This window comes from Anaerosporobacter mobilis DSM 15930, assembly GCF_900142955.1.
Classification (GTDB): Bacteria; Bacillota; Clostridia; order Lachnospirales; family Lachnospiraceae; genus Anaerosporobacter; species Anaerosporobacter mobilis.
The window spans coordinates 57,672-115,342 of record NZ_FRCP01000016.1; the positions used below are offsets into that span (position 1 = coordinate 57,672).

Consider the following 57,671-nt stretch of genomic DNA (forward strand, 5'->3'; position numbering starts at 1 on the left):
TTAGAACCTGATGCTGGTTTGGTAATGATAGATGGAAAGAGGACAACTACCAAAGAAAGAAGAACGCATGCTAAGATTGGATACATGCCAGATTATTCTGGTACTTATCCCAATCTTACCGTGTATGAGTATATGGATTTCTACACACAGATGAATGGATACAAAGGAAAAGACGCAAAGAAGAAGATAGAAGAGAACTTAGAATTAGTAAATCTGTATTCCAAAAAAGAGGAATATGTTGATGTGTTATCAAGAGGGATTAAGCAACGACTTTGTCTCGCAAGATGTTTAATATCAGAACCAGAATTATTGCTACTAGATGAACCTACTTCGGGGCTTGATCCAAGAGCACGGAATGATATAAGAATGATTCTTAATACCCTAAGAGAGAAAGGTAAGACCATAATAATTAGTTCGCATTTACTTCACGATCTTTCTAAGATGTGTTCACACATTGGTATCTTAGATAAGGGAAAGATGATCACACAAGGACCGGTAGAGGATATATTGCAGATGGAGGAACAAGCAAAGCCATTGCGAATTCGATTTACAGAAGTAAATGCAAGTTTACTAAAGTTCTTAGATTCTCATGCATTAATTAATAATTTGACTATTGATGGGGCACAAGCAACAATGCACTTTCAAGGGGATTCAATGGAAGAGGCAAAATTATTAACGGCATTGATACGAAATGGGGCAGGGATTTGTTATTTCGCTAGAGAAGAAGGAAGCCTTGAGAGATTATTTCTACAGATAACGAAAGGAGAGTAGGTGAATGGATAATCCGATTTTTAAGAAAGAACAGAAAGTTCGGGCTCGTTCCCCTAAACTAATGTTATTAATTGTAGGATACAATCTTTTACTGCTTATATTAATGGTAGTTGCATACGTATCAATCTATGGAGAAAATCAGCAGATTGGAAGGGGAGCAAGATATCAAGATACGCTTATCCTGTACATGCTAATTGGTGTATTCCAGTTTGTCTTACTATTGTTAATCGTTCCAGCCTTCACCGCAGGCGCGATAACAGGAGAGAAGGAAAGACAAACTTTCGATATACTCATTACCGCCAACCGAAAACCTCTAGCAATCATCATTGGGAAACTAGGTGCTTCCGTTAGTACGATGCTACTTCTAATAGTATCAAGCTTGCCGATAGTAGCCGTAGTATTTAGTGTGGGCGGAGTTTCCATAGCCGATATATTTATGTATGTAATAGTATGTTTTTTGGAGGCAGTGTTTATAGGAAGTATCGGATTGTTTTTCTCCTCTGTTAGTAAGAATACTACAAAATCAACGGTAGCTACTTATGTAACGATACTTCTATTGGTCATTGGAACTGCAACAGTACTTGGAATATTATATCTTGTTGTTAGTAAACAGATAAATTATAATGAATTCGCAGCTGAAGCGATTGAGATAGTAACGGATCTTAAGAGTGCAGTTTGGATCTTATTAATTAATCCACTAGTAACAGTGGTGGCACTACTGATGGAGCAGACAGGGAACGAAAGCATGTTTGCACAATATATTAACCAAGTTGGACGTTGTAATACTTTGATTCTAGAGCATTGGATAGCAATCAGCATAGCGATACAGACGGTAGTGGCAGTCGTTTTGATCTATCTAAGTACGAAGAATATTGACCGAATAAAGAAATAGGCAAAAAAATCACCAAGTGTAGGAAGATACACTTGGTGATTCGCATTCACTTCAATGAAAACCTTTAATAGCCTCATTGTTAGAACTATGAAAATGGAAGAAGAAAAAATATAAGTTTATTATAACACATAATTTCAAAAAAGATAGTAGTAAATTCAAATTTAACAAATTTATTTTTTTTCTAGGCCATTGGACTTATCTACATATGCTCGCAGATTTTTGCTAATACGAATACGGTTGTACATAGCAGCATAGGAGATCTCGTCAAGTTCCTCAATGTAGTTTGTGGTAAAATTCTTTACAATTCCGTTCTCTTTTAAAAAGTTAACTGCTTTGTTGTATGCAACAGCAGCTTCAATCTCGGTAGGATATCTCCCTACAATAAAATCACCTACTAGATGAACCTTAGTGATGTATTGGTATAGTCCTTTAACCAATTCTCTACGAACGCCCATATATCGATTAATAATTTCTATATTACCATAACGATAATCTGTGCTATCGCCATTGGCAAATCGGTAATCTCTACCTGAAACAGAAAAACTATGTATTCCATAGCGAGAAAGAATACTTACCTGCATACCATAATCGGCTACGAATAGATGGTTTCCACGTTTCATGATTTTGTGAGTGGAGTAATAGAACAAATCATCAACATCGAATTTGAGAACGTCTTTATGAGTTAAGTAATAGAGGAAGTATCGATCCTTTAGGTATATAGGATTTTTAAAATATAATCCATTATCACGAAAGTTTAATAATACTACCCATTTATCAAATGATAAGAGATGACTGTTTTGTATGTAGGAATCTAACACAATAGAGTTATTTTTGGTTATAGTAATTGCTTCTTGGTAAGCAGAATGGGATTCTTCAGGGGTGGGATAGCTTCCTAGGCTTATGTGCTTGTTCTTATAAGTGAAAGAGGTACGATAATAGATAGTCCCATCTTTTTTCGTTGCTTGATAGACACCAGGAAGTAATGGCATAGTAATCACCTCAATCTTTTGGTTTTGTATAAGTACTATAGATGTTTCGCTATTGTTTTATAGTCATAGTGTGAAAGATAGGAAGTTTATACACGTTGCAAGTTTTAATATCTTAATCAGAGTATAGCATAATGGGATAGTTTGGACAAGGAAGCATGCAGGTAACGTGAATTATTATAAAGCGAAAAGTATCATAAATCATAAATCCGTGAATATAATTATTAACAAAATGTTAAATAGAAATTGAGGTGGTAAAGAGAAGAAAATAATGAAAAAGCTTGAAAAAACGTGATTTAATGTTAATCAAATAATAAAAAAAACTTAAAAACTGAATAAAAACTAAAAATGTCGCATAAAATAGTTAATAACTAATTAAAGAATTGTTAAATAATATGTTGTGAAATGAAACAAAAATAACACTTATTTAATACTGTTAATTAGCGGAATTTACTCATGATTTTACGGAACTATGGGAAGTTGATATCCTATTCTCCAAAATATAGAAGGAGTTATTGACATCAAGTTACTAGATGATATAATGCAAATGTGCTTAGGCGGGGCACAAAAAAAATAAGAAAAGAGGAAGTATGTATGCTAAAAATACACTCGTTTCTTCACCGCATAAAGGAAAATATGAAATACTCTGGTATTGAATGTTATAAATCATGTCTAATGATTACAGCATATGCAATGGCAGCAGTTGTATTAGTACTTTGTGCAGACAGCTCATTTGCCAAAGGCAGTAATACGCCTGAAGCATACGCGAAAGCAGCATCCGTTACGAATGAAGTTTTCGAGGAAGCAAAGGAAGAAACAGCAAAAAAAGCACAAATACAAGCCGAGAATGAAAACGTCAATTTATTAGCACATAATGTGCTAGAAGGAGAAGTCGCAGAGAATACAGAAAACTACAGCTTACAAATCGTAAATCGTACGATTATTGCAGCAGATAAGCGCGCAGCACTTATGGGACAAACCGTAATGGAAGATTTCTCAAGTAGTGTTGGATCAGAGAATGTAGTGGATAAGAGTAAAGAAGAAGCAGAAGAGAAGACAGATGAACAGGTGGTTGTAGATGAACAGGCTACAACAAAGAATCAGGATAAAAAAGAAAAGAAAGCAAAGGCAGCTGCAAGTAAAAAGAAAAAAGAAGAAACAGTCCCAGTTATAAGTCTAGGGGCTAACCAAAAAGAGGTATTACTTAGAATAGTAGAAGCCGAAGCGACAGGCGAGGATATTAAAGGTAAGATGCTAGTAGCTAATGTAATACTGAATCGTGTGAAGAGTAGCCAATTCCCTGATACGGTGAAAGAAGTGGTATTTCAGAAAAACGGAAGAACCACTCAATTCTCCCCAATTGCAGATGGAAGGTACTGGTCCGTGTCAATCTCTAAATCAACTAGAGAAGCTGTGGAACGAGTATTAAATGGTGAAGATGAGTCACAAGGGGCATTATATTTCTCGGCAAGAAGTAAAGCTAAAAAGAGTAACATGAATTGGTTTGATAACAATTTGACATGGTTATTCAAGTATGGCGGTCACGAATTTTATAAGTAAGAGATTTACGGTAAGGAACAATATCCTTACCGTTTTCTCTCATTTAACACTTTACTGTGATAGCGTGATGTGATATAATGCGTTCAGTGGAAGAATGGCGAATTTTGATTGTTCTATGATAAGAAACATGGTATAATGCATTTTAAGTATTGCTCTTAGGGAGAATCAGATAGAGCTAGATACTTCGTAACTACATAACTAAAATTAAGAACTACATGGAATTAAGATTCTGTATGTCTTACTATAAAATAATTAGAAAAGGAATGAGCGAAGATGAATCTCTTATACAAAAGTACAAGAAGTGAAGATGTAACTGTAACAGCGTCACAGGCAATTTTAAAAGGTTTAGCAGACGATGGAGGATTGTTCGTACCAACATCTATACCTAAATTAACTATAGCACTTAGCGAGTTAGCAAAACTTAGCTATCAAGAAACTGCCTTTGAAGTAATGCGATTATTCCTGACTGATTTTACAGATGACGAATTAAAAAATTGTATTAATAAAGCGTATGACTCAAAGTTCGATACCGAAGAAATTGCTCCATTAGTAAAAGCAGATGGTGCTTACTATCTTGAATTGTTCCATGGATCAACAATCGCATTCAAAGATATGGCATTATCCATCTTACCTCATCTATTAACTACTTCAGCAAGAAAGAATGAAGTGAAGAATGATATTGTAATCTTAACAGCCACATCAGGGGATACCGGTAAAGCTGCCTTAGCAGGTTTTGCGGATGTAGAAGGAACTAAAATCATTGTATTCTATCCAAAAGATGGTGTAAGTCCAATTCAAGAAAAGCAAATGGTTACACAAAAGGGTGACAATACATATGTTGTTGGAATCAAAGGAAACTTTGATGATGCCCAAAGTGGTGTAAAAGATATGTTTAATAATAAAGACCTTGCCAAAGCAATGGAGGAAGCGGGATATCAATTCTCTTCAGCAAACTCAATTAACATCGGACGTTTAGTACCACAAATCGTTTACTATGTATATGCCTATAGCCGTTTATTAGCAAATGGCCAAATTTCAAACGGAGAAAAGATGAATGTAGTTGTACCTACGGGTAACTTTGGAAACATCTTAGCTGCTTACTATGCAAAGAACATGGGATTACCAATTGGTAAATTAATCTGCGCTTCCAATGATAATAAAGTATTATATGATTTCTTTAAGACGGGAACCTATGATAGAAACAGAGATTTCATCTTAACAACTTCACCATCAATGGACATCTTAATCTCAAGTAACTTAGAGAGATTAATCTATAGGATTGCTGGAGGCGATGCAACTAAGACAAAAGATCTTATGAATGCATTATCAAGTGCTGGTATGTATGACATTACAGATGATATGAAGGCAGAACTTGCTGATTTCATCGGTGGTTATGCAGATGAAGCGAAAACTGCTTCTACAATTCGTGATTTATATGAGAAGACTGGTTATGTAATTGATACACACACTGCAGTTGCAGCAGCTGTATATACAGATTATGTAGAAGCTACTAAAGATGAAACTAAGACAGTAATCGCATCAACAGCGAGTCCATATAAGTTCACAAGAAGTGTTATGGAAGCAATTGATGGAAAATACGCTTCCATGACAGACTTCGAATTAGTAGATGAATTAAGCACAATCGCAAACGTGAAAGTTCCTCAAGCAATCGAAGATATTAGAAGCGCAGAAGTTCTTCATGATACAGTTTGTGATACGGAAAAGATGCAAGATACAGTAGAGACAATCTTGAAGATGAAATAGATCTAAAATGAAATGAATCTAAAATGAAATAAATCTAAAATAATTACAATAGATAATAGTTATACTGGGTTTGCTATATTATATAGAAGAAAGTGATAAGACATATCTCGAGAGTATGTGTTATCACTTTTTCTATTATAAAGATATAATGCTTTGAGATTAGTGAAAATGTATTATAAAAAATACATGGAAATAAATTAAATATTGTTTGTGTTTGAATTGTTACTAAAAATCCTGCAAAGTCAGATGTTTACAGTGATTGTATGGATATGTAAGGACTATTCTGGTAAGAATAAGGCAATTTATATACAGAAATAACCTAAAAATAATCCACTTATGACAAAAGCATGACATAAAATTGACACAAACAAAGTGCATTATATAAGCATGTTAAGGATACAGCAAATCACATCTCGAACATGAATGTTCATAAGTGTCCTTGACCCGAATGTAATCTTTACAAGAAACGAAGAAAAATGCTCCGAAAGTGCTTAGTTGTTACATTTTGGAACATCATACAGAATATGACAAGAAGTAAATTTATTGGAAAAATACTTGACCTTTGAATTGAATATTGTTATAATCATCTTGTTATTGGAAAGATTATATTTCATTGTGTTTTATAGATTGAGGGAACACTTACATATTCAAGTAGATTAATGTTAATTGCACCAATTTCTGTAAAACATGCAAAATATAATACTCAGCCATATATATTTAAGGAGGAAGAAATAATATGAAGAAGAATTTCGTAAAGAAAACGCTTGCATCTACACTTGCATTAGCAATGGTAGCTACAGCAATGCCAGCAGCTTTCACAACTGCATCTGCAGCTAAAGCTCCTGCATTAAACAAAACTTCAAAAACACTTTACATCAATGATAATGAAATCGGTAGCTCATTCGATTTCAACATCAGCAACAAAGTAGCTAAATCTACTTACAAATGGACTACATCTAACAAAGCTGTTGCTACAGTAAACTCAAAAGGTTTAACTAAAGCAGCTACTAAGACTGGTAAAGCTACAATTTCTTGTAAAATCACTTTACCTACTAAGAAAACTAAAACTTTAAAAGCTACTGTAACAGTTAAAGAAAACGCTACTAAAGTTTGGGTTAAGAACGCTCCAGAAAAAGAAATCGGTATCGGCGAAAAAGCTTATGATTTTAATAGTGCATTCTCAACTGCTTCAGGTGCAAAAGCAACTGACTATAGAACTTGGGAAATCGATGCAGAAAGCAACACTGCTGGTGCAACAATCGATGCTAAATCTGGTGTAGTTACTACTACTAAAGCTGGTGAATTCAAAGTTAGAGTAAGAGCTTACCAAAACAAAGCTAAATTAGCAGCTAACGATACTGTAGATTCAGAATGGTTAACAGTTAAAGTAGTTTCTTCAGTAGTATCAGCTGTTCAAACAACAGCAACTAAACTTGCAGTAACATTTGATGATAACATGAAAGATAAAGTAAAAGCGTCTGACTTTGTTATTGAAAACACAACAAGTCATGTGAAACCAGCTATTAAAGATTTATCATTCTCTGAAGATGGAAAAGTAGTTGTCTTAGAAACTTATCAATCATTCGAAGATGGAAAAACATATTCAGTAACATATAATGGTACTGCTTATGATTTCACAACATCTATTGGTGATGTTGCAACTTTAGAAATTACTACAACTACTGCTGTAATTGATACTGATCAAGAAATCAAATTCGTATTAAAGAATGCTAATGGTGTAGATATTACTGACCTTAAAAAAGGTAATGTAACAATTGAAGAAGTTGAAAACAATAAAGGCTTCTATGATTCATCTAGTAATAAAGTTAGATTATGGGAAAAAGGTGCTGTAGCTAAATTCAAAGCAACTTACCATACTTACGATTACAATACTGATGGAACTGAAAAAGGTTCTGTAACTGTAGAGTTCTCAGTAGTTGGTGTTGAAGCTTCAACTGTTACTTTCGGAACTATGAAATACACTATAACAGATAAAACTGGAGCTCCAAATTGGGATAAAGTAACTGATACTACTACAAAATTAGCAATTGGAGATGGCGCTAAATATATTCACGTATATGCTAAGGGTTCTGATGACTCTACACTTTCAGGTGTTAAATTTGAATCAGGTAATTCAAACGTATTATTAGTAGGTGATGATGGACTTTTAACAGGTGTTAAAGAAGGTGTTGCTCATGTTGTTGTTAAGAAAGACGACAAAATCATTGGTACATGTGCAGTTACTGTTTTAGCTGCTAGAAAAGCTACTACTGTTTCATTAGACGTTAACTCAATTACTGTTTCTAACTCAGATAAATTAGCTGCTGAAAAAGTTGCTATTACTTTAAAGGATCAACATGGTGACAAGATGGCAGATGCTGCTTATGGTGATTTAACAGTAGAAAGTGTAAAATCTTCTAACCCACCTATGGTTTCAATCGATGGAAAAAATGTAGTAATTAACTCTGCTGATGTTGCAGATGGTACTTACCAATATAAGATTAAAATCGATAATAGTAAATTAACTGTTATTACTGTAGTTGTTAAGAAATATGATCCTAATAAGGCAATCTCTTCTTACAAGCTACAATTATCGGCTCAAACAGTTGATACAGTAGTTACTGTAGATAGTAAAGACGATCAAAAAGTTGATATTAGTTTATCTGCTTACAACACTGATGGTGTTAAAGCTGATATGGCTACATTCAAGGTAGAGGTAACTAAGCCAGACGGTAAAGTAGATACAGCATTTACAGCAGACGGTGCTACTAGTTACTCATATACAGTACGCTCATTCGATACTACTGGTACAGCTAAGAAAGTTGCAACTGGTACTTATAAAGTAACTGCATCAGTTTATAATTCAAAAACACAAAAATATGAAGTTAAAGGATATCAATACTTCAAAGTTGAAGATACTCAAGTAGCTCCAACAGTTAAGTTAGATAAACAAAACTCTGATATAACTACAGGTACAGATGTTGTTACTATAATCAATGCTGCATTCGTAATTAAAGATTCTAACGGAAAACAATATGGTAAAGATGCTGATACATCAATTGTTGGAGTAAAAGTTGATGAATTAAAAGCTTCTGATTACTATGTAGTAAACGGCAAGACTGTTCATATTAAGAAAGTAATCGTAACAGAAGAAATTGCAACTGGAGTATATGTAGACCATGTTGTAACAGTAGGTCAATCAGTTTATACTAAATAATTATTATTAATTAAATTTGACTGACAAATAATTAGGAAGGGGTAGATTACTACCTCTTCCTTTTTTTTGCATTTAGTGTATAATAGTAAAGTAAATTTACTATAAAATATAAGGAGATAATATATGCTATTCGAAAAAAAAGAAAGCTTATCGGAAAATACTAGTGATAAGAGAGGGACTCTTTATCCTACTTTATTTTTCTTATGCCTCTATCCTTTAATTGTGAGAAATCATAATTTTCTAACCAATTTGGATCAGTTTGCATGGTTTCCAGCATCAGAGCGGTCAAGTAGTGACTTATTTTTGTTTTATAAGTCTATTGCATTAATAATAGTCGCTGCTATTATGTGCGTCATAATAATTTACCAAGTTTATAAAAAAAAGGTTAAGCTAGAGAAAACCTCATTTTTATTTCCTCTTGGGGCCTATGCATTTTTTATTATTTTATCAACACTATTTTCGAAAAATTATGGTTTTAGTTTAAAAGGTGCATACGGTTTATTTGAATCAGTTTGGATTTTACTCGGTTATCTTGTGATACTATATTATTCATATCTATTTGTACATAAGGAAGAAGCAATACAGTTTCTTATAAAGGGACTAATGGTTGGAATGGGAATAATGGCATTAATAGGTGTTTTTCAAACTTTTGGTATTGATTACCTTAATAATCCACTCATTAAGCTAATCACAACAGGAAGTTCTAATACAGAAATTGTTGGTAGCTTCGAAAAAAACAGGGTATCAACTACGCTATTTAATCCCAATTATGTAGGAGTTTACTCTTCATTACTATTTCCTATATCAGTAGGGTATATATGGATATCAAAAAGTAAACGAGGTAAAATACTATCCTTGCTTATAAGTTGTGGTTTAGTAGTAAGTACATTTGGTGCGCAGTCAAAAACAGGACTAGGGGTGCTGTTAGTATCAATTGTAATAATGCTATTATTATTCAGAAAAAAAATAAAGAGATATTCAAAATGGCTTATAGTTAGTGTTATAGGTTTAATAATTATTTTCTTTATAATAAATGCCACTCAAAACAATGCGTATCTAAATAGTATTAAAAATATTTTTTCAAATCAACCTCAAGAGATTAAGGTACAATCTATAGAGACTAACGAGGAATATGTAAAAGTTATTTATAAAAATGAGGAAATATATATAAAATGTGAACTTGATGAAGAAGGTAAGTTATTATGTATTTTTTTAGATTCGGCTGGAGTCCAACAGGAAGTAACCATAGATCAAGAAAGTATGAGATTTGCTTTAGCTGATCCACATCTAAACGATATTTCACTAGTTCCAATTAACATTGATGAAGATAATAATTTAGGTTTTCAATTATATCTAGGTAATCAAACATATAGTTTTAGAAGTAAAAACGATACTAATGGGTATGAATTCAAAACCGAATTTGATACCTTTGTTGAATGCAAACCATCTAAGGGTGCATTATTTAACAACCACACAACATTAGCAAGTGGTAGAGGTTATATATGGTCTCGTACATTACCGTTATTAAAAGATACTTTAATATACGGATCTGGACCGGATACATTTATACTCAAATTTCCGCAAACCGATTATGCTGGGAAATACAGTAATGGATTTGGCAGTCAGTTTATTAGTAAGCCCCATAACATGTATTTACAGATTGCTGTACAAACGGGGGTTTTTTCGTTAATTTCTTTTTTAGCGATATATCTAATTTATTTCATTGAATCTCTTAGGTTATTTGCTAAATGTAATTATAAAACTTATAGAGAAAAGATAGGTGTATTTATCTTTATTGGTACTGTTGGATATATGATATCAGGATTAATTAATGATTCAACTATTACTGTAGCACCTGTATTTTGGACTTTATTAGGTATTGGTTTTGCATGTAATAATTTAATTAATAAACAAAATAGTTAAAAATTAAAAATGATTCTCCTAATGGGGATGCCACACTATTACATACATAATTAACTAGTGTGATGTCCCCTACTTTTTTTGGAAAAGAACTTCTATTGAATATTTCTTAGAAATTAAGTATAATATCGTACTATATGGTTGCCATTGAAACCTAATATTACATTTACTATACAGTTTAATTAGAATGATAGGAGATTTAATTATGACCAAAGATAACATGTTTTCACCTGTTAAGAGAAAAACAAATAAGAAAGTACATAGGAATAATATTTTTTTGTTACCTTTAGCTATTGCAATTATTATCATACCTTTGTTGGTATATGAACATGTCTTTTTACCAACAATTGTTGAAAAACCCTGGTTTCCTAATGCTTCGCTAGCCAGTGATTACTTCTTGTTTTATAAAAGCATATTTCTAACTATAATTGGATTTTTATTACTTGCAATATTGTTGTATAGGATATTCGCTACAAAACAAAATCTGTATACTACTTTTCAAATGTGGTATATCCCACTACTTCTTTATTCAACATTTATTATAATTAGTACGTTAGTTTCTTCTTATAAAGGTGTAAGTTTGAATGGCACATATGAACAATTTGAGACAGTCCTAGTGTTATTGACCTATTGTTTGTTGTTATACTATTCTTACTGCGTAGTTAGAAGTGAACAAGATGTACAGATAATAGTGCACTATTTGTTTATAGGTATTACTATTATGACCGCTATTGGAGTGTTGCAATTATTAGGTTTGGACCCCTTTTCATCAAATTGGGGTAGATATTTAATTTCTGCTGATAAATCAAAAGAAGCTATCGATGCTATGTCCTTTAATTTTGAAAAAAATCGTGTATATATGACCTTATTAAATCCTAATTATGTAGGAGTTTACGCATCACTTCTCTTTCCAATTACTATGGGGTTAGCTATTTTGTTAAAAGGAACTAAGAAAAAAATTATTAGCGTAATATTGTCTTTTCTACTTGTAATTGCGGTATTTGGTTCTCAATCAAAGACAGGTCTTATTACATTAATTGCTACGAGTATGGTGATAATGATATTTCTACGTAAAAAACTTTTTACAAACAAGAAAATCGCAACTATTTTAGGTACTTCATTTGCTTTAATAGTCATTGGATTCTTTATCGTTAATTCTATGCAGAATAATGCTTATACTAATAGTCTGAAAAATGCTTTTACACAGAAGGAGCAGAGGTATGCTCTAGAAGAAATTGAGACAATGAATGATTATATCTTAATCAAATATAACGGAAAAACAGTTCATTTGCGTTGTGAATTAGACTCAGAAGGCAAGGTCGAATTTAGCGCAGTTGATGAGTCAGGCAATGATTATAAGGTTAAATATGATGATGCAACAATGACATTCACATTAGCTGATGATGCATTTAATTCAATAAGCATTACTCCGTTATTCCTTAGTCAGGATGGAATTTTTGGTTGTGAGGTAGTAATTGATAATAATACTTGGTATTTCAAGAGTAAAACAGATACAGATGGATATTTATACATGAATAAATATGGTAAATTTGATCAAATAAAAACAGCATCTTCAATGTTATTTGAGAATCATGAACAATTGTTTACTGGTAGAGGTTATTTATGGTCACGAACATTACCGTTATTAAAAGATTATATATTTGTTGGTTCTGGTCCTAGTACTTTTGTATATGCTTTCCCACAGAATGATTATGTAGGAAAATATAATAATAATTTTGATTCTCAAGTTGTTACCAAACCACATAATCTTTATTTACAGATAGCTGTAGAGACTGGATTATTATCTTGTATAGCATTCATTAGTTTGTGTGTAATGTATGTAGTTCAGACTATATTAACATTCCGAAAATCACGTTTGGAAACAATTGTAGATCAGATGGGCGTGCTGATTTGTATTGGTGTTGTTGGATACATGGTATCAGGCATTATCAATGACTCAAATGTAGGTGTTGCACCAATATTCTGGATTCTTCTCGGCGTAGGATTCGCATGTAATAAAATAATACGTACGGAACAATCTAGAAAGAAGAAAATTGAAGCCATGGATATCTAACAATACAAATAGCTATTAAAATAAAACTTCTCATACAGTGAAGCTATCGTCCGCATGATAAACAGTTTAAAGTAGTTTAAGCTATATAAATTGACTATCACGAGGGTAAGTAATCACATGTGTGGGAAGTTTTTGTTATGTCAATCAAAAGATTACATTCCATCATTCTTGAATGATTTAGTATATATGCTTGTAATGGATTTATCAGGAAGTTATAATATACATATATTAACTCTTCAAGGAGAATACTATGTCTAAAAGGAAAATACATACTAAGAGAAAGAATGAAAAGAAGAATAAAGATAGTTCTTCCCTAATACTGGCTATAGTACCAATACTTATGATTATCTTATTCGTCCCTATTGCGGTTCGTGCTCTAAACGTAGAAACATATCTAGCTGATTACATATGGTATAGTAAAGCTACAACTACAATGGATATATTTTTGAAGGTAAAATCAATTTTGTTTTTGCTATTTTGTAGCCTAATGATTCTTTTTATTGGTTATCAACTATTTGTTACATATCAGAAAGATAAAAGAAATAAGTCATATCAACCACATAAATCAAACCAGTTCAACTATACCCTAGCTGGAGCTAGTAAGCTATTTATAGATGAAAAGTGTTTTATCCCATTAGGGTTGTATATGTTGTTGATTGTTGCCTCAACCATTGCCTCAAAACACAGCCAAATAGCACTTCGAGGTATGGTAGAGCAATTTGAAACCATGTGGGTATTACTTGGTTATGGTTTGGTAGTGTTTTATACATATCTATTCCTATCAACAATAAAACAACTTCAGGTCATAGTTAATACAGGTATAATAATGATTACAATAGTAGTTTCCATTGGATTTACTCAATTCATTGGGCATGATTTTTTTCAAACTAGCTTTGGAAAGTCACTAATCTCAAAGAATGAATTATCTTTTCGTTTTGAAGAGGGACATGTATATACAACGTTATACAATCCTAATTATGTCGGTTTATTTGCAGCATTACTGGCTCCTTTTTTACTTATCATGATTTATTCAGTTAAGGGATTTACTAAAAAGATACTAAGTGGGTTGTTAACTATAGGATTACTATGCTGTGCTTATGGTAGTAAATCCTCAAGTGGTATTATTGGTATAATCGCTAGTTTTCTGGCGATAGCACTACTTTTTGCTATATTGCATCGTTCCTATATTATGAAACATGCTAAAAAAATCATATTAGGAATCGTAATGTGTATACTTGTTTTTGTAGTAGTTAATATTGGTCTTGATAATCCTGTAGGACAATATGTCGCAGATACCTATAGAATGATTACCGATTCATCAGCCAAGCCAGAATCGAATCTATCTAGTATTATTACAAGAGATGATGAAGTTGAGTTGGTTTATAAGGAAGAACCTCTTAAGATACAGTTCTCAGTAGAGAACGAACAATATGTTTTTTCATTTTGCGACTCTACTGGAAAGGAACTAGAACAACAGCTCTCTGAGGATAATAGGATAATTACTTTAACAGATGAACGGTTTCAAGATTTCGGGTTTTCAATAACACAATATGATAATATAATATGTTTCGCAGTCAACGTAGAAGGCTCTGTATGGTATTTTACGAATCAAACAGATGGTACATATTATTACTGCAATAACTATGGCAAACTACTTAAAATTGATCAAACGCAAGAATTCAAAGCATTTTGGAATATTGGTAGTGGTCGCGGCTATATTTGGGATAAAACAGTACCAATCCTTAAGGCTCATCCTGTACTCGGCACTGGGCCAGACACCTATGCATTATATTTTCCTAATACAGATTATTTGAATCTATATCATACTGGATTTAGTAATGAGATTATAACAAAACCACATAGTCTATATCTGCAAATCGCTGCACAAACAGGTATACCATCACTAATCGCATTCCTTGTTTTCTATGCTATGTATGCAATTTCAAGTATAAAACTATATATGAGACATAATTTTAAAAAATATGAGGTTCGTATTGGTATTGCAATCTTAGCTGGAACATTCGGTTATTTGGTAACATCAATTGCTAATGATTCTACTATAGCTGTAGCACCGCTATTCTGGACATTAATTGGTGTTGGGCTGGCAATCAATCGAATGATAAAGAAAAATGTCTAGAAATTGAATATACAAGCTTACAGAGGCTGTTGCAAAACGGTTTATCTCAAATGTTTTCCGGACAGTTAATATTTCATTGTTATATAGTTGAAAAATATAGTATAGATATTCAAATTATGTTTTGCGCCAATATTTTAAAGCATGGGTTTGACAATCTTTAGCAAGTTTATTATAGAACCATAAAACAAAAAAAGAATCCCCCAAACAAGAATTTTCATTCAAATCTGGGGGATTCTAATATTATTATAGTTTAAGCAATTAGCCTAGAACTATCTAATTGTAATAGTTTTTCCTACTGTTACAGTGTGTTCGAAGCTGTTATCACCGAATTTTTCTTTAACAGTTACTGATTTAACGAATACAGAAGAACCGTTCTTAGTGTATTCTACACCAGTGATTCCAACACCGTCAGCAACTTTTAATTCTTTACCAGCAGCGTTTTTAACTGTAGTGTTTTCTTGCATAGCAGCTAATACAGTAGCATCATCAACGATACCAGCGTAAGTAGTCTTGTTAAGAGTTACAGTTGGAGCTGCTTGAGTATCACTTACAACGATAGCTGTTTTAGCAATAGTTTTTCCATCTTTTTCAGCTGTAATTGTGTAAGTTCCTTTTGCTAATTTAGTAATAGTTCCGTTAGAAACAGTTACATAATCAAACTTAAAGTTGTTATCATAAGTTTTTTCGTATTTGTTTGGTCCAGTTACAGTGATTTTAGCTTCAGCGTTTTCAACTGCAAGACCACCAGCGTATCCTAATACTTTAACATCTACAGATTTAGTAGCTGTTGTATCTTCATCAACTACTGTATCTACAGTGTTTGATGATAATTCTAATTTATATGAGTTAACAGGTGTTGAAGGTTTTTCTTTAACAACTACTGTTAATACAGTTACTTTGTTAGCATCGTTAGCTAAAGCAACTTTGTATTGGTAAGTACCAGGTGTAGCTGTTTTAGCATCTACAGTGATGTTTTTACCGTCAATATCGATTTTAGGTCCGTTAGTGTATTCTTTAACAGCTACTGGATTAGCAAAATTACCAGCTACTGCGTAATCATCACCATGTTGATCTTTGATTTTAACTTCGATAGAATCTGTAGCGATTTCAGTACCAGCTACTAAAGTAGTTGAGTTCTTAGCTAAAGAGATAGCGTTAGCTTTTCTTTCAGCTTTGATAACTACTGGTAAAGTCCAAAGTACAGAACCTTTTTCGTTCTTAACAACTACTACAGTTGATCCTTCTTTAACAGCTATTAAAGTAGCGTGATCATCTACAGTAGATACTAATAAGATGTTTTCGTTACCTGACTCAAAAGTAAGACCAGTTACTTTGTTATTGTTTGAATCAACAGCATTTAAGAATAAGTTTCTTGTTTCGTTAACGCTAATTACATTTTTGTTTTCAGTTACTTTATCCCAGTTAACTGAATCTTTTTCAGTGATTACGTAGTTTTTGTAAGCACCGATTGTAGCTGAAGATTCATCTACTGCTGTGATAGTAGCGTCTACAGATACAGCACCTTCTTCGTTACCAGCTGTGTCGTATTTGTAAGTGTGGTAAGTGATTTTTAACTTAGCTACGCTTCCTTTATTGAAAATAGTAAGTTTTCCGTCAGTTGTGTTGTACCAACCGTCTTTGTTTTCAACTTCTTCGATAGTTACAGAAGATTTTTTAGCGTCAGTGATATCTACACCGTTAGCATTCTTTAATACGTATTCAATTTCAGTAGCTTTGTTTTCAACTACTGTAGAAGTTTTAACTTCGATAGTTGCAACTTCACCAATTGTAGTAGCGAATTCGAATTCTTTGTCGCCATATGTTAATACATAAGTAGCTCCATCAGCGTATGATGCGAAAGTTTCAACAGTAACAACTTTACCATCTTCTGAGAAAGTGATACCTTTAACAGCAGAAACTACGTTAGTAGCTTTGTTCTTGATAGCGAAGTTTTCAGCTTTAACTGTTGCTTTCATGTTATCATCGAAAGTTACAGCAACTTTATTAGTAGCTGTTTGAGCAACTGATTTTAAAGAAGAAACAACTTTGATTGTCATCCATTCTGAATCAACTGTATCATTAGCAGCTAATTTTTCTTTGTTTTGGTAAGCTCTAACTCTAACTTTGAATTCACCAGCTTTAGTAGTTGTTACTTTACCATTTTTTCTATCGATTTTAGCGCCTGCAGTGTTGCTAGCTTCGTCGATTTCCCACATTCTGTAGTCAGTAGCTTTAGCACCTGAAGCAGTTGAGAATGAGCTATCGAAATCGAATACGTTTTCGCCGATTCCTACAGTATTGTTTTCTGGAGCGTTTTTAGCCCAAACTTTTGTAGCGTTTTCTTTAACTGTTACAGTAGCTTTTAAAGTTTTAGTTTTCTTAGTTGGTAAAGTGATTTTGCAAGAGATTGTAGCTTTACCAGTTTTTGTACCAGGCTTAGTTAAACCTTTTGAGTTAACTGTAGCGATTGATTTGTTTGAAGTTGTCCAAGAGTATTTTGAACCACTTACTTTGTTGCTAATGTTGAAATCATATTTGTTTCCAACTGCGTTTTCATTGATATAAAGTGTTTTAGATGTTCTGTTTAATGCAGGAGCTTTAGCTGCAGATGCAGTTGTGAAAGCTGCTGGCATTGCTGTAGCTACCATTGCTAATGCAAGTGTAGATGCAAGACTTTTCTTTACGAAATTCTTTTTCATGTTTTTCTTCCTCCTAAAATTCGGGTAAATAACTTATGTAACATAAGTTACTCAATTACATTTACATAGTTGCTCCGATGAATCGTTACTATTACAGACATTTCCCCGTCATAAGTGGTGTCAAATACAATCTCTTATATAAGGCATAACCAATACTTAATCCAAAGAACTCTGTCAAACACTAGGTTTTAGGAGTTCTTTGGGGATATTTATCTATAATTAGCAAGTCACGAAACATTATGAAATATTATCTTTCCAAATGTATAGATTAAGAGTTAAAAATCCCTACGTGATGAGGGTTTGCAAGATTGGTAAAATTGATAGAATATAGTCGATTACACCACTTTTACACCACTTGCATAGGAATCACATGAAAATTAGTTAAAGATGTGATATAATTTTTCCATTTCGCGAACCTTTATATCTTGTGTAACATGTGTATATAGGTTCATTGTTAGATTAATATTGCTGTGTCCAAGTAGTTCTTGAACCGTCTTTGGAGCAAGACCATTCTCAAATGCCCTCGTAGCAAAGGAATGCCTAAGGGTATGAGGAGTGATTTTCTCGAACGGAACCAGCTCACGATTCTCATATAAGGCTTGTTGGCGTTCAATCCGATTGATTTTCTCTGTAATGGAATTCAGACATTTAACAACGTATACTTCTTGAATAGGTGTTCCATTCTTAGTTGTAAAAACCAAGTTATCCATATTAGGAAGGGGAGTCCAAAAAGGCCCTCTTGCTATACGCAGTGCATGTTGGTACTTCTTTTGATCCTTCAATAAGACAGATAGATAAGGAATTAATGGAACGATTCGTTTACTTGTGCGGCTTTTTGGTGTTTGGAATTGAAAACCGAAGCGGCCTGTTTGTCGATTCTTCATATACAAAAGTGTACGGGATATTGAGATGGTTGAAGAATTAAAATCAATATCGTCCCAAGTAAGACCAAGGAGTTCACCGATACGAAGTCCAGTTCCAAGAGCAACCCTAAGTAAGGGCTCATAATAATTACCACGAATGTTCTCTAAGAAAACATCTTGTTCCGCAGCGGTTAACACACGAGGTTCTTTCTTCTCTTCGCGAGGAATCTCAGCACCAACACAAGGGTTTTTGATTAGGATATCGTTCTTAAGGGCAAGTTTGAATATATTGAATAATACCGCATGGACAATCTGAATGGTTCCTACGCTTAATCCGCTTTTTTGTAAGTCGTTATAGAGCTTTTGTATGTGGATTGTACGGATATCCTGGAGTTTGCGGCTACCAAGAGCATTGGCTATATAACGTTCATAGCTAGTGGTATATAAAAGGAGTGTTGAGTTCTTAACTACTACACTTTTGTATTCCTCTAGCCAGGTCTGATACCAGTTACTAAGTGTAACCTGTCCACCAGTACAATAATATCCGTGTTCAGCCTCATATTTGGCATCGGCTAGACGCTTCTTCAAGGTACGCAGATTCTTGTCATAAAGGGTATAGCGTTTGCCTTGACATGTAAATCGGCCTTGATATCGTCCGTCTTTTCTAAGCGTAATTCCTGGTGGGAGCTTAGGTTTTATGGCAGTATCTAAATTATCTTCTGTTACTAGTTGTATACATTCTACGGGCATATTTCAATTACCTCCAAATCTATTAAAATAATAGTAAATGTAATGTTAGCATGCCCAATTCTGCGAAACATATAAATAACGATATCATGAAATGGATAATATTACAATATTTAAGGGAATTGTTTGTAAATTTATAATAATATATAAATATTATGTAAAATATTGAGTTGTTATGTGAAGCTTATGTGAGAAAATTGTGACACCAATTGCGACACCAAGAATTAAGTGGAATGAAAATATCTTACTTCAAATGAAATTAGGTGTGTTTTTGTTGGAGACAACAAAAAATTAAAATCTTAATGTTAATTTAATGAATTCAACTAGGTCTTCCTGTATAATAAGTACGAGTATAATAGTGTAATAAATACAAATTATAAATAAATACAAATTATAAATAAATACCAGGAGGAGAGTATGTTAACAATACATCAATTATCAAAGAAATTCGGAAAGTTACTTGCAGTAGATCGGGTGGATCTTTCAATACCAGATGGAACAGTGGGAATTCTATTAGGACCAAATGGTGCGGGAAAATCTACAGTCATCAAAAGTATAGCAGGCTTACTAAGATATAATGGTAGTATTACAATTCAGAATCTTCCGTCACGAACAGTAGAAGCGAAAAAACTATTTGCTTATGTCCCTGAAATACCAGCATTGTATGATAATCTAACGGTAAGGGAACATCTTACCTTCATATGCAAGGCATACGGTATTAAGAAGGAAGAAGAATATATTGAATATCTATTAGAGAGATTCGACTTGTTTGATAAGCAAGATAAATTGGGAAATGAATTATCCAAAGGAATGATGCAGAAAGTAAGTATCTGCTGTGCATTAGCAATTAAGCCCAAAGTAATATTACTTGATGAGCCAATGGTTGGTCTAGATCCCAAAGCGATTAAAGAATTGAAAGATGTAATACTTGAATTAAAAGAAGATGGAGTGACGGTACTTATCAGTACACATATGCTTGAGATGGTTAAAGAGTTATGGGATGTTATGTTTGTTATGAACAAAGGTAAAATTCTTACTACATACACCAAAGAGCAGGCAAAACATCAAGACATCGAAGAATTATTCTTCCAAGTGACTGGTGGTGAAGAGTAATGGAGGCAATTAAGTACCTTTATAAAACTTCTTTTAAGAATCAACTGAAGAAATCAGTGAAAAAACCAGTTACGGTTATATACTGTATACTTGCGATAGCATATTTTGTATGGATGTACTTTATATTTCGGGATATGGTTTCAGACATTAAGATTGATTCGCCAGAAGGACTAGTAATGTTGTTCTCGGCAATGGCTTTGTTCTTCTTGCCAGGAAACCTTATAACCTTTGCAAAGCGAAAGGGATTAATTTTTAGAAAGAGTGATATTCACTTATTGTTTGTATCCCCAGTATCTCCTAAATCAATATTGGTGTATGCATATCTTAGAAATATAATTCTAAGTGTAGTAGTTGGATTGGCCTTTATACCGATTGGAGTATTCTGGTTTCATGTACCTGTGTATAAGATGATTCTGTACTTCTTAGTAAGTCAAGTGGTTGAGAACACCTTAGAGATTAGTTTGATGATTATCTTATATGGCAATGAAAGATTGAGTAAGAAAACGTTGAAGATTATAGGTAAAGTCTTATTGTTGTTTATTGTAGCGATTGTAATCATTGGAGTTTACTTATTCTTTGAATACAATAAGAGTTTAGCTTTTGTGGGACCTTTCCTAAGTAATCCGTATCTTCAGATGGTTCCAATTATTGGTTGGAGTATTGCTTGTTATCGATTACTTTTCTTAGGAGCAACGACGTTAAATGTAATCTGTACTGGTTTATATCTTATATCAACAATTATTCTATTCATTACCGCGTACCGTATGTCATGTACGGGGCTATATTATCAAGATGCAATGAAATTCGCAGATGACTATGAAGAAGCAAGGATTCGTGGTAAGAAAGGCGAGGTTGCAGTAGTTGGCGGTAAGAAAGCAAAATTAAAAGCGGCTAATGTTGAATACAAAGGATATTACGCGAAAGCAATCTTCTATCGACAGATTCTTGAGTATAAGAAGAGGCGTTTCTTTATCTTTGGTTTTTATAATTTAGTATGTCTTGGTATCGGTATAGCAATAGCTTTTCTATCAAAGGATATGGAAGTAAGAGAATATGCTCTCTTTGTTGCAGCAGGAGCAGGTGCCTACTGTACGTTCATCTTCTCGGGATTTGCAACAAAATGGGCAAAAGAACTAGAAAATCCTTATACGTATCTAATACCAGATTCGCCATTGAAAAAGTTGTGGTATGCAACGGTGATAGAACATATACGGTCTGTAATTGATGGATTGCTAATTGTGTTACCCGTTGCTATCGTTGTTCGCATGAATATCGTTGCGGTAATTTTGAGTGTATTATGTTATGTATGTTTACAAGCCAATAAACTTTACTTATCCGTATTAAGCGAAGCGTTGTTAGGGAATACCGTTGGAACGGTAGGAAAACAGTGGCTACGTATGATTGGAATGTCGATTTGTATTGCAGCAGGAATATTTGCGGCGGTGCTGTTTAATAAGTATGTTGGGATAGAGGCAGCATTTCTTGGAATGATTATGATAGAAGTCGTGATTACAGCAATAATTGCAGTGGGAGCTTCGATATTGTTTAAGAAGATGGAAATGTAGGTAAATAAAACATTTGTAAAAAACGGGGATTTCATTGACGAAGAATTAATAATGTTGTAGAATTAAGGATGTTGATAATGTGAGGAATAGTAGGATTAACTAAGTGTGATGATAGTTAATTCTATTTTTCCATGTTTATTATTTACAGAACATTAGGAAGGGAACAAGCTTATGATCTATAAACATTATATGAAGCGTTTCTTTGACATTATATTGTCAGCGTTAGCAATACTAGTGTTTTCATGGCTTTTTATTATACTTGCAATTATTATTAAAGGGACTTCTAAAGGGCCGATATTCTTTAAGCAAAAACGTGTTGGAAGAGATAAAACATACTTTAATATATTGAAATTTCGTACTATGAGAATAGACACACCAAAAGATGTCCCAACACATCTACTAACCGATCCAGAGCAATACATAACTACGATTGGAAAGTTCTTACGTAAGACGAGTTTAGATGAATTACCACAACTGTTTAATATATTGGTTGGAGATATGGCTATAGTTGGACCAAGACCAGCATTGTGGAACCAAGAGGATTTGATTACAGAGAGAGATCTATATGATGCAAATGCAGTTCGTCCGGGGCTAACAGGGTTAGCGCAGGTTAGTGGCAGAGATGAGCTTCCTATTCCGGTTAAAGCAAGGTATGATGGGGAATATGTGGATAACATAAGTCTCATGAAGGATATGATGTTGATAGTTAAGACGTTAGGTTCTGTGTTGAAGCATGATGGGGTTATGGAAGGCGGAACTGCAGAAGGTAAAAAACAAGAAGAAAATACTTTAGTAGCCAGTGCAGTGATACAAGAGTATGCCGCATCGAAAGACAAAGCAGATTGATCATAGAAAGAGTATAATCATATGAAGAAGATTCTAATAGTTGGTGCTAATAGTTATATTGGAAATGCATTTGAAAAATACATAATGAACAAGTGCACGGATCAAGAAGTGATCCAATCTAAGGATGAGATAATTATTGAAAAGGTACAAGCATCGAATGGAGATTGGAAATATGTTAACTATGAGCAATACGATGTGATAATTATACTTGCAGCCATCGTACATCAAAAAGAAAAAAGCGGTATGGAAGAAATATATCGACAAGTAAACTATAATATGCCGATAGAAATCGCTGCAAAAGCTAAAAAGGCGGGAGTTAAACAATTAATCTTCATGAGTACAGCAGCAGTATATGGCTCCGTGGTTACTCATATTACAAAAGATACGGTGCCAAATCCGGATACCTTATATGGTAAATCAAAACTAGAAGCAGAATACAAGCTTAAAGAGATGGATACAGAGGAATTCCGTGTAGCAATTATACGTCCACCTATGGTATATGGTGAAGGTTGTAAGGGAAATTACACTAGACTAGTTAAACTAGCGACGTATAATCCGATTTATCCGAAGATTCATAATAAGAGAAGTATGATAAGTATAGATAGGCTCTGCGATTATATGGAAGAGATTATTAGGAATAGTAGTAGTGGTACGTTTTTACCACAGGATGAAGAGTACACGGATACGATTATGATGATAAAGAGTATTAGGGAAGCTCAGGGAAAAAGAACGGTATTGGTACCTGGGACTGCTTGGCTAGTGAGGTTAGTTATGGAGCATGTTGGCGTGGTAGGGAAGATGTTTGGAGATTGGTGGTATGAGTGAGTACATGTAATTTGCTATGTGCTAGTGAAGAATTATTATGAGTTAGGATAGATGAAATTTGAAAGGAAGTAGGATTGTGTCAGGTAATGAAATACCAATGGTTAGTGTAATTATACCGTGCTATAATTCAGCTAATTATGTAGAACAAGCTATTAAATCAGTATTAAAGCAAAACATTTCAAAAGAAATTATTCTGATTGATGATCATTCAAACGATAATTTACTTGATGTATTGATGAAGTATATTAATGATAAGAAAATAGTCTATATTAAAAACTCAGAAACGATAGGAGTTGCAGGAACAAGAAATATAGGAATTGATTTAGCTAAGGGAAAATATATTGCGTTCTTAGATGCAGATGATTGGTGGGACGAGAATAAGTTAGAACAACAAGTAAAGCACCTTGAGCATAATAATGGCGTGCTTTGTTGCACGGGAAGAGAACTTTACAGTGATGAAGGGATAAAACTGAATAAGTACATAGGTGTACAACCAGTAATTACTTATCAGATGTTACTGAAGAACAATAGTATTGCATGTTCATCGGTGCTCCTATTAACAGAAGTAGCTAGAGAATTTTATATGACACATGATGAATATCATGAAGATTATTTAATGTGGTTGAATATATTAAAAAAGTATAGTAATGCATTTGGTTTAGACAAACCAATGTTAAAGTATCGATTGAGCAAGAATGGGAAATCTAGAAATAAATTCAAATCTATGAAAATGACATATGGTGTATATCGTACAATGAAAATAAAGCCAATAAGAAGGGTTTACTATTTACTACAGTATATTAAGAATGGATTGATTAAGTATAAATAACATATAAGGATGGAGCGACAAATGAAAGTGTGTATTATATCATATGATGAATATATAAATATTCCATACATACAAAAATATGAGTATTATCTAAAAAAACATAATATTTCTTACGATATAATACTATGGGATAGAAGAGATGTAATAAAAGATAATGTAGAAGGGACGTATTTGTTTAAAAGTCCTGTTAGAAAATCAAAATTATCTAAAATAATACCATTTTTAAAATGGAGGAAATTCGTTCTTCAGATTCTTGAGAGTAATGTATATGATAAATTAATCATACTAACCACTATTCCAGGTATACTTATATATAAAAAATTATTAAATCAATATGAAGAAAAATATATTTTTGATATTAGAGATTATACTTATGAATATTTAAAAATATATAAAAAAATGGTAAATAAGTTAGTACAGAAATCAAGTATAACATTTATATCCTCCGAAGGATTTAAAAGTTGGTTGCAGCCTAATGAAAAAATATGCATCACACATAATATTACTAATATAGATAAAAATTTACATGATATAAATCTGCTAAAAAATAGAGAAGTGATAACGATTGGTTTTGTAGGTGGAATAAGATATTATGATGAGAATAAAAAATTAATTGAAAATTTACAAAATAGAAGAGACATACAAATGGTATATGCAGGAAAGGTACATGCAGGGATAAAATTAAAAGAATATTGTGTGAAGAATAATGTAGTTAATGTAACATTTGAGCCGGAATTTACTAATGATCAAAAACCAGAAATTTATAAGAATATAGATGTTATTAATGCGGTATATGGTGATAATAACATGGTAGTTAAAACTGCATTGCCTAATAAACTTTATGATTGCATATTGTTTAAAAAGCCAATCATGGCTTCGGAAAATACTTATTTAGCTGAAATAGTTAAAAAATATCATTTGGGATTTGCTATAGATATTGAAAAAGATGATATTTACAATAAATTATATGAGTATATATCAAAATTTAATCTACAGCTATTTTTAGAAGGCTGCGACGAATTAATACAAAAAGTGATTCAAGAAGAGAAAAATGTTACTCTAAAAATAGAAGATTTTATAGGGGACTATCATAATGCGATTAATTAAAAAAGGAATAATGTGTTTTAAATCTGAAGGATTTAAGACTGGTATGAAGAAAATAGTAATAAAAATTTATAGAGAAATTAAAAAGCTACCATATAGATTTGATGAAAAGATAAATGGGAATAAAAAAATTGATAAGTTACAGATGTTAATGCAGAATAAAGAAGTTTATATAATAATTCCTAATATTGACTGGAATATTCCTCTATATCAGAGACCACATCAGATAGCAACAGAATTGTCAAAAAGAGAAAATACAGTTGTGCTTTTTTTATCAGATCAATATAGATATGATAGATATTCGACTTATGTTCAGATAAAAGATAATTTATGGCTTTATTCGATCCGCATGATAGATAAATTAGATAAATTAACGAAGTTAGCAAAAAGTAAAATAGTGTTTATGTCTTGGACAAGGCATATTGGTTTATTAAATCAATTTAAGTATGATAAATTAGTATATGAATATATAGATGATTTAAAATTATTTTATTATTATAATAAGGAGATGGAAAAAAACCATCTAAGGTTAATGCAGACTGCTGATTTGACAGTATGTACCGCAGTTAAGTTATTTAATAATGCTAAGAAAAAGGTAAATAATGTGTTACTATGTGAAAATGCTGGTGATTATGAATTTTTTAGTAATAACCGTAATTGTAGGGTAGATACAGTTTTAAAGGAAAAGGTAAAAAAATATGATTGTGTTATAGGATATTATGGTTGTCTTGCTTATTGGTTTGACTATGAAATGGTATGTAAAGTTGCAGAGGCTAAGAAAAATTGGATTTTTGTTTTGATTGGATATCAATTTGATAATTCTGCGGATAAATTAGTACAAGCGAAATATGATAATATTTTATTGTTACCAGCTCAGCCTTATGAAAAATTACCAGGTTATATTGCAGCATTTGATATACAGACTATCCCATTTGTTATTAATGATGTTACTAAATCAACATCCCCTGTAAAGGTATTTGAGTATATGGCAAGTGGTTTACCGATTATTACATCGAAAATGCCAGAATGTCTAAGATATAAATCTGTAAAAACTTATGAAACATATGAAGAGTTTATTACTTTAGTTGAAAATTTAAACAATCTTGACAGAAATGATCAATATTTTAAGGATATGGAAGAAGAGGCGTTGGAAAATACTTGGAAGTCACGGGTTGATAAAATATTAGAAAATCTATAAAAAAATATTGGAGGTAATATAGATGATAAAAGTACTAAGTGTTTTTGGAACAAGACCAGAGGCAATTAAGATGTGTCCGCTGGTATTAGAATTGGAAAAGCATTCACAAATTAAGAGTTTGGTATGCTTAACGGGACAGCATAGAGAAATGCTGGATCAGGTAATAGATATTTTCGGTGTTAAGCCAGATTATGACCTTAATATCATGAGACCAAAGCAGACTTTAACTACAATTACGACTAGTGTACTAGAAAAGATGGAAGGTGTATTGGACGAATGTAAACCTGATTTAGTGTTAGTTCATGGAGATACATCTACAAGTTTTGTAGTTGCGTTAGCAGCATTTTATAAACAAATACCAGTTGGTCATGTAGAAGCTGGGCTAAGAACATATGATAAATATTCACCATTTCCAGAAGAAATGAATCGTTGTTTAACTGGTAGAATTGCTGAGTTACATTTTGCACCTACAGAGAACAATAAGAAAAATTTAGAGATGGAAAAAATTACTAACAATATATTTGTTACTGGAAATACAGTAATTGATGCCTTTAAAACTACAGTAAAAGAAAATTATCAATTCCATAATGAAGAATTAAAAAAGATTAATTTTGAAGGGAAAAAATGTGTTTTGGTAACTGCACATAGGCGTGAAAATTTAGGAGTACCATTAGAAAATATTTGCCACGCTATTAAAAAAATTGCACAACAATATATCGATGCAATAATAATATATCCAGTGCATTTAAATCCGCTTGTACGAGAGACAGTATTTAGCATACTTGATAATGTTGACAATATTAAATTAATTGATCCGATTGATGTAGAAGATATGCATAACATAATGTCAAGAAGCTTTTTAGTCATGACTGATTCAGGGGGATTACAAGAAGAAGCTCCATCATGTGGGGTACCTGTGTTGGTTCTGAGAACAGAAACTGAACGTCCAGAGGCGGTAGAAGCCGGGACAGTTAAAGTTGTTGGAGTAAAGGAGGAAGATATATTTTACAATGCACAATTATTATTTGAAAATGAGGACAAGTATAACGAAATGACAAAGTCGACCAATCCTTATGGGGATGGCCATGCAAGTGAACGTATTGCTGACAAAATAATAGGTTGGAGAAAGTCAAGGGAAAGAGCGGATTGATTAATATGATAAATATAGTAATAAAAATAATTAATCATTTTAAGGGAATTTTTTTAGATCATAAATTACTTATAGAATTTTCTAAAAAAGATTTTGCTAGAAAGTTTGCAGGATCTTACTTTGGAAAAACATGGGCTTTGCTACAGCCATTTCTTACAATGCTAATATATTGGGCAGTATTTCAATTTGGATTTAAAAGTGGAAAAGTTGAAGATGTACCCTTTGTACTTTGGTTTATGAGTGGAATAATTCCGTGGTTTTTTATTTCAGATGCATATTCATCTGCAAGTAACTGCTTTATAGAGTATGGATATTTGGTAAAAAAAGTAGTGTTTAATATTGATATACTTCCATTAGTAAAAATATTTTCTTCACTTTATATACATGGGTTTTTTGTGATCTTAGTAAGTGCTGTTTTAGCATGTTTTGGATATTATCCTTCGCTATTTTACTTACAATTAATTTATTATATGATCTGTGCTATTGTTTTAGTATACGCTATGTCATTAATTACGTCATCTATTATGGTGTTTTTTAGAGATATGGGACAAGTTATTAGTATTACTTTATTAATTGGGATGTGGGGGACTCCTATTGCTTGGCAACTTAATGTTTTACCAAAATCATGGCATTTTTTCTTAAAACTTAACCCATTGTTTTATATAGTGCAAGGATATCGAGAGTCATTCATATATGGAGTTCCTTTCTGGAAACATTGGCTACTAACAATCTATTTTTGGTTTATAATTATAATTTTACTAGGAATTGGTGTATATGTATATAAACGCCTATATAAGAGTTTTGCAGATGTGTTATAGGAGATTAGGATGCTATTATGGAAAATAATGAAAAGATAAAATTAAGTAATATTACTAAAACATATAAAATGTATGATTCTCCTATGGATCAATTAAAAGAGTCACTTAGTCTAAAGGGGAAAGTGAGACATAGCAATTTCAATGCATTAACAAATGTATCGTTCTCGGTTAATAAAGGTGAAATTCTTGGTATAATGGGGAGAAATGGTGCTGGAAAATCTACACTGCTAAAAATAATTACAGGAGTGCTTAGCCCGACTTCGGGGCAAATAGAAGTGGAAGGAAAAATATCGTCATTATTGGAACTTGGTGCAGGATTTAATCCTGAATATAATGGAATAGAAAACATATATTTTTATGGAATGTTAATGAAATTAACAAAAAAACAAATTGATGAGAGATTAACTGAAATTCTCGAATTTGCTGAGATTGGAGATTACGTTTACCAACCTGTAAAAACCTATTCAAGTGGAATGTTTGCAAGATTAGCATTTTCTTGTGCTATAAACGTAGAACCAGATATTTTGATTGTTGATGAGATACTTAGTGTTGGTGATATTAGATTCCAATCAAAATGTTTTAAGAAGTTCAAAGAATTTAAAGAACAAGGAGTAACAATATTATATGTCGGACATGATGTTAGTTTAATGAAAACATTTTGTGATAAAGGTATTTGGCTTAATGATGGAAAAGTTATTATGATGGGGGACCCAAGTGAAGTTGCAGCTAAGTATGTTGAATTTATGTATTTAGACGATAGTACTGAATTTACCACATTTAAGCGCCTAAATGACGACAATAAGGAGACAACAGTAGTAAATGATATTAAAATCTCGAATGTAAAGAATTCAATATTTCCGGAGGCAATTGCCCATTGGGGAACTAATCCAGGTATGTTTCAAAAAGTATCTATAACTAATGAATATGGAAAAGAAATTAATTATTTTGCACCACAAGATAAAGTATGTATAAGCTTGACATTTAAAACAGGTGACATTATTGACTATAAAAACTTTTCAGTAGCATTTTCAATTAAGAATCTGGAAGGAACGGATATAATAGTAAAAACAACATATGATGAAGGGTTGGAAATTATACCTTCTGATGATAACAGGTTGATGATTCGGTTTGAACTTATTACAAGACTGGCTGTAGGAGAATATTATTTAGCTATTGCATTGGAAAATAGGAGGGAAACAACAACAATGTATTATGAATATGTTGAGGGAGCCAGATATTTCAAAGTATTTGCAGATAAAAAAATATATGGGAAGGTTGATATTCCAGCCCATATTTCCATTGTAAGAGGTGAATGATGAATAGTAAGATAAATTCAAAAGAGTATTGGAACAATAGATTTGAAACAAATGATTGGGATATAAATATGGGAAGAGAGCAATCAACGTATTTTTATGAATTAATGACTGATTTATTACCAGAGTGGTTGAAGCTTGAAATTAAGCAACAAGATTATTCAATTATTGATATGGGATGTGCAGAGGGACAAGGAGTACCAATATTGTCACAATATTTTGGAAAAAAAATAGTTGGAGTGGATTTTTCAAATAATGCGATACAAATAGCGAGAAATCTGTATCCTGACTATGAATTTGAGGTTGGTGATATTAATGAAAGAGAAGATTTAGTAGATATAACTATTATGTCAAATATTTTAGAGCATTTTCATCAGCCATTTGATACATTGAAGAAGGTTTCTAAGTATACTAAAGAATTTATTTTGGTTCAGATTCCGTTTATGGAGACGAACTTGATGCCAGAACATCATTATACATTCAAATATAATAATATTCCAATCAGTATTGGTGATTTTAAACTTATATGCTATAAAGAATATGATTGTACTGAAAAAAGCAACGGATTATTTTTGGGGAAACAAATACTATTAATATATTCTGCAAATGACAGACTGAATAAGTCTTTAAGTATTGATGATATGTGTGGAGTAATACATGTTATTAAAGATAAAATTTCCGAAATACAAAATTTAAATATTATTTTAGAGGAAAAGTCGAAAGAAGTAAATTTATTAGTTGATAAAAAATTTACTGTAGAAAATTGTATTCGTAACCTAGAAGAACATAATTATCATATTGTTGATGAAAATCTGTGTTCTGTAGTAAAGTATATAGAAGACAATTCAAATAAAATGTCAAAGGCTCTACAAAGACTTGTTGAAAATACGAGATACATTGAAAATTTAGAAGAAAAATTAGATAAAAGTGACTTGAAGTTAAAAGAACAAGATAGAAACATCTCTTCATTAAATAATCAGATTAATGAATTGCATGAAATTAATGCAAAGTACATGGAATTGGTGAACCGATTTAACAATTTAAATGATGCTTATGGCTTTACTGTTCAGGAATATAGTAATATTAAAAATTCACGTACATGGCGTGTTGCTACTATGGAAAGAGAATTAGCAAGAAAGTTAGGGTTGGTACGTCTGGCAAAGGGCTGCCTTGATATAAAACATTTAGGAATACGAGGGGCTATTAAGAAGAGAAAGTACAAAAAATCAGTTGGAACGAATTTGTTATTAACGAGTGATCTGAAATCAAAATCTGCTCAAAGTGAGCCTTTAATGGAACACGTTAATCATTTAAATAGTTTATATCAAAATGTTTTAAATCAACCTTTAAGTGAAGTATCATTGAAACTTAGAAATATATTAGCATCAAAGCAATATAAAGGAATTATTGTATATCCACATGCTGTAAAATGGGAGCCAATTCAGAGACCACAACATATATTGCGTGAATTTGCAAGAGCGGGTTATTTGACAATATTTTGTGAAAATAATCAGTTTGAACATGATGTATATGAACCTTATAATAATGTGCTTGTAGTCAGAGGAGAAGAAAATTTATTACCTTTGATTCAAGATAAACATGTTATAATTTTGTGTACGTATTTTTTACAAACCATATTTAGTAATCTGGTTCCTAATAAAACATTGTGGTTTGATATTTTAGATCGATTGGAATTCTTTGCGTCATATTGTGAGTATGCACAGCGTGTATATGATAATTTAATATTGAATGCAGATATTCTGACATACTCTGCAGATAATTTGAAGATATATACGAATGGCAGAGAAGATGCTGTCTTGCTAAAGAATGCAGTTAACGTTGGAGATTTTGCCATAACAGAGGTTAAGAAAATTGAGAAATTAGAACATATTAAAAATACTAAAGAACCTATTATAGGTTATTATGGAGCCATTGAAGAGTGGTTCGATATACAATCCGTACAATACTTGGCGGAAAACTACTCTTGCCAAATTGTTTTAATTGGACATGTAGGAATTGATACTACTCGTGTCAAAAATAAAAACATACATTTTCTAGGGAAAGTACCTTATAATGAGTTGAAATATTATGCAAAATATTTTGATGTTGCTTTGATACCATTCATAGTAAACGATTTAACAAATGCAGTATCACCTGTTAAGTTTTTTGAGTATGCGGCTAATGGAATACCAGTTGTATCATCTGATATTCATGAGATGAACGGTTATACTGGGAAAGCGGTGCAGATATATAGAGATAAAGAAGAACTTGTTAAATTGGTACGAAAGTTATCTAGTTGTAAGATTGAGTATAAAGATGAACTTCAAAAAATAGCAGACAGCAACACGTGGACTGCACGAACAAATGAAATAATGAACTTAATATACAGTGATATCAAAGCACTAAGACATCTAGCTAATATTACAGCGCAAGGAAGTGTTTGTGTACAGACTGTTACATTTTTTAAATATGATGGGACAACATATTATTCAGGTGGAGCTGAACGCTATCTTTTGGATTTATGTGAAGTTTGTAAACAATTAAATATAAAATATAGAATATATCAATATGCAGAATATAATTGGGTTAGATTTTATGGAAATGTTGAAGTAATTGGGATTGTGGCAAGAGAAACTGATGTTAATATGTATGGTCCAAAACTAGTAAGTGAGATGTATAGACATTATGAAAATATATTAAATGACCAAGCAGCAGTATCAATACTTTCACCGTTCTATTTATTACCTGCGAAAAGTTCGATAACAACTATTGGTATAAGTCATGGAATCTCATGGGATAGTGAATTTAATCACCTTGATAATGGAACAGATTTTTGGAATGTGAATAAATCATTTATTGAGGGGGCAAAATTGACTGACTATATGGTATCAGTAGATACTAATACAGCAAATTGGTTCCAGACAATTAATTATGATATTAGCAGAAAAATTAAGTATATTCCTAACTATGTAGATAATGAGGAATTTTGTCCAGGACACTCTCTTAATGAGAATAAAATTGTAATAACATATCCAAGAAGGCTTTATGGCGCTAGAGGATTATATATCACATTAGATGTAGTTGATGATATATTAACTAAATATCCAAATGCAGAATTTCATTTTGTAGGTAAAGGATTTGAACAAGATACAAAACATGTGGAAGAAAAAATTAAAAAATGGGGAGATCGTGTAAAGTGGTATTCGAAAGCCCCTAATGAAATGCATGAAGTATATAAAATTACAGATATTGCTTTAATACCAACAATGTATAGTGAAGGTACGAGTCTATCATGTTTGGAGGCTTTATCTAGTGGAAATGCAGTTATTTCTACAAGAATTGGAGGCCTAACTGATTTGATTTTAAGTGACTACAATGGAATGCTAATTGAGCCAGATGGTAACTCATTACTAAATGCATTGGAAGAGTTGTTATCTAATCCAGAGAAGATGAAGAAAATTAGAGCTAATGCAATAGAAACAGCAAAGGCATTTTCTAAGAATAAATGGATTACAAGGTGGAAGGAAGTAATACAAAATGCTACAAAAGATAGTGATTGTGCGTCTTATCAAGAAGAAATAAGATGTATCATCGAACTTAAAGATAAAAAAGTTAATGATTTTGATGTTATTAAACTTATTCAAGATTATCTAGTTAAGGGGTATTATGTTTATATAAAATTGAAAAAGAATAAATTAAGATACGACAGCTATAACAGATTACAGTTTATTGATTGGGATGAAAATATTTATTTTGAACCCGACATATATGTTGTAGAGAGGAATCATGAATTGATTCATATAAAAGAATAAATTGAACTAATCTAAATATAAAAAATATAGATGTATTAGTAGTTAGATAATTGGAATATTTTAGTACAAAAATGATAAAAACTAAGTTGGAAATCATAATACGGCATAATTATATATATCAAGTTAGTTTGAGTCAGCAAGTAAATAGACTAAAAGGGTTATCAAAGTAGAGAGCTAAAGAGATTGGAGTATAGTAATGAAATATTTTGGTACAGATGGCTTTCGTGGTGAGGCAAATGTTTTTTTGACAGTTGAGCATGCTTACAAGATAGGGCGTTATTTAGGTTGGTATTACAACAGAGAGCATAAAGCAAAAATTGTATTAGGTAAAGATACTAGAAGAAGTAGTTATATGCTTGAATATGCGTTAGTAAGTGGCTTAACAGCCTCTGGTGCTGATGTATATTTACTACATGTAACAACAACCCCAAGTATTGCATATGTAACAAGAACAGAAGATTTTGATTGCGGAATAATGATATCAGCTAGTCATAATCCATATTATGATAATGGGATAAAGATAATTGATTCTAACGGCCATAAATTATCAAGTGATCTTGAAGAAAAAATCGAGGCGTATATCGATAACAAGACATCTGAATTACCACTAGCTGTACAGAAAAAGATAGGTACAGCCACTGATTATTCAATTGGAAGAAATCGATATGTTGGCTATCTAATATCGACCGCTACGAGATCCTTCAAAAATATGAGAATTGGTTTGGACTGTGCAAATGGAAGTGCATCATCTATAGCAAAAAGCGTTTTTGATGCGTTGGGTGCTAAGACATATGTAGTTGCTATTGAACCTGATGGAACTAATATTAATCAGGATTGTGGTTCTACACATATTGAGAATTTACGAAGTCTTGTTAAAGAACAACACTTAGATCTAGGATTTGCATTTGATGGTGATGCTGATCGTTGTATAGCCATAGATGAGTTTGGAAATGAGATTAATGGAGATCATATTCTATATATATGTGGAAAGTATCTCAAAGAAAAAAGTAAATTAAATGATAATACAATAGTTGCAACAATAATGTCAAATTTAGGATTATTTAAAGCTCTAGAAAAGGAGAGCATTAATTATGTTAAGACTACTGTAGGGGATAAATATGTTAATGAAGAGATGGTGAAACACAGTTACTCATTAGGCGGAGAGCAGTCAGGACACATTATTTTCAGTAAGCACTCCACTACAGGTGATGGTATTTTAACTTCACTCATGGTAATGGAAGCAGTAATAGAGAAAAAAACAACCTTAGGTAATTTAGCAAAAGAAATGACTATGTATCCACAGAAAGTAAAAAATATTGTTGTAGAAGATAAAAAGGCTGTTATAACTAATGAAGTAGTTATTAAACTTGAAAAAATGATAACCAAAGAATTGGGTGATGAAGGTAGAATATTGCTCAGAGAAAGTGGAACTGAACCTGTTATTAGAATTATGGTTGAAGCTAAGACAGAGCATTTATGTGATAAATTTATTAAGCAAATGACCAATGTAATAAAAAATCAGAAATTATTAATAGATAACTAGATTAAAAAAATATCCTATGGGATGAGGTGTATTATGTACAATTATCTAATAGTAGGAGCAGGCCTTTTTGGCTCAGTCTTCGCAAATGAAGCTAACAAAAGAGGAAAGAGTTGCTTGGTAATTGATAAAAGAGATCATATCGCAGGAAACATCTATTCAGAAAACGTAGAGGGTATCAACGTTCACAAATACGGTGCTCACATTTTCCATACCTCGAATAAGATGGTTTGGAATTATGTGAATCAATTTGCCGAATTCAATCATTATATCAATTCACCAATTGCTGTATATAAGGACGAGTTATATAATCTACCTTTTAATATGAATACATTCAGCAAGCTATGGGGGATTCGTACGCCGAAGGAAGCAAAGGAACATATTCAAGACCAAATTAAAGAATTGAATATAGCGGAACCGAAAAACCTAGAGGAACAGGCTTTATCTTTAGTTGGTCCAGATGTATATGAGAAATTAATCAAAGGGTATACAGAGAAACAATGGGAAAGAAGTTGTGCAGAACTCCCATCATTTATAATTAAGCGATTACCACTACGTTTTACCTATGATAACAATTACTTTAATGATCCATACCAAGGAATCCCTAAGGGTGGGTATACAGCAATTATTGAGAAGATGTTAGAGGGTATTGAAGTAAAGACGAATACCGATTACTTTGAGTTTATCAAAGAACAACCTAATATTGCTGAGAAGATTGTATTCACTGGTATGATTGATGAATTCTATGATTATCAATTAGGAGAATTACAGTATCGTTCTTTACGATTTGAATCAGAAATATTAGAAGAAGAGAATTATCAAGGTAATGCGGTTGTAAACTATACCGAGAGAGAAGTACCATTCACACGTATTATAGAACACAAACATTTTGAATTTGGGATACAACCAAATACAGTAATTACAAGAGAATATTCGTCTGAATGGACAAAGGGATCTGAACCATATTATCCAATTAATGATGAGAAGAATGGAAGTCTTTATGAGAAATATAGAAAATTAGCAGAGAAAGAAAAGAATGTGATTTTTGGAGGAAGGCTTGGGCAGTATCGCTATTATGACATGGATAAAGTAATTGAATCTGCATTAGAAATAGTAAATAAAGAATTTGAAGATTAAAGAATAGAAAGAGTACACAAGATGAATGTTATATATTTACTAATTATACTGAGTATAGGAATTGTATTTTGTATAGATAATAAAGAAAAATTTATAAAAAAGAGATTTAAATTATGGTGTAAAGAATTGGTATTGTATTTAATATTTTTATCTTCATTAATAACTATAGAATTGAAGACTGTTACTGAATCTAATTTTTTATTAGCAAAAAGCTTAAATATAGAAAATTTACTAATTAGTATAATTTTCTTTGCAATCATTATGTTTTGGATACCCAATAATAAATATACTGTAAAACAAATTGCTATAAAATGTCTTAAATTTTTATTAATTGGATCTGTTTTTTATATAATAGTAAAAAGTTATATTAGAGGAGACTTCAATACTATTACTTTAGGTAAATTTAAGTGGATAATTCTTATTTATTCAGTATGCTCTATAATATACATATTTCCTGAAAGAATCAAGGAAAAACTGAATATTAATACTGATATATATAAGCTAGTAGTCTTAACATGCCCTCTTATATCTTTTGGGATGTTGGAATTAATATGCAATGGATATTGGAATCAAATGAGTATTTATTATGTAGCAATAAATATTGTTATTTTATACGCATTCTTTTTTATAATATATTATTTATTTAATAAGCATATGTATAGTATAGTAATTTACTTATTAGTTATTATTATTATAGGGCTAGCGGAATACTATGTTATTTTATTTAGAGGAACACCGATTTTGCCAACTGATTTATATGCCTTTGATACTGCAGTACAGGTAGTAGGGGGATATGAATTTAAACTAAATAAAAGTATTTTGTTTGCTATAGTATTGGTTTTATTTGTTTTGATGTTTGTTAATCTATTTCCTAATATTTTACAAGATAAAGTAAGAAGGAGAAAAAATAGAATATATGGAACCGTGTTACTAATAATTACAATAATAAGTATTAATTGTTTGGATTTATCTAATGTTTTTAATATTACTCTTGATTATGTGAATCCAGCGACTGTTTATAACAAGAACGGATTTGTTTTATCATTTTTATCTTATCAGCAGAAAATGAAAATAAATCCACCTGATAAATATGATAAGAATATTGTAAATGAGATTTTAGAAGAGTATAGTATATCGGATGAAGAAGAAATTACTAAGGAAAAACCCATAGTTATAGCTATTATGAGTGAGACTTTTAGTGATTTGAGTGCTTTAGGAGAAATCTCTAATGACCCGGATGTATTTGAGAATTGGTATGGTATAGAAGATTACTTATTAAGAGGAAATTTATATGTTTCAACTTTTGGAGGAGGAACATGTAATACAGAGTTTGAATTTCTAACGGGAAACAGTATGGCTAATTTACCTTATGGGTCAATTCCTTATCGCCAATTTAACATGAAGGATGTAGGTAATTTAGCTGCGACATTTAAAAATAATGGATATAGCACACTAGCTATACATCCTGAGAACCCTAATAATTGGGGGAGGACAGAAGTATATCGTGATTTTGGATTTGAAGAGTTTCTATCAATAGATGATTTTGAAGATGTAAGGTATATTAGAAATCATGTTAGTGATGAATCATGTTACGAAATGATTATTGATAAATTTAAGGAATTAACAAATCCGGGCTTTATATTTGCTGTTACAATGCAAAATCATGGAGGGTACGATCTGGACTCTATCGGAGAGTTAGAAAAAATTAATATTGAAGATAAGTATGCACAATACTCGGATGTAATTACATACTTATCATTATTGAAAGAAAGTGATAATGCACTTCTAACGTTGTTAAATTATTTTAGAAGCGTACGAAAACCAGTTATTTTATGTATATTTGGAGATCATCAAGCATCTTTGGATGCTAATTTTATTCAAGAGATATATGGAAAGAAGTTAGAAGATTGTACGTTGGAAGAATTTGAACAAAGTTATGCCGTTCCATACATGATTTGGACTAATAAAGACGTAAATGAGCCAGTTGAAATGGATATGAGTGCAAATTATTTGGGACAAGTATTATTGGAGCTATCTGGAATTAATAATACTGCATACAGTAAATATCTAATAGATTTAATGGAGAAGATAGAAGTTATAAATCGTTATGGATATAGAGTAGATGGTGAGTGGTATGCATTTGAAGAAGTGACACCATATACAAAATATATAGACGAATATCTACAAATCCAATATAATGCATTATTCGATAAAACAAGAGAAAAAAGCTATTATATACCGCGTTTGTAAAAGTAAGTTGAAATAACAAGAGAGGAAGAGATTAGAATCTCAAATATAACTATGGAATTTTTGAAATGTATACTAATACTTTGTCCTGGAATATTAGCGAGTGAATTGTACAGGATTATGAAAAAAGAGAAATTTAGTTGGTTTAAAACAGTAAAGACAACTGTAATTTTTATGTATATCATCACATTTTTTAATTTTATTATATTATATGCAAGAGGTTGGGGAGCCTTTAATTTTGACGTATTAACTATACAATTTATAATTAAGTATATTATTACGAGCATAATTCTTGCAATTATAAGTCCACTGCTCGTGGTTTGGGTTGAGTTTTATAAAAAAAAGAAAATAAGAGTATAATAGTTAAGCACCACTAAGATATTGTATTTGAGCCCATTACTACGACATATTTAGAGTGTTGTATAATGGGCTCGAATACTATCCTAAAATTGAAACGTACCCTTCAGTCCTACCCATACTTGATCTTTCTCACTAAGGTTCAACGCAGTACCATCTTCTAACTGATATCCCTCTGCAGAGGCAGTTCCTTTGTATTCGCCAATCACTTGTGGCCAAGTAATTCCGATTTCCGGATCGTTCCATGCTAAACCACCCTCATCACCTGGATGATAGAAGTCGGTACATTTATAGCAGAATTCAGCGATGTCACTTAATACTAAAAAACCATGAGCGAAACCTTCTGGAATATAGAACTGTTTCTTATTTTCTTCTGTAAGCTCAACACCGAACCATTTACCATATGTTTCACTGTTACTTCTTAAATCCACAGCAACATCGAATACAGATCCTTTGACAACCCGTACCAGTTTTCCTTGTGGGTATTCTTTCTGAAAATGTAACCCACGAAGTACGCCTTTGGTAGAACAGGATTGATTGTCCTGCACGAAGTGCATGGTAAGGCCGGCTTCCTCCATGTCTTTTTGATTATATGTCTCCATAAAATAACCTCTAGCATCACCGTGAACCATTGGTTCAATAACGCAGAGTCCTTTGATGCCGTAGACATCCTTTTCTATTTTTATTTGTCCCATTATATATTCATGCCTTTCATAATCAGATTTATTACATAGTATCGCTTTTATTATTTATAAGCGATTCACTTAGGAAGAAAGATTGCAGCATATGGATTTATAGAATCTCTGTTAGATATCGATTTAATGCATCCTTCCAAGTTGGAAGAGGGGTAAAACCTTGGTCTATAAGCTTACTCTTATCAAGTCTGCTATTATAAGGTCTGGCAGCTTTGGATATTCCGTATTCGGCGGTTGTGACAGGAGATACGGTTAACCTCTCTTCTGAATATTCACTAAATCCTAACGCGGCAGCTTGGTGAAAGATTTCTTTTGCAAAGTCATACCAGCTGATGAACCCACCTTCATTGGTAGCATGGTAGTTGCCATACTTGTCTGTTTCAATCATATCTACTAGTAGCCTTGCTAGATCGTAGGTATACGTTGGTGTACCAATTTGATCACTGACAACCGTTAACGTATCATGTGATTTCCCTATTTTAAGCATTGTTTTGATGAAGTTGTTTCCGTTATTACCGAAAACCCAAGCGATTCGTACAATGAAATATTTCTTAAGTAGCTCCGCTACAGCCAGTTCACCTTCTAATTTGCTTTTACCGTATACATTTAAGGGGTTATAATCCTTGCAATCTGGTTGCCAGGGTTCTGTTCCCTGCCCATCAAATACGTAATCCGTAGAGAGATACATCAGTTTTATATCTAACTCCTTACAGAGTGTTGCGATATGTTTGGTTCCGGTGGCATTTACAAGATGGACTTTTTCTTGATTGTCGACATCTTCGGCAGCATCTACAGCAGTCCATGCTGCACAGTGAATGACTGCATCTGGATTTGCTTTTTTGATGCCACTTTCAACAGAAGAATAATCGGTAATATCCATTTCTTCAATATCAACACCAATTGCCTCATGATTTCGTTTGGTTAACTCGTTAACCACATCATGTCCGAGTTGTCCTTTGACGCCTGTTACAAGTACTTTCATTCTATATAACCTCCATAGTTAATCGCCTAAAGATTTGCTAAAACTTCGCATTAAAAACGTTCATTTATCGATTGCCATACATCGTTTCATAATAGTTCTGGTATTCACCAGATAGTATGGTTTCCCACCATTCCTTATTAGTAAGGTACCACTGAATTGTCTTTTTAATGCCATCTGCAAATTTGGTTTCTGGAAGCCAGCCTAACTCTGTATGAATTTTTGTTGGATCAATGGCATAACGCATATCATGTCCTTTACGGTCTGTAACATAAGTAATTAGGCTTTCTGGTTTAGCTAGTTCTTTACAGATGATTTTAACAATATCAATGTTTGTCATCTCGTTGTGTCCACCAATGTTATAGACTTCTCCGACACGTCCCTTGTGAATAATTAAATCAATGGCTTTACAATGATCCTCTACGTAGAGCCAATCACGAACATTTTCACCTTTGCCATAGACAGGAAGTGGCTTGTCATTCAATGCATTGGCTATCATAAGTGGAATCAGTTTCTCTGGAAAATGATATGGTCCGTAGTTGTTGGAACATCGACTAATGGTAACAGGAAGACCGTAGGTTCTGTGATAAGCTAATACCAATAGATCAGCAGCAGCTTTTGAAGAACTATAAGGGCTACTAGTATGAATTGGAGTTTCTTCTGTGAAGAAGAGGTCCGGTCTGTCAAGTGGCAGATCACCGTATACTTCATCGGTTGATACTTGATGATAGCGTGTAATACCATATTCCCTACATGCATCCATTAAAACAGCAGTACCTTTGATATTCGTGTCTAAGAAAACTTCTGGATTTTCAATGGAACGATCCACATGGCTCTCCGCAGCAAAATTCACGATAATATCTGGATGTTCTTCTTTGAAGAGTTGATATACAGCTTCGCGGTTTGTGATGCTTTCCTTCACAAAGCGAAAATTAGGATTGTCCATAACGGGGTTAAGAGTGGATAAGTTCCCTGCATAGGTTAGGCAGTCAAGACAAACAATGCGGTAATCTGGGTATTTCTCTAACATATGGAAGATGAAATTGCTTCCTATAAATCCGGCACCACCGGTAACGATAATAGTCATAGTTGTGATCTCCTTATATTCTTTATTTTTAATTTGGGGTAATTGTATAACTCTTTGCAGTGGCGATAAACTTCATAAAAAAAGATATGTTATCGACTTGGAAAAGAGTTTCTTATTAAACCTTAGCGTAAGATATCGAGATATTTGCCATCAAGAACGTCTTTTAAGTATTGTCCATACTGGTTCTTTTTCAATACTTCGTAAACTTCAAGGATATCTTCTTTCGTAATCCAGCCATTGAGATAAGCGATTTCTTCTAAACATGCTATTTTACGGTGTTGGTGAGATTCTATTGTTTTCACAAAATTCGTTGCCTCAACCAGACTTTCATGAGTTCCGGTATCTAACCAAGTAAATCCTTGACCAAGTAGTTCCACGTTCAAGTTATTGTTCTCAAGATAGATACGGTTTAGATCTGTGATTTCAAGTTCACCTCGTGCACTTGGTTTTAGATTCTTAGCATATTCCACTACACGGTTATCATAGAAGTATAAACCAGTTACACAGTAATTACTCTTTGGCTTTGCTGGTTTTTCTTCTATAGTGATTGCCTTTCCGTTTGGATCGAATTCTACGATACCAAATCGCTCGGGATCATCTACATAGTATCCGAATATCGTTGCTCCTTTTCCTTGCTCCGCATTCTCAACTGCAGTTTGAAGTCGCTTATTCAAACCATGTCCCGAGAAGATATTATCTCCAAGAACCATGGCAACGGTATCATCACCAATGAAGGAATCACCTATAATAAATGCTTGGGCTAATCCATCTGGATTTGGTTGAACGGCATAGGATAGATGTACGCCAAATTGGTGACCGTCCCCTAAGAGTTCTTCAAAACGTGGGGTATCTTGTGGTGTAGATATGATCAGAATATCGCGGATGCCAGCATTCATAAGGACTGACATGGGATAATAGATCATAGGTTTATCATAGATTGGAAGTAACTGTTTTGATGTTACCATGGTTAATGGATACAAGCGCGTGCCAGAACCTCCGGCTAAGATGATTCCTTTCATGTGTATTCCTCCCTGTATTTTGGTTTATAGATTATTCAATTGCGAAAGTCTTTGTAATGTCGATAAACATATCAATGTGTTTTATGTCTGCCGTTACAATTTGCCGAATTGTGATTACGTCACATACAATGCTTTTTATTGTATGGGTGAGTAACACAATTTTAGGAGAATTGTAGTAGGCAGCCTTAAAACACAGATATGTTATCGTCGTGGAGAAGAGTTTTGCAATTGCCTATGGTATATACATAGTATAAAAGGTGACGCTAGGTCACCTGCAAGTACTTTTTTCTCTTTTTATAAATTATTTACTTTTTACATAAAAAGATACCTGCTTCTTTCGTAATGTGGAATACGGTATCTGTTTGTTTCTTAACAAAAGAGCGAAATTCCTTATAATGATCTAACAGGTACTGATTTTGGTTACCATGGCAGGAGAGAATATAGGAGATTAAAGGCTCACAATCTGGAACGAGTAAGGAATCTTCATAGGTTTTGCAAGTCACTTCTAAGAAATAGGGAGACAAGAGATCCAAACCATTTTCTAAGCCAAAGTTTTCATATAGCTTGTCTGCGGAGAGAACAATGCGATCGTCAAAACGCTGTACCAATTGGCTAACTTCTAACATATGTTTTTTTCCATATGTACTACACAGGAATTGTCCGTCTGGTTTCAGGACTCGTTGTACTTCCTGACAGACCTGAGGAATATTCTCGCAGTAGAATAATAGATGATTTGCAATAACTAAATCAAAACTTTCTGAATCATACGGAATCTGCTTACAGTCAAACCGTTGAAAGGAGAATCTTCTATCTTCTGCGCCAATGGTACGTCGTGCATCACGTAGCATGCCATCAGAAAGATCAGATAAGGTGATGGTAACATTCTTAGGTAACAAGGAGAGATTGCTTGTCCAAAGAGTCCCGTCGCCACAACCGATCTCTAAGATTTTCATGCCAGACTTAATATGACACTGTTCATAAACCCAAGGGAACCAACCTTGTTTATTTTGTGAATATAAGCTGTGAAGGTTGATTCTTGCAGAGATATTAGAGGCATTTTGATACTGATTTTTCATACTTTTCTCCATTCCAGTTAGATGGATAAGATGTAACATGTTACTCCAATCGATAGAATGTTCTGCCTGTACAGCCGTGCAAGTATCTTGTATTGCTTTTTCCACCAGTTGCATCTGTTCAATTCGGTCCCTGATTAGTTTGAGTTGGAGGTTCAAAGAATTGGACATAAAGTGATAATCGGTATCATTAATGGTCATCTCTTTGATATCTTCTAAGGAAAAACCAAGGTATTTCAGAAGAAGAATTTGTTGCAGTCTTGCCAAATCCTCATCAGTATAGAAGCGAGCGCCTGACTCTGTGACGAGAGTAGGGGTTAAGATATTCTGCTTATCATAATACCGAATTGTGCGCAAGGTAACGTGCGCCATGCGAGCAAATTCACCAGAGGAGTAATAACCTGTTTTTTTCATGATTTATGGTCCTCTCTATAATAGGTTAATATCGACAATAGGAAGTCTATATAGTTCTAATTATAAACCAAAGATAAGCTTGAGGCAATGGAGAGAAGAACAGACCAATTAAGCAGAAACATGCCTCAGTACTTGAATGGTTATTACTTCTAATACCGAGGCATGTTAGAGTGATCAATCTTTAGAGAAGGGTATCGGTTACTAATATCTAGGAGGCCTTCCATTCCGAGGGGAAGCCCTCCAAGGTTCAGGACTTGGACCCCAAGAACTAGGTTTCGGACGAGGCCCAGAAGTCCCCCAAGAGTCTAGATCGTAATTCGAATCCCAAGTTACAGGTCCCCAAGGTCCTGGACTACCCTGACCAGGCCCCCAAGGTCCCCAATGATTACCACCACAAGAAGAACAGGAAGTAGCAGTTACTCTATGTCGTGCCATATATTTACCAACCAATTTACGTGTCGTTATACTGTATAATATGTTTGAAAGATGGAGTAGGTGACTGATTTTGCTCTTTACATTAATAGTGGTATGTGAGAGAATATAAGGAGTGAATTATTGGAGAATGTAGTGCAACGGTATAGCCCGGTACGACAATTCTATAATTTGGAAGGAGTAAGCACATTCGTATGTTACGATTAATAAAAGAAAATAAGTTGTTATTAAGAAGAATATTTCTAATTATTCTGGATAGTTTAATGATTAATGTATGTGCTTTTATGGCTATTTTAATACGTTTTGATTTGTCTTTTAATAATATTCCAACACATTATCTTGATGCAATACTAGCATATGTACCATGGAATACAGTAATAACCATACTTATATTTTATTGTTGCAGACTGTACCATAGCTTATGGAAATACGCAAGTATAGATGAAGTTACCAATGTTATGATTGGCTGTATCCTTGCAGCGGCAGCACAATACATAGGAATTCATGTCATGAACTTGCATGTACCTAGAAGCTATTATCCACTTAGCATGGTATTTCTTATGGTGGGAGTAGTTGGGACAAGGTTTATATACCGTTTTTTACGATTGTTATCCAATCGTTATCATGGTGCGAAGAAGAGCAGAATCATGATCATAGGTGCAGGTGAGGCGGCGAATGTTATTATTCGTGAGATCACGGTAAGCCAGTATGTGGATGGTAGTGTTGTATGCATAATTGATGATAATCGTTCTAAGGTCGGACGATACATACAGGGAGTTAAGATTGTTGGTACTAGACATAAGATTGTGGAAGCAGCTAGAAAGTATGAGATTACAGACATTATCATTGCTATCCCGACAGCCCCAAGGAAAGAGATTCGTTCTATACTTGAAATCTGCAAAGAGACAAACTGTACGTTGAAGATATTACCTGGAATTTATCAATTAATAAATGAAGAAGTTAGTGTTAGCCGATTACGTACGGTTGAGATTGAGGATTTACTGGGGAGAGAACCGGTTCGTATCGATGCGAGAGAGGTATCTGATTTCTTACGTGGTAAGATTGTAATGGTAACCGGCGGTGGTGGCTCGATTGGGAGTGAATTATGTAGACAGATTGCATCTTTTAGTCCAGCCAAATTAATTATAGTCGATATATATGAGAATAATGCATATTTTGTTCAACAAGAACTTAAGAATAGATATCCAAAGATAGAGCTAGAAGTCTTAATTGCATCGGTAAGAAATACGAATCGAATGGATCAGATCTTTGATAAATATAGGCCAGAGTTTGTATATCATGCAGCAGCACATAAGCATGTTCCTCTTATGGAAGATAGTCCGAATGAGGCAATTAAGAATAATGTTGGAGGAACACTGAAATTAGCAAAGGCAGCTGATAAGTATGGCGTGAAACGTTTTATCTTCATATCTACTGATAAGGCAGTTAATCCAACCAATATAATGGGTGCCTCTAAGAGAATATGCGAGATGATTATTCAGTCTTTTAACCGAAGGTCTCAGACAGAATTTGTTGCAGTTCGTTTTGGGAATGTGCTTGGTAGTAATGGAAGTGTAATACCTTTATTCAAGCAACAGATTATGAATGGTGGTCCGGTGACAGTAACCCATCCAGATATTATTCGCTATTTTATGACGATTCCAGAGGCAGTATCACTTGTATTACAGGCAGGGGTATATGCACACGGTGGAGAAATTTTTGTCCTTGATATGGGAGAGCCTGTTAAGATTGCAGATTTGGCCAAGAATCTAATCAAGTTATCAGGATTTATCCCAGACAAAGATATTCGTATTGAATACACGGGATTACGACCTGGTGAGAAGCTATATGAGGAATTACTGATGAAAGAGGAAGGTTTGAAAGAAACCAATAATAACCGAATCTTTGTTGGTGAGCCGATTATATTCGACGATGATGAGTTCGTAGAAGCAGTTGAGAATCTGGATTGTTTAGCGAAACAAGAATGCAAGGAGATTCGAGAAGAAGTAAAGAAACTTGTACCGACGTATGAATATAAGGAATAGAGTAAGCTCTAACTAAATGTAGATAAATATGAAAGTGTATATTGGATTAGCAAGATCCCAATATGCACTTTTTACTCTTTCGGCGCATCTTTTATCTATTGACTTAATATGCAGAAAAAAGAAGAATAAAGTAAAAATTCCCCGTAAAATAAGTTTGCAGACTTGTTTTTATTTTGTTAAAATGTATTTAGAAGAGAGATCGGAAATAGAAAAAATAAAGAAAGGAGTACATTTAATGACGGTAGATGAAAAATTAGATTTTCTCATTGAAGGATTCACAGAGATGAAACTTGATATTAAAGAATTAAAAGAAGATGTATCAAGTTTAAAAGAAGATGTGTTAGGTTTAAAGAAAGATGTAAGTGAAATTAAGGTTCTACAAGAAAATGAAATGTGGCCAGCAATTAAGATAATTGCGGAAGGTCATTTTGGCTTATCCCGGAGTTTGGAAAATTATCATAAGATATTAAAAGAACAAGTTGCAAAGAATGAAGTATATGATGTGTATATTAAACATTTAGATACTAAGATTGGCGAACTAAAAAAGGCATAATAAATGATAGTTGGAGGATTGCAGTATAACAGGGAGAAGAATACAATTTACAAAAAAGGCGATTATAGTATGGTAACCACTAAGTGAATCATACTATTATCGCCTTTCACATATCATAGATAGTTTTTATAAACTTTGAGCTAATTCTTTAATATAGGCAGTAACCTGATCTTTCAGATTATCTCTTTCCAAGGCAAAATCAATCGTTGCCTTAATGAAACCAAACTTATCTCCAACATCATAGCGGATACCCTCAAAATCATATGCATATACAGCCTGAAGATCCATAAGACGCTTAATTGCATCCGTAAGTTGTATCTCACCACCAGCACCAGGTTTTTGTGAGGATAAGAAAGTGAAGATCTGAGGTGTAAGGATGTAACGTCCGAGTACAGCCATTCTACTAGGAGCCTTATCAATAGCAGGTTTCTCCACCATATCGGTAAGTTTAACTCGTCTACCTACTGGTTTATGGCTCTTTGATGGTGCAACGATACCGTATTTGTTTACTTGATCCTCTGGAACGGACTGAACCCCAACGATAGAAGCACCGGTTTCGTGATAAGATTCTATTAGTTGTTCAAGTGCCGGTTTCCCACCGTTATTAACAACAACATCGTCACCCAATAAGACTGCGAAGGGTTCATCTCCTATGAAGGATCTAGCACATAATACAGCATGACCAAGACCACGTGGTTCCTTTTGACGTACATAATAGATATTTGCTAAGCTAGATATATCATTCATCATCTTGAGTTCTTCATTCTTACCGGCATTAGCAAGATGCTCTTCTAATTCATAGGATCGGTCAAAATGATTCTCCATGCAATGCTTGTAGGAATTGGTTATTACTAAGATCTCTTCAATACCACTTTGTACAGCTTCTTCTACAATATACTGAATAGTAGGGGTATCTACAATGGGTAACATTTCTTTTGGAACTGCCTTTGTTACTGGAAGGAATCTTGTCCCAAGGCCAGCGGCTGGAATAACTGCCTTCTTAATTTTTGCCATCTACTATCTTCTCCTTGTACGATATATTTGGAAAATACAATATAACATATAATCTAGTAATTAGTAGTGAGTGACTATATTTTCCTAAAGTTCTATACATTATAATATATATTTTCTCCTTTTACAACTAATAAAGGTTAGGATTCGGGTGTCAAAAGCCTCTATCTATGAAACTTAAGGTTTTATTAATTATTCCAAATTGACTTATGTTTGCCAAAGTATCCATTTATTATATTTATGAATAATGGATATGAGTGTAACTAGATAGAGGTTTTTAGAAAAGAGGTAAAATATGAATGCTACTTGGAGGACAGTGATGAAAGACAGAAAGAAAAGTAAAAAACTACGCAACATAAGTAGAATTACCTGTCGCCTTATTGTATTATCTATGATTGTAGGTCTATTCGCCTACCGAGGTGATAAGAATACAATCAATGCAGCAGAGGGCGATACAGCAGATTTACGATTTATATTTACGACAGATATACATGGTCAGTTAAACAACATGGATTACGAGACTGGTAACACGTATTCAACTGGCGGGTTAACGAAAGCCTATACATTAATTAAGAATGCGAGAAAAGAAGTAAGTAGCTCGAATTATTTAACATTTGATATTGGTGATGTTCTTTATGATTATTCAACGGAGTATATCTTCTCTGAAGATCAAAAAGCAGTACAGCCGATTTATCAAGCGATGAAGAAGATTGGTTACGATGCAATAACATTAGGTAACCATGATTTTGACTATGGTTATGAGTATATCTTAAATCAAATTAAGAATTCTGGTTTAAGTAATGTAACTGTTGTTTCCAATGTATATGATTCGAAAACAAGTGAACCAGTATGGAATGAGAACCTAATTATTACAAAGAAGGTTACAACGAATTCAGGAAAAACAGCAACTGTTAAGGTGGGAGTAATAGGAGAGACAATACCTAAACTATCCACGAAAACAGAAAGTTATCTAGGAGTATTGAAAACAGAAGATATCGTTGAGAGTGTTAAGAAACAAACAAGTATATTGAAAGCAAAGGGCGCTGATGTAATCGTAGTACTTGCCCATTCAGGATTTGGTAGTGAAGATGCGGACCTTAATTTCAAGAATGTGTCTTATGCAATTACAGAGATACCAGAAGTTGACGCCGTTTTATGTGGACATGAGCATAGAATTTTCCCTAATGAAGATAAGACAACAACACATTATCAGCTACCAGGTGTTGATAAAGATACAAGTTTGGTAAATGGTAAAGTTTTAGTTATGGCAAATGACCGTGGTAAGAGCATTGGTATTGCAGACTTAAAACTTAATATTACGGGCAGTGGTAAGGTGACAGTTGCAAATGGTAAAGGTGAAGTACGTCAAGTTTCAAAGTACAATCCATCTCCAGATAATTCTCTTAATAGCTTCTATGGCGACTGGGAAAGCAAATTAATGGACTATACGAAGAAAGAAATCGCAGTCCTTGATAGTGATACTAGATTAACAAGTTATTTTGGTTATATTCAGGATAATGCCTCTATACAATTAGTGAATGATGCAAAGCTAAGCTATGCTCACAAATACCTTAATACCGTTAAACCAGAGTATAAAGATTATCCTGTAATTGCAGCTTCGCAGTACTATAAGTATGGTGTTAATTCTGTTGATGATTATGCCAATATATCAGGTGGGGTAACGGAAGCTGAATTAGCGCAGATTCAAGCCTATAATGGATATACTGCGATATATAAGATTACAGGAAAGCAATTACGTGAGTGGTTAGAGTGGATTGCAAGTGCATATGAAACCATTTATCAAGAGAATACATCAAGCGACACTACCATGGCAGGGCTTGTTCAGTCAGCAGTAGGAAAGCAATTAGTTTCCGATGAGTGGCAGAACAATTGGGGGAATTTTCGCGTCTTTGACGGGATTGAATATACCATAAGTCCGATTAACAAACCCAGATATGATTTGAATGGTAACAAGATTAATAATACAAATCGTATTACCAAATTAATGTATAATGGACAGAATGTAACGGATTCAATGGAACTCATTCTTGTAACTGATATTATAACAAAACCTACAGAAGCAACAGCCAATATTGACAATCAAAAAGTCTATGGAGGATATAATAGAGGACAGGTAATTGTCAGTGATTATCTTTCAGAACTTGCAAAGATGGGAAAAGTTAGTTATACAGCAGATAATAACTGGAATGTTCTTGTTCCAGGTGGATATTCATTCTTAATTAAGAGTCCTGTTACATCAGAAACTTTTGCTAAGAATACGAAATGGTACAGTAAAACCGCTACATCATTAGGTGGATTAGCATATATACAAGGGTATGGTAGTGCATTAAGTACAATCAACGCAGCACCTTCTATTATCCTTACTTCAACGAATACAGAAACAACGAATAAATCAGTTAAGATACTAGTTGATGCCTATGCTGGCTCAGGGATTGCACAGCTTAGATTCGTGTACGGAGATTATGATATAGATAGTTTCGTATGGGATTCAGCAACAAGCGTTGTGAATGGCGGTTTCACAGTAACAGCGAATGGAATCTATAGCGTATACGCAAAAGATGCGAAAGGAAATGCAGTCGTTCGTAAGATTAAAGTAACGAATATCAGTGACACGGATCTGGAAGCACCTAAGGTTAATACGTATACAAACAGAAAGACAAAGATTACTGGAACAGCAGAACCAGGAGCCATCATACGTTTCGTAGCAAGTACAGGTTTATACAAGCACGTAGTAGGTGCTGATGGTAACTTCTCATACGCTTTACCAAGTCAGCCTTCCGGTACAACGGTTCAAGTATATGTGGAAGATGCCAGTGGGCGTACAAGTAAGAGAACTACCGTTAAAGTAAAACGTACCGGTCCTAATGCTAGCGAACTTGATACCATTAATAATACTAGAGCAGGTATCTATGGGAATACCAATGATAGTGATGCTACAGTAATAGCAATTATAGATGAAACCGTTTATGTTGCTAAGAATGGTGGAAAAGCAAGATATCAAGCAAGCGAAATCTATAAGAGTAGCTTAACAATTAAAGAAGTAACACAAACAATTGAATCTGATTTTAACTTTAAGTTAAGTACACCATTATTAAAACCAGGTGTTAAAATTAAGGTATATTCTATCGACCATCTTGGTAGAGCAAGTCGTTTGAACACAGTTACTGTTAAGTCAGCAGGACCAAATGCACCTTCCATCTATGAAGTAATGGATATTGAAAGAACCGTTTCTGGTAGGGTAACCTCAGCAGAATCAGGATCAGAGTTCAAAGTCTATGTTACCGTTGGGGATAAGACATATTCAGCAGATTCGGATGAAAAGGGTTATTATTCAGTAGAAGTTGGTAAATTAACAGCTGGTGAGAAGATTAGCGTATATGCAACGGATGTTGTTAATAACAAGACAAGAAAGAGTTATACATCTTCAAAAACAGTAGGTAGTGTAGCAAGCTATATAACCACAGGAGTTGATTCTTTCTTCTTAGATCGTATTACGAATAAGATGACTTCTTTCTCTATATACCAAGAGGCAGGAGAAGAAGTATTTGTTTCCATTAATAAGACCGTATATGAAGGCGTGACCAACGAAGATGGTGAGTTTACAATTGATTTAGGTAAGAAACTTACAGCAGGAACTAAGATCTATGCATATACAAGATTTTCGAATGGTACTGTGTATGAAGTAGAAGAGCTTACCGTTTTAGCGGATGTTCCAGCTGTACCATTTACAACAAACAAGAGCATTACAACGAATACAAAGACAATTAAGATGGTTACAGATGAAAAATGTACCGTTGTTATGGCAATAGGAGATAAGAAGTATACGAAGACAGATGGCACATATGATAGCACGTTAGATGGTTATGTATATTCCTTCTCAATTCCTAGAACAAACTCTTCTGAGACAATCAAAGTATATGCTAAGAATAAGGTTGGAGCTAGTAAATCTGTGAAACTTACAATTGAGGAGACAGCACCAAATGCACCAAAAGTGGATAAAGTGAAGTCAACCGATGAAGAAATTACAGGAACGATTCACCTTATTGCACCAGATTCATTAGATGAGTATTCAGAGGTTACAGCGGATAATACTAAAACAGTTGTATACGCTAAGATTGGTAATAAGAAATACAAAGGTGAAGTAGATGATGACGGTAAATTCGTAATCAAGATTCCAAAACAAAAAGCGGGAACTGTTATTAAGGTATGGGGAACCAACAAAGCTGGTGGTGATGGACCAGAAAAAGAAATAAAAGTAGTGAAATAACAAAAGAGATTCAGGTGCCAAAAGCCCACTTTATATTTTGAGTCGTCAATTTGCCCAATTTATAGACTAGTATGTGAATGTGCAAATTGACGAAGGCAAGTTTTTTGGAGGGCTTTTGACACCTAAATTCTAAAAGTATATAAGGTAAAATAATAAGACTGCCAAGCCGCTTGTCTGCATATATTGAAATGATGGTATATGTAGCAAGATGACTTGGCAGTTTTTTTATAATAAGGTAGCAGAGCAGGAGTTGTTCAGCTTCGTAAACTTATATACGAACCTTGGTGCAATTTCCTATAGTTATGTGGTGAATAACCTTGAAACCTACGAAATATCTTAGCATAATAGTTCGGATCATCAAAACCTACACATGCTGCAATTTCTGTTATTGATTGAGTACCTGTGATATGGTTTCAATATCAGTGGATTTGATGCTTATTTGCATACGAATGTGATAGAAGCAGCAGGGGGCAGTTCTAGATAAGAAAAACAGGGGCTAAACACTTGGATTTATAAAAAATTATAAATTTTGGTAAAAACCTATTGACATTGTAGGAAAATTAGAGTATAAATAACTTATAAAACATATTAACTTACTAGGAATTATATAAAATAGGAAAAGGGGAATGCATTATGGCAAAGATAGCAAAAAAATTAACGGATTTAATTGGAAACACTCCACTATTAGAATTATCAAATTATGAAGAAAATAATAAGTTAGAGGCAAAGCTAATTGCTAAGCTTGAATATTTCAATCCACTTGGAAGTGTTAAAGATCGTATCGCATTTGCAATGATTGAAGAGGGAATTAAACAAGGAAAGATTAATCAAGACACAGTAATCATTGAGCCAACAAGTGGTAATACAGGTATTGGTCTTGCATTCGTAGCAGCATCAAAGAAATTACGTTTAATCCTTACAATGCCAGATACAATGAGTATTGAGCGTAGAAGAATTGTAGCAGCATTAGGAGCTGAAGTTGTATTAACTCCAGGAGCCGAAGGTATGAAAGGTGCTATTGCGAAAGCAAATGAATTAGCGAAAGAATATGGTAATGCCATTATACCACAACAGTTTGAGAATATAGCAAATCCAGAAATCCATAGAAAAACAACAGCAGAAGAAATCTGGAGAGATACAGATGGTAATGTAGATATCTTCGTAGCTGGTGTAGGTACTGGTGGTACGGTAACTGGTAACGGTGAAGTATTAAAACAAAAAAATCCTAACGTTAAGATTGTTGCGGTTGAGCCAGCTGCTTCACCAGTATTAAGTGGTGGAAAACCAGGTCCTCATAAGATTCAAGGTATTGGTGCAGGCTTTGTTCCAGAAGTTATGAATCTTGATATCGTTGATGAGATTATCAAAGTGGAAAACGAAGATGCTTTCACTGCTTCAAGAGCAGTAGCAAAAGAAGAAGGATTATTGGTTGGTATATCAGCAGGTGCAGCAATTCACGCAGCTACTGAATTAGCTAAACGTCCTGAGAACAAAGGTAAGAACATTGTAGTATTATTACCTGATACAGGTGAAAGATATCTATCAACTCCATTATTTGAAGAAGTATAAGAATAAAGGAAAGCTTCTGTGGTATACGAACAGAAGCTTTTCTTATATGAAATAAAAGTTTCTATTAACACAATGTAAAAACCCCAAATAAGCTGCCACACAAAGTGCGGCAGCTTATTTGGGGTTATGTTAAAAATACTTATTTTTCAGAGTTTTCGATAACTGTTACTGTGCAGCTAACAGAGGATCCATTATCTAAAGTAGCTTTAATAATAGTGCTACCAATCTCTTTAGCAGTAATTTTCCCGGTTGAGCTTATTACAGCTACATCTACATTACTACTTGAGAACTTTGGAATTTCAACCGTTGTATTGGGTTTGATAACAAGAAGATTCTCAAGGAACGGATATCTTTTACCAACAGCAAGTGATAACTCAGATTTAGCTAAGACAATACTTGCGGCAGGTGGTCCGACCGTGATTTCACATTCTAATGTCTTAATCGTCTTAGATTTCTCTTTGACAGTAGCTGTAATTATAACAGTTCCGTTTACATCATTTGCTGTAATTACGCCATCTTTATCAACAGTTGCAATTGCTGTATCATCAGACTTAAAAGAAACAGTCTGACTGTTCTCCACATTATATACCTTTAAGGTATAAGTTGAATTCGTTACTAATGATTTGTTTTTAACATTTAATTTTGCATTACTAGAATCTTCATCTGAAGGATTCGTAACTTGACTTGCTTTAGCTGTAGTAGGATATTTATTGATTGGAATAGGTATCGTACTTACTACTAAGCTTGCAAGACCAATTGCAAATAACCGTTTTTTTAAGTTTTTAACGTTCATACATAACTCCTATCTGCATTCCTATCATGCATTCAGTATTAACATTAACCTATTTTTTATTATATCACATCTCGTGATAATTATATAAGTAGTCTTTGTCAGAAACATGTCAAGTTTGTAAGAAATTCAAGTTTTAGTAGAGTATCCATGAGTTCCCAATTATTAGGAAGTTTTTATGCATCTATGTGTAAAACTAGCATTCTAAGGTAATATCGTAAGAAATTGTTAAGAATTAACCAAAGGATGACACTTGTATAATACATAGTTAATACGATATAATAGATTAGTATTGTTTAAAAAGGTTTGGGGTAACAGTAATGAAAGGACGGTTAGACTATGCAACATATTTTAATTGCCGATGATAATAATGATATAACGGATATTCTATCTACATATGCACAAAAGGAAGGGTATGAACCAATTGTTGCAGCTGATGGAGTAGAAGCTTTGGAATTATTTCAAAAATATAATCCAGTTGCGGTTTTATTAGATGTAATGATGCCCAAGGAAGATGGTTATGAGGTATGTAGAAAGATAAGAAGCAAATCAAACACACCGGTTATTCTAATTACTGCAAGGGGAGAAGATTTCGAAAAAATTATGGGACTTGATATTGGAGCTGATGATTATATCGTCAAACCGTTTAGTCCAAGTGAGGTAATGGCAAGAGTAAGAGCAGTACTTCGTAGAATGTCGAATTCCACTCAACCACAGAAATCTGAGAATACGATTTCTATCAGTAATCTTGAAATTAATTTAGATGAGTATACGCTCTACATAGATAATAAGAAGATGTCATTAACAAAAAAAGAAATTGAGACTATGTGGACTCTAGTAAGTAATCCGAATAAGGTATTTACGAGAGATAATTTATTAGATAGCTTGTGGGGATTTGACTATTTTGGTGATAGCCGTACAGTTGATTCCCATATTAAAAGACTGCGCGCAAAATTAGATAAAGTAGAACACTCAGATTGGACGATTAAGACAATTTGGGGAGTTGGATACAAATTCGAAATCGAGGAAGAATAATGAACATTGTAGATAAAGATAATAATGTAAAGATATATAATAGAATATCATTTCGAGTTTATCTTTATTTTGCTATTATAATTTGTTTGTTCGCAGCAACACTTGGCATGATGTTTGTGCAATTAAGTAAGACAAACTCAAAGAATACGTATAGAGATCGATTACGAAGCAAAGGGGTAAGCATAGCAGGGATTCTCAATGATTATATTGTATATGAGAATTATGAAGAATATCCGGCATTTTGGATGACCTTGAAGAAGGTAGAGACATCGGAGATGGATATCTGGATTGTAAACAATGGTGATGAGAATAGTCCGATGAAAGAGCTTGCGGATACTGATTTAACCAACATGGATTTGAATTCAAGTATTAAATCAGTTTTACACCAATCACTAGAAGGTAACATAACAGATAAGGTTTACTATAGTGATATCTATAAAGAAACAGTAATGTCCGTTGGGGTACCTGTATATGATGGGAACAAAGAAATAGTAGGTACGGTGTTGTTGCATTCTCCGATTAGGGGGCAAACGGAATTAATAAAAAATAGTTTGCGTATGATATTAATTAGTGCGGTAACTGCTTTATTCGTGTGTTTTATTGTTGCAGTTATATTCGCACGAAAACTTACTAAGCCTATATCAAAGATGCGTGTTACTGCACTTGGTCTTGCAGAAGGAGATTATTCTCTTAAGATTAATAGTAATCAACAGGATGAACTTGGTGATCTTGCAAGAATATTCGATATTCTTTCTGAGCGACTTGCTCAAAGTGAAGAGGAAAGAAAGAACCTCGAACAGATGCGTATGGATTTCTTTGCAAATGTATCACATGAACTTCGTACACCAATTACGGTTATTAGAGCTTATACAGAGATGTTAATTGATGGTATTATTACTGATGCTGATAAAATAGCTTCCAATTATGAAAGAATGTTGAAAGAATGCAAGGGTATGGAACGATTAGTAGGTGATTTGTTACTTGTGTCAAAATTACAGAATCCAGATTTTGCAGTTGAGAAAGAACCAATTAATCTAATTCAAATCTTTGATGACATTGTAAGGAATGCGACTGCTATTTGCTCAAAGAAGAATATTACACTTAATATCAAAAAAGACAGTGAGTCGGTTATGATGTTAGGTGACTATGATCGATTGAGGCAGATGTTCATGGTTATTTTTGATAATGCGGTTAAAT

At 33.4% G+C, this 57,671-nt stretch carries 40 protein-coding genes (2 of these 40 cut by a window edge); 28 read left to right on the forward strand and 12 right to left on the reverse strand.

What is annotated here, in order from left to right; genetic code table 11:
• On the forward strand, window positions 1-771 hold the 3' portion of the coding sequence (locus BUB90_RS15635; protein WP_084139307.1) for an ABC transporter ATP-binding protein. 162 nt of this gene lie to the left of the window's left edge; only the last 771 of its 933 coding nucleotides appear in the window; its start codon lies beyond the left edge, outside the window; its stop codon occupies window positions 769-771.
• 4 nt (window positions 772-775) lie between these two features.
• Window positions 776-1,663 carry an ABC transporter permease gene (locus tag BUB90_RS15640; RefSeq protein ID WP_073289377.1) on the forward strand — a complete coding sequence of 296 codons (888 nt, stop codon included), beginning with the start codon at window positions 776-778 and terminating at the stop codon, window positions 1,661-1,663.
• Window positions 1,664-1,833: 170 nt separating this feature from the next.
• On the opposite strand, the gene BUB90_RS15645 is transcribed toward BUB90_RS15640, so the two are convergent.
• Window positions 1,834-2,652, reverse strand: a complete 819-nt coding sequence (locus BUB90_RS15645; RefSeq protein WP_073289378.1) for a hypothetical protein — start codon at window positions 2,650-2,652, stop codon at window positions 1,834-1,836.
• 591 nt (window positions 2,653-3,243) lie between these two features.
• On the opposite strand from BUB90_RS15645, the gene BUB90_RS23995 reads away from it, so the two are divergent.
• The 6 genes from BUB90_RS23995 to BUB90_RS15675 all read left to right on the forward strand — a co-directional run bounded on the left by BUB90_RS23995 (window position 3,244) and on the right by BUB90_RS15675 (window position 15,321).
• The gene (locus BUB90_RS23995) at window positions 3,244-4,209 is read left to right on the forward strand and encodes a cell wall hydrolase (protein ID WP_073289379.1); all 966 of its coding nucleotides are present in this window, start codon (window positions 3,244-3,246) and stop codon (window positions 4,207-4,209) included.
• A 273-nt stretch (window positions 4,210-4,482) separates the two neighbouring features.
• On the forward strand, window positions 4,483-5,973 hold the full coding sequence (gene thrC, locus BUB90_RS15655; RefSeq protein ID WP_073289380.1) for a threonine synthase: 1,491 nt from the start codon (window positions 4,483-4,485) through the stop codon (window positions 5,971-5,973).
• Between the two features lie 736 nt (window positions 5,974-6,709).
• Window positions 6,710-9,190: an Ig-like domain-containing protein gene (locus BUB90_RS15660; protein ID WP_073289381.1), complete on the forward strand. Its 2,481-nt coding sequence runs from the start codon at window positions 6,710-6,712 to the stop codon at window positions 9,188-9,190.
• Between the two features lie 123 nt (window positions 9,191-9,313).
• Window positions 9,314-11,113: an O-antigen ligase family protein gene (locus BUB90_RS15665; RefSeq protein ID WP_073289382.1), complete on the forward strand. Its 1,800-nt coding sequence runs from the start codon at window positions 9,314-9,316 to the stop codon at window positions 11,111-11,113.
• Window positions 11,114-11,315: 202 nt separating this feature from the next.
• A complete protein-coding gene (locus BUB90_RS15670; protein ID WP_073289383.1) occupies window positions 11,316-13,184 on the forward strand; it encodes an O-antigen ligase family protein in 1,869 nt (622 codons plus the stop codon).
• A 250-nt stretch (window positions 13,185-13,434) separates the two neighbouring features.
• Window positions 13,435-15,321, forward strand: a complete 1,887-nt coding sequence (locus tag BUB90_RS15675; protein WP_073289384.1) for an O-antigen ligase family protein — start codon at window positions 13,435-13,437, stop codon at window positions 15,319-15,321.
• A 269-nt stretch (window positions 15,322-15,590) separates the two neighbouring features.
• On the opposite strand, the gene BUB90_RS15680 is transcribed toward BUB90_RS15675, so the two are convergent.
• A complete protein-coding gene (locus BUB90_RS15680; protein ID WP_073289385.1) occupies window positions 15,591-18,020 on the reverse strand; it encodes a hypothetical protein in 2,430 nt (809 codons plus the stop codon).
• Window positions 18,021-18,397: 377 nt separating this feature from the next.
• Window positions 18,398-19,633, reverse strand: a complete 1,236-nt coding sequence (locus BUB90_RS15685; protein ID WP_073289386.1) for a tyrosine-type recombinase/integrase — start codon at window positions 19,631-19,633, stop codon at window positions 18,398-18,400.
• 414 nt (window positions 19,634-20,047) lie between these two features.
• On the opposite strand from BUB90_RS15685, the gene BUB90_RS15690 reads away from it, so the two are divergent.
• The 14 genes from BUB90_RS15690 (at window position 20,048) to BUB90_RS15755 (ending at window position 39,130) form a co-directional block, all read left to right on the forward strand.
• The gene (locus BUB90_RS15690; RefSeq protein ID WP_073289387.1) at window positions 20,048-20,743 is read left to right on the forward strand and encodes an ABC transporter ATP-binding protein; all 696 of its coding nucleotides are present in this window, start codon (window positions 20,048-20,050) and stop codon (window positions 20,741-20,743) included.
• Window positions 20,743-22,308: a putative ABC exporter domain-containing protein gene (locus tag BUB90_RS15695; protein WP_073289388.1), complete on the forward strand. Its 1,566-nt coding sequence runs from the start codon at window positions 20,743-20,745 to the stop codon at window positions 22,306-22,308. Before BUB90_RS15690 ends, BUB90_RS15695 begins: the two co-directional genes overlap by 1 nt.
• A gap of 171 nt (window positions 22,309-22,479) precedes the next feature.
• A complete protein-coding gene (locus BUB90_RS15700) occupies window positions 22,480-23,154 on the forward strand; it encodes a sugar transferase (protein ID WP_073289389.1) in 675 nt (224 codons plus the stop codon).
• Between the two features lie 21 nt (window positions 23,155-23,175).
• Complete coding sequence (locus BUB90_RS15705) at window positions 23,176-23,979, forward strand: NAD-dependent epimerase/dehydratase family protein (RefSeq protein WP_073289390.1); 804 nt, start codon at window positions 23,176-23,178, stop codon at window positions 23,977-23,979.
• 76 nt (window positions 23,980-24,055) lie between these two features.
• Complete coding sequence (locus BUB90_RS15710) at window positions 24,056-24,808, forward strand: glycosyltransferase family 2 protein (RefSeq protein ID WP_084139309.1); 753 nt, start codon at window positions 24,056-24,058, stop codon at window positions 24,806-24,808.
• Between the two features lie 21 nt (window positions 24,809-24,829).
• The gene (locus tag BUB90_RS15715; RefSeq protein WP_073289391.1) at window positions 24,830-25,915 is read left to right on the forward strand and encodes a glycosyltransferase family protein; all 1,086 of its coding nucleotides are present in this window, start codon (window positions 24,830-24,832) and stop codon (window positions 25,913-25,915) included.
• Window positions 25,902-27,110 carry a glycosyltransferase gene (locus BUB90_RS15720; RefSeq protein ID WP_073289392.1) on the forward strand — a complete coding sequence of 403 codons (1,209 nt, stop codon included), beginning with the start codon at window positions 25,902-25,904 and terminating at the stop codon, window positions 27,108-27,110. The genes BUB90_RS15715 and BUB90_RS15720 overlap by 14 nt, the downstream gene beginning before the upstream one ends.
• Before the next feature lie 22 nt (window positions 27,111-27,132).
• A complete protein-coding gene (gene wecB, locus BUB90_RS15725) occupies window positions 27,133-28,260 on the forward strand; it encodes a non-hydrolyzing UDP-N-acetylglucosamine 2-epimerase (protein ID WP_073289393.1) in 1,128 nt (375 codons plus the stop codon).
• 5 nt (window positions 28,261-28,265) lie between these two features.
• On the forward strand, window positions 28,266-29,078 hold the full coding sequence (locus BUB90_RS15730; RefSeq protein WP_073289472.1) for an ABC transporter permease: 813 nt from the start codon (window positions 28,266-28,268) through the stop codon (window positions 29,076-29,078).
• Between the two features lie 17 nt (window positions 29,079-29,095).
• Window positions 29,096-30,394 carry an ABC transporter ATP-binding protein gene (locus BUB90_RS15735; RefSeq protein ID WP_073289394.1) on the forward strand — a complete coding sequence of 433 codons (1,299 nt, stop codon included), beginning with the start codon at window positions 29,096-29,098 and terminating at the stop codon, window positions 30,392-30,394.
• Window positions 30,394-34,203 (forward strand): glycosyltransferase, encoded by a 3,810-nt coding sequence (locus BUB90_RS15740; protein WP_073289395.1) that lies wholly within the window; start codon window positions 30,394-30,396, stop codon window positions 34,201-34,203. The genes BUB90_RS15735 and BUB90_RS15740 overlap by 1 nt, the downstream gene beginning before the upstream one ends.
• A 196-nt stretch (window positions 34,204-34,399) precedes the next feature.
• On the forward strand, window positions 34,400-35,746 hold the full coding sequence (glmM, locus tag BUB90_RS15745) for a phosphoglucosamine mutase (RefSeq protein WP_073289396.1): 1,347 nt from the start codon (window positions 34,400-34,402) through the stop codon (window positions 35,744-35,746).
• Between the two features lie 30 nt (window positions 35,747-35,776).
• On the forward strand, window positions 35,777-36,880 hold the full coding sequence (glf, locus tag BUB90_RS15750; protein WP_073289473.1) for a UDP-galactopyranose mutase: 1,104 nt from the start codon (window positions 35,777-35,779) through the stop codon (window positions 36,878-36,880).
• Between the two features lie 21 nt (window positions 36,881-36,901).
• Complete coding sequence (locus BUB90_RS15755) at window positions 36,902-39,130, forward strand: LTA synthase family protein (protein WP_073289397.1); 2,229 nt, start codon at window positions 36,902-36,904, stop codon at window positions 39,128-39,130.
• 440 nt (window positions 39,131-39,570) lie between these two features.
• Here BUB90_RS15755 and rfbC read toward each other — a convergent pair whose 3' ends face one another.
• From rfbC to BUB90_RS15790, 6 genes are all read right to left on the reverse strand, one after another.
• The gene (rfbC, locus tag BUB90_RS15765; protein WP_073289399.1) at window positions 39,571-40,179 is read right to left on the reverse strand and encodes a dTDP-4-dehydrorhamnose 3,5-epimerase; all 609 of its coding nucleotides are present in this window, start codon (window positions 40,177-40,179) and stop codon (window positions 39,571-39,573) included.
• Window positions 40,180-40,276: 97 nt separating this feature from the next.
• Window positions 40,277-41,161: a dTDP-4-dehydrorhamnose reductase gene (gene rfbD / locus BUB90_RS15770; protein WP_073289400.1), complete on the reverse strand. Its 885-nt coding sequence runs from the start codon at window positions 41,159-41,161 to the stop codon at window positions 40,277-40,279.
• 64 nt (window positions 41,162-41,225) lie between these two features.
• Window positions 41,226-42,245, reverse strand: coding sequence for a dTDP-glucose 4,6-dehydratase (gene rfbB / locus BUB90_RS15775; protein WP_073289401.1), 1,020 nt, complete (start codon window positions 42,243-42,245; stop codon window positions 41,226-41,228).
• Window positions 42,246-42,367: 122 nt separating this feature from the next.
• The gene (gene rfbA / locus BUB90_RS15780) at window positions 42,368-43,264 is read right to left on the reverse strand and encodes a glucose-1-phosphate thymidylyltransferase RfbA (RefSeq protein ID WP_073289402.1); all 897 of its coding nucleotides are present in this window, start codon (window positions 43,262-43,264) and stop codon (window positions 42,368-42,370) included.
• A gap of 305 nt (window positions 43,265-43,569) precedes the next feature.
• Window positions 43,570-44,751: a MerR family transcriptional regulator gene (locus tag BUB90_RS15785; RefSeq protein ID WP_073289403.1), complete on the reverse strand. Its 1,182-nt coding sequence runs from the start codon at window positions 44,749-44,751 to the stop codon at window positions 43,570-43,572.
• A gap of 201 nt (window positions 44,752-44,952) precedes the next feature.
• Window positions 44,953-45,186: a hypothetical protein gene (locus BUB90_RS15790; protein WP_073289404.1), complete on the reverse strand. Its 234-nt coding sequence runs from the start codon at window positions 45,184-45,186 to the stop codon at window positions 44,953-44,955.
• 191 nt (window positions 45,187-45,377) lie between these two features.
• Here BUB90_RS15790 and BUB90_RS15795 point away from each other — a divergent pair, with 191 nt between their 5' ends.
• Both BUB90_RS15795 and BUB90_RS15800 read left to right on the forward strand, forming a co-directional pair.
• Window positions 45,378-47,228, forward strand: a complete 1,851-nt coding sequence (locus tag BUB90_RS15795) for a polysaccharide biosynthesis protein (protein WP_073289405.1) — start codon at window positions 45,378-45,380, stop codon at window positions 47,226-47,228.
• Between the two features lie 235 nt (window positions 47,229-47,463).
• Window positions 47,464-47,781, forward strand: coding sequence for a hypothetical protein (locus BUB90_RS15800; protein WP_073289406.1), 318 nt, complete (start codon window positions 47,464-47,466; stop codon window positions 47,779-47,781).
• 126 nt (window positions 47,782-47,907) lie between these two features.
• Here the strand turns inward: BUB90_RS15800 and galU are convergent, their stop codons facing one another.
• Window positions 47,908-48,795 (reverse strand): UTP--glucose-1-phosphate uridylyltransferase GalU, encoded by an 888-nt coding sequence (gene galU / locus BUB90_RS15805; RefSeq protein WP_073289407.1) that lies wholly within the window; start codon window positions 48,793-48,795, stop codon window positions 47,908-47,910.
• A 316-nt stretch (window positions 48,796-49,111) separates the two neighbouring features.
• Between galU and BUB90_RS15810 the strand changes: the two genes are divergently transcribed.
• Window positions 49,112-53,080 (forward strand): Ig-like domain-containing protein, encoded by a 3,969-nt coding sequence (locus tag BUB90_RS15810; protein WP_073289408.1) that lies wholly within the window; start codon window positions 49,112-49,114, stop codon window positions 53,078-53,080.
• A 254-nt stretch (window positions 53,081-53,334) separates the two neighbouring features.
• On the opposite strand, the gene BUB90_RS24315 is transcribed toward BUB90_RS15810, so the two are convergent.
• Window positions 53,335-53,487, reverse strand: coding sequence for an AraC family transcriptional regulator (locus BUB90_RS24315; protein ID WP_084139319.1), 153 nt, complete (start codon window positions 53,485-53,487; stop codon window positions 53,335-53,337).
• Window positions 53,488-53,713: 226 nt separating this feature from the next.
• Between BUB90_RS24315 and cysK the strand changes: the two genes are divergently transcribed.
• Complete coding sequence (gene cysK / locus BUB90_RS15820) at window positions 53,714-54,649, forward strand: cysteine synthase A (RefSeq protein ID WP_073289409.1); 936 nt, start codon at window positions 53,714-53,716, stop codon at window positions 54,647-54,649.
• A 139-nt stretch (window positions 54,650-54,788) separates the two neighbouring features.
• Here the strand turns inward: cysK and BUB90_RS15825 are convergent, their stop codons facing one another.
• A complete protein-coding gene (locus tag BUB90_RS15825; protein WP_073289410.1) occupies window positions 54,789-55,442 on the reverse strand; it encodes an Ig-like domain-containing protein in 654 nt (217 codons plus the stop codon).
• 336 nt (window positions 55,443-55,778) lie between these two features.
• Here BUB90_RS15825 and BUB90_RS15830 point away from each other — a divergent pair, with 336 nt between their 5' ends.
• Window positions 55,779-56,474: a response regulator transcription factor gene (locus BUB90_RS15830; RefSeq protein ID WP_073289411.1), complete on the forward strand. Its 696-nt coding sequence runs from the start codon at window positions 55,779-55,781 to the stop codon at window positions 56,472-56,474.
• On the forward strand, window positions 56,474-57,671 hold the 5' portion of the coding sequence (locus BUB90_RS15835) for a sensor histidine kinase (RefSeq protein WP_073289412.1). The gene runs 335 nt beyond the window's last position; 1,198 of the gene's 1,533 nt are visible here — the first part of the coding sequence; the start codon lies at window positions 56,474-56,476; the stop codon falls past the right edge of the window. Before BUB90_RS15830 ends, BUB90_RS15835 begins: the two co-directional genes overlap by 1 nt.

Coding starts and splice junctions, on each gene's coding strand:
- thrC (WP_073289380.1), top strand. CDS start 4,483: ATGAATCTCTTATACAAAAGTACAAGAAGTGAAGATGTAACTGTAACA.
- BUB90_RS15785 (WP_073289403.1), bottom strand. CDS start 44,751: ATGAAAAAAACAGGTTATTACTCCTCTGGTGAATTTGCTCGCATGGCG.
- BUB90_RS15740 (WP_073289395.1), top strand. CDS start 30,394: ATGAATAGTAAGATAAATTCAAAAGAGTATTGGAACAATAGATTTGAA.
- BUB90_RS15795 (WP_073289405.1), top strand. CDS start 45,378: ATGTTACGATTAATAAAAGAAAATAAGTTGTTATTAAGAAGAATATTT.
- BUB90_RS15695 (WP_073289388.1), top strand. CDS start 20,743: ATGGAGGCAATTAAGTACCTTTATAAAACTTCTTTTAAGAATCAACTG.
- BUB90_RS15830 (WP_073289411.1), top strand. CDS start 55,779: ATGCAACATATTTTAATTGCCGATGATAATAATGATATAACGGATATT.
- BUB90_RS15645 (WP_073289378.1), bottom strand. CDS start 2,652: ATGCCATTACTTCCTGGTGTCTATCAAGCAACGAAAAAAGATGGGACT.
- rfbB (WP_073289401.1), bottom strand. CDS start 42,245: ATGACTATTATCGTTACCGGTGGTGCCGGATTTATAGGAAGCAATTTC.
- BUB90_RS15755 (WP_073289397.1), top strand. CDS start 36,902: ATGAATGTTATATATTTACTAATTATACTGAGTATAGGAATTGTATTT.
- BUB90_RS15665 (WP_073289382.1), top strand. CDS start 9,314: ATGCTATTCGAAAAAAAAGAAAGCTTATCGGAAAATACTAGTGATAAG.
- rfbA (WP_073289402.1), bottom strand. CDS start 43,264: ATGAAAGGAATCATCTTAGCCGGAGGTTCTGGCACGCGCTTGTATCCA.
- BUB90_RS15640 (WP_073289377.1), top strand. CDS start 776: ATGGATAATCCGATTTTTAAGAAAGAACAGAAAGTTCGGGCTCGTTCC.
- glmM (WP_073289396.1), top strand. CDS start 34,400: ATGAAATATTTTGGTACAGATGGCTTTCGTGGTGAGGCAAATGTTTTT.
- BUB90_RS15810 (WP_073289408.1), top strand. CDS start 49,112: ATGAAAGACAGAAAGAAAAGTAAAAAACTACGCAACATAAGTAGAATT.
- BUB90_RS15680 (WP_073289385.1), bottom strand. CDS start 18,020: ATGAAAAAGAATTTCGTAAAGAAAAGTCTTGCATCTACACTTGCATTA.
- galU (WP_073289407.1), bottom strand. CDS start 48,795: ATGGCAAAAATTAAGAAGGCAGTTATTCCAGCCGCTGGCCTTGGGACA.
- BUB90_RS15800 (WP_073289406.1), top strand. CDS start 47,464: ATGACGGTAGATGAAAAATTAGATTTTCTCATTGAAGGATTCACAGAG.
- BUB90_RS15715 (WP_073289391.1), top strand. CDS start 24,830: ATGAAAGTGTGTATTATATCATATGATGAATATATAAATATTCCATAC.
- BUB90_RS15690 (WP_073289387.1), top strand. CDS start 20,048: ATGTTAACAATACATCAATTATCAAAGAAATTCGGAAAGTTACTTGCA.
- BUB90_RS15825 (WP_073289410.1), bottom strand. CDS start 55,442: ATGAACGTTAAAAACTTAAAAAAACGGTTATTTGCAATTGGTCTTGCA.
- cysK (WP_073289409.1), top strand. CDS start 53,714: ATGGCAAAGATAGCAAAAAAATTAACGGATTTAATTGGAAACACTCCA.
- BUB90_RS15790 (WP_073289404.1), bottom strand. CDS start 45,186: ATGGCACGACATAGAGTAACTGCTACTTCCTGTTCTTCTTGTGGTGGT.
- BUB90_RS15670 (WP_073289383.1), top strand. CDS start 11,316: ATGACCAAAGATAACATGTTTTCACCTGTTAAGAGAAAAACAAATAAG.
- BUB90_RS15730 (WP_073289472.1), top strand. CDS start 28,266: ATGATAAATATAGTAATAAAAATAATTAATCATTTTAAGGGAATTTTT.
- BUB90_RS15700 (WP_073289389.1), top strand. CDS start 22,480: ATGATCTATAAACATTATATGAAGCGTTTCTTTGACATTATATTGTCA.
- BUB90_RS23995 (WP_073289379.1), top strand. CDS start 3,244: ATGCTAAAAATACACTCGTTTCTTCACCGCATAAAGGAAAATATGAAA.
- BUB90_RS15685 (WP_073289386.1), bottom strand. CDS start 19,633: ATGCCCGTAGAATGTATACAACTAGTAACAGAAGATAATTTAGATACT.
- BUB90_RS15720 (WP_073289392.1), top strand. CDS start 25,902: ATGCGATTAATTAAAAAAGGAATAATGTGTTTTAAATCTGAAGGATTT.
- rfbD (WP_073289400.1), bottom strand. CDS start 41,161: ATGAAAGTACTTGTAACAGGCGTCAAAGGACAACTCGGACATGATGTG.
- rfbC (WP_073289399.1), bottom strand. CDS start 40,179: ATGGGACAAATAAAAATAGAAAAGGATGTCTACGGCATCAAAGGACTC.
- BUB90_RS15660 (WP_073289381.1), top strand. CDS start 6,710: ATGAAGAAGAATTTCGTAAAGAAAACGCTTGCATCTACACTTGCATTA.
- BUB90_RS15735 (WP_073289394.1), top strand. CDS start 29,096: ATGGAAAATAATGAAAAGATAAAATTAAGTAATATTACTAAAACATAT.
- BUB90_RS15675 (WP_073289384.1), top strand. CDS start 13,435: ATGTCTAAAAGGAAAATACATACTAAGAGAAAGAATGAAAAGAAGAAT.
- wecB (WP_073289393.1), top strand. CDS start 27,133: ATGATAAAAGTACTAAGTGTTTTTGGAACAAGACCAGAGGCAATTAAG.
- BUB90_RS15705 (WP_073289390.1), top strand. CDS start 23,176: ATGAAGAAGATTCTAATAGTTGGTGCTAATAGTTATATTGGAAATGCA.